The following is a 56783-nucleotide window of genomic DNA, read 5'->3' on the forward strand; positions in this document are numbered from 1 at the left end:
TCGCGCTGCATGTCGATGATGACGAGCGCGGTCCGCGCGGGGTCGAACCTGATCGCACTCGGTTCCGCCGGCAGGGTGAGATCGTCCATGCAACGCCTCCGTGCTGAGTCTGGGCCAGTCCCAGGAACACCGAAGCAAATTCCGCGCCAACCGCGGGCGCGCCGCGCTGGAGTTTGAACAACCCCCTTTGATCACGGGGTTTTCTCTATGCGGAGCGGGCAGGGCGCGGCGGTCAGGCATTGCCGCGAGAAAATCATTGCATACAATCCTGCATGCCATTTAACCAAGTGTTGACCCTTTTTTGATCGACCGCGTAAACGGAGCCCGCCATGGACATCGACCTGCCCGCCACGATCGCCGAGATTCGAACCGAGTTCGATCGCTACGAGGCGGCGCTGATCGCCAATGACATCGACGCGCTGTCGGCGTTCTTCTGGCGTGATCCGCGCGCCGTGCGCCTGTCGCCGGGCGGCGGGCTCTACGGCTTCGAGGAGATCGCGGCCTTCCGCAAGGGGCGGGACGTGTCCGACGTGGCGCGCGATCTGGAACGGATCACCATCCTCGCGCTCGGCGTCGATTGCGGCGTCGCCACGGCCGAATACCGGCGCCGGGGATCGGGCCGGCGCGGCGCGCAGAGCCAGACCTGGGCGCGTCTGCCGGAGGGCTGGCGCATCGTCGCCGCCCATGTAAGCCTCGATCCGCCCGCCAGCTAGCGTACGTACGCCGTCCGCGACCCCGCCAGTTCAGACAGCCCAGCGAGAGATGATGCGCGACCTGCCGTCCCACCCGCGTCCCGCCGCCATCGAGACCCGAGCCGACCGGCTGGTGCGCGCCCTGTCGGACGAGATCGTCTCCGGGCGGCTCGGTCCCGGCATCCGCCTCGATGAGCAATCGCTTGCCGATCGATTCGGCTTGTCCCGCACGCCCGTGCGCGAGGCGCTGGGCCAACTCGCCGCCATCGGCCTCGCCGAGAAGCGGCCCCACCGCGGGGTGCTGGTGGCGAATTTCACCATCGAGCGCATGAGGCATATGTTCGAGCTGATGGCCGAACTCGAAGCCCTGTGCGCCCGTCTCGCCGCGCGGCGGATGATCCCGGACGCGAAGGCGCTGCTGGAGGAGGAACATATCGCCACCGAGGTCCTGGCCAGGAACGGCGATTTCGAAGGTTACGAGGCGGCGAATCGCGCCTTCCATCGCGCCATCTACGATGGGTCCGCCAATCCCGTCCTGGTTGAAGCCACGGAGGATGCGCGCCGCCGGCTGTCGCCGTTCCGCCGGGCCCAGTTCCATCTGGAGGGTCGCATCGCGAAGAGTTTCGCGGAACATGGCGGCGTGATCGCCGCCATCCTCGCCGGCGACGAGGAGGCCGCCTATGCCCGGATGCGCGACCATCTGCTGATCGTTCAGGACGCCTCCACCACCTTCGTCGCCGGGTCCCTGGCCGTCGGGACAAACTGAATGTCGTTCGGTGCCCAGCGGGTCTTGCGGAAATGTAAGTCAACCTGATACTAAGGCGGCCTTAGCAACGGTCTCCCCTGACTCTCATGCCCGGCATTGATCCCGACAGCGTCAATTTCCTGCTCGCCGATCTCGCGCGCCTGTTCCGCGCCGAATTCGAGCGGCGCGTGACCGATGCGCGGCTCGGTGTCACGCCGGCCGAGGCGCGGGTACTGGCGCATGTCGCGCGCGGCGCGCCGATCCGCCAGCACCTGCTGGCCGAGAGGCTTGGTGTCGCGCAGATGAGCCTGACCGGCTTTCTCGACCGCCTCCAGGCGGCCGGGCTTGTCGAACGGGTGTCCGACCCCGAGGATCGGCGGGCAAAGCGCGTGCGGCTGACGCCGGCGGCCGAGGCGGTGCTCGAAGGCGTGGCCGCCGCCGGAGCCGCCGTCCGCGCCCAGGCCCGCGCCGAAGTCCCGGATGCCGATTGGGAGCGGTTCCGCGCCACCGCCGCGCGGATGCGCGACACGCTCGCCGCCGCGCGCGACGGCCGGACGCGGGGCGCGGCATGAGCGGGGACATGTCCGCTCCGGCGCGCCCGCGGATGAGCGCGCACCGGGTCAGCCTGCTCGGCGGGCTGCTGACGGCGATCGGCCCGGTGTCGATGGCGCTCTACACGCCCGCGATGACCGAGATCGCACGCGCGTTCAACACCAGCGATTCCGCGGTCAAGATGACGCTGACGCTCTATTTCGGCGGTTTCGCCTGCGCCCAGCTGATCGCGGGGCCGCTGTCGGACGCGATCGGCCGGCGGCCCGTCACCTTCCTGTTCATGGGTATCTATTGCCTCGGCGGCCTCTTCGCGCTCGGGGCGCCGAGTATCGGGGCACTGATGCTCGCACGCTTCCTGCAGGGGGTAGGCGCCTCTGCCGGCGTGGCGATCGCGCGGGCGATCGTGCGCGATCTGTTCACCGGTGAGAGTTCCTCGCGGATCCTGAACGTGATCGGCATCGTTCTGGCGCTCGGTCCCGCCGTGGCGCCGACGATCGGCGGGCTTCTGCTCACTTTCGCCGGCTGGCGCGCGATCTTCGTCGCCATGGCATTGCTCGGCGTGCTGGTGGTCGTGGCGAGCGCCATCTGGCTTCGCGAGACGGTGGTGCCGGACTTGTCGCGGCTTCGGCCGCGACAAGTCGCAGCCGCCTATGGCGAGGTGCTGTCCAACCGCCGCTTCCTCGCGGCCACGGCGATCATCGCCGGCGCGGTCGGCGCGCTCTACGCGCAGGCGACGTTCCTGCCCTTCATCCTGATGAACGACGTCGGGCTCAGCCCCGCCGAGTTCGGCCTCGGCATGCTCTTCCAGTCGGGCAGCTTTCTCGCCGCCTCCCTGGTCGTGCGGTGGCTCATGGACCGCGTCGGCGCCGCCCGCCTCGTCGGGGTGGGCCTCGGGCTGATCGCGCTTGGCGCGCTCGGCGTGAGCCTCCTGCTCGTCTGGGAGCCGAGCTTTCTTCGGGTGATGGTCCCCGTCGGGATCTATGCCTGTGGCATCGCCTTCGTGATGCCGGGCGCGACCACGGCCGCGCTCGCTCCCTTCCCGCGCAACGCCGGGGCCGCCGCCTCGATGATGGGTTTCGTCCAGATGGGCTCCGGCCTCGTGGTCGGCTCGCTCGGCGCGCTGATGGGTGATCCGGTGCTGGCGATGGGCACGCTCATCCCCGCGATGGGCGCGACCGCCTGCCTCGCGCATTTCCTGCCGCGGCGCGGGAGCGCCACCATCGGCCCCCGCGCGACCTCCTGACAGGCGCCCGATGCCTCGCGGCGGCCGCGGCCTTCGCGCCCGAGCCGGCGAATTGCCGGAAGGCGCGGCTCTCCGATCGGGGCTGAACCGTCACCACCATGTGCGACCGGCTCCGTCGGGTCTAGAGGGGTGACCTGGCTGCGCCGGATAGAGTCCTGAATTTACGCCATATCCTGACCACCGGACGATCCCGTCCGGTTGGATATTGCACTAGCGATCCACCGTCACCATGACGGCCGGGGCGTAGCGCGCGCCTGAAACGCGGTCCGGCGTCAGGGCGGTGTCGAGCGCGCGCGTCTGCTCAGTATCAAGGCTCAGGTCCGCGGCGGCGACGTTTTCTTCGAGATAGGCGCGGCGCTTGGTGCCGGGGATCGGCACGATATCCGGCCCGCGCCCGAGCAGCCAGGCCAGGGCCACCTGACCCGGAGTCGCCCCCAGCGACTGTGCGATGTCGCGGACCACGCCGGCCGCCGCCATGTTGGCATCGTAGTTCGCGCCCTGGTAGCGCGGGTCGCCGCGGCGGAAGTCACCCTCGGGATAATCCTCGGCCCGCTTGACCCCGCCGGTCAGGAAGCCGCGCCCGAGTGGCGCGAAAGGCACGAGCCCGATGCCGAGTTCGCGCAAGGTGGGAATGATCTCGGGCTCCAGATTGCGCTCCCAGAGCGAATATTCGCTCTGCAGCGCCGAGACCGGATGCACGGCGTGCGCCCGCCGGATATTCGCAACCCCCGCCTCGGACAGGCCGAAGAACCGCGCCTTGCCCTCGGTGATCAACTCGGCGACGGCGCCCGCCACATCCTCGATCGGTACCGTCGGATCGACGCGATGCTGATAGAGAAGATCGACGTGATCGGTCCCGAGCCGCCGCAGCGACCCTTCGAGCGCCTCCCGGATATGCGCGGGCCGACTGTCGAGCTCTACCCCGACCTGGCGTCCGTTCTCGATGCGAAAGCCGAACTTGGTCGCGACCACCACCTCGCTCCACCGCCCCTTCAGCGCGCGACCCAGCAACTCCTCGTTGGCGAAGGGCCCATAGACCTCGGCGGTATCGAGAAACACGCAGCCAAGCTCGATCGCCCGATGCAGCGTCGCGATCGACTCGCCCTCGTCCGCCGGCCCATAGGCCTGGCTCATCCCCATGCAGCCGAGGCCGATCTCCGACACTTCGAGCCCCTGCGAGCCCAGTTCGCGCTTGCGCGACATCGCCATCCTCCCACGCTCCGGTCCACGGACCTTAGCTCGCGCCACGCGCGCGTCCAGCCTCGCCGGCGCCTCCGTCTCGCGGCGCTGACCCGCGGCTCAGCCCTCCGGCGCGCCGGAAGCCCCGTGAGATCACGCCGCCCCTGGGCCCTCTTCCAGCTTCATATTGGCAGATTCCTGTCTGGCAGGACGAGGGTCCGCGCCAACGGACGGGGCAGTGCCGCCGCGGCTGGAGCCGGAGCGAGGGGAGTCCTCCGGACTCCGGCCGCGGGTTCGCGGCCAACCGGAGCGCGCGGTGCGCGCGAGTCCTTTCGACTGGCTTTCCGGCTGTTGCCGGAAAACGACTGCTCTCCAGGTTAGCAAACCTGTATGACACCTTGGCGGCGCGAGGCCGGGGCGCGGGTCGTGCCGCTCGTCACGTCCTTGACGCGGACATGCGAACGGGCGCTTCGACGCGGCACGGGCGGGTAAGGGCGAGAACGGCGAGCAAGGCGGCGGCGAGGCAGGGGAGCATGGCGTTTCCTTCCGGCTTCCCACGAAACGCCGGAAGCGCCGCGCGGGTTCCGCGCGGTCAGTGACGCTCGTCGTCGCGGCCGGGCAGGGCGTGGTCCATCAGCGCCTCCAGGGGCACGGAGCGCAGGGTTGCCTTGTGGGTGCTGGCCAGCACGACCTTGGGCGCGACCCCGGCGAGCCAGGCCTCCTTCCAGCGGTCGGCGCAGAGGCACCAGCGGTCGCCGGGGCGGAGGCCGGTGAAGCCGAACTCCGGCCGGGGCGTGGCGAGATCGTTGCCGCGCGCCCGGGAAAAGGCGAGGAACTCCGCGGTCACCCGGACGCAGACGGTATGCCGGCCCCGGTCCGACGGTCCGGTGTCGCAGCGGCCGTTGCGGAAGAACCCGGTGATCGGATCGTAGGCGCAGGGTTTGAGCGGCCCATCGAGGACATTGACGCTCTCGGAGATCTCGTCCTGGGTCATCGGAAGTCCGTCATTGGTATCCCGTCATTTCCAGATAGCCGCGTCCCGGGTGGCTGCCCGTGATCCGGATCGGCCCCTCCCAATAGGGAAAGAGCGTGCCCATCCAGCTTTGCGCGTTCAGGGGCGCGGTGTCCACCACGAGCCGATGATTCGGGATCTCGATATGCCAGGCCGTCGGAACGCTTCGGCCGGCGACCTCGGTCTCGGCGCGCTGCGACAAGCTGATCTCGCCGGGGCGGAGCGGGGTCGCGGCGCCATCCGGGTCGATCCATGTGCCGACGAGGAAGGGCGGCGCCGTCCGGGCGCGCATGCGATAGAGCATCACCTTGGCGCCGTCGTCGAGATGCAGCGCGAACCAGTCCCAGCCGAGTTGATCCTCGGTCAGCGGTTGCGAGGACCATTCGCGGTCGAGCCAGGCCTCGCCGGTCACGGCGGTCGCGCGCCCGTCGAGGGTGAGGGTGCCGTCGACGCGGTAGAACGGCTGGCTGTAGTAGTAGGAGGCCTGGCCCTGCTCGGATTTGACGCTGTGGCCGCCGTCACCCTGAAGCACCGGGGGTCGGGCGGCGGTGGCGTGGAGATCATAGGCGAAATCCTCGCCACGGGCGCGGACGCGGATGTCCGCGAGCGCGTCCGACCCCGGGGTGGGCGACGCGATCATCTCCCAATCGTCGATCCAGGCGTGGAACGGGTCCAGCGTCACCCCGGCCTGCCCGACGCCGCCGCGGGCGAAGGTCTCCGCGAAGCGGTGGGTGGCGTCGCTGGTCGCCGCGGCGTGGCCCATCCAGATCGCCGTGCTGGCCCAGCCGTCGGGCTCGGCGCCCGGCGCCAGGGCGGATCGGAACAAGGTCCATTGCGCGCCGTAGTCCGCGCCGTCCGCGTCGCGCAGGTTGGCGGTGAGATACCACCATTCGACGCGGAAGCCGGGATGCGCGCCATGGTCGCGGGGGAACGCGACATGCGCCGGCGCGGTGACCGGAAGGAAGTCCGTGGCGGGGCCGCCGAGACCGGCGAAGCCCTGCGCGAAAGCCGCCGTTGGCAAGAATATGAGCGTCAGAAAAGCCCTAGCGTTCATTGCCAAAGCTCCGCAACAGGTCCGTGGGCGCGGCGCGGGCGAGGCGCCAGACCGGCCAGGCGGCGGCGAGGCAGGCGGTGGCGAGGGCGAGCGCGAAAAGCGAGAGCCATTTGCCGGGAAAGAGGATGATCGGCAGGCGCCAGCCGAAGGCGAGCGGATTGATCACCGCCGTCAGCACCCAGGCGACGGCGAGGCCGAGCGGCAGGGCGGCGAGCGCGGTCAGGGCGGCGAGGCCGAGCGCCTTGGCCATTTCGAGCCCGGCGAGGCGGCGGCGGGTGAGGCCGAGCGCCCAGAGCGGCGCGAGGCGGGCCAGCCGCTGGTCCGCGAGGGTGAGGAGATTCGCCAGCAGCGCGACGCCGGCGACGCTGAGGGTCAGCGCGTTGAGCGCCACGGTCACGGCGAAGGTCTTGTCGAAGACGCGGCGCGACACCTCCTTGATCGCCCGCTGGTCCACCACCACCGGCGGCGGAGCGAAGGCGGCGCGGAGATCGGCGGTCAGCGCGGCGGCGCGGTCCGGCGCGACGCGCACCGCCACGCGCCGCCGCTCGGCGTCCGGCCAGTCGGCGAGCGCGCTGAGTCCGACCATGATCTGGCCTTCGGGGTTGCCGTAGTCGGGATAGATCGCGGCGATGGTCAGGCGGCGCGGGCCGCCCGGCGCCGGGATTTCGATCACGTCGCCCGGGCGGAGGTCGAGCCGCGTCGCGAGCTGTTCGGACGCGAGCGCGGCGTCGCCGGTCGCCACGCGGTCCCAGGGGTCGGCGAGCGCCGCCTTGAGCGGCCAGTTCTCGCGGTAGGTCGGATCGTCGCGAAAGCCGTGGATTTCGAGCGGCGCGTCGGCGAGGCGGGTGCGCGCGCTCCAGATGGGCAATGTCGCGGTGACGTCGGGCCGCGCTTCGAGCCAGGCGGCGACGGCCCGCGCCTGGTCGGCATCGGTGGCGGTGACATAGATCTCGGCCGCGAGGCGCCGATCGAGCCAGCCGAGGAAGGTCTCGCGGAAGCTGCCGACCATGGTACCGACCCCGACATTCACCCCGAGCGCCAGCAGGAGGGCCATGAGCGCGAGCGAAAGGCCGGTCAGTTCCTGCCGCCCGTCGGCCCAGGCCCATTGCGCCACCGGCCCGCGCGCTGTCCGGGAACCGAGCGAGAGCGCGGCGGAGAGCGCGGCGGGCAGGGCCAGCGCGGCGGACAGGAGCAGCGCGCCCATCACGGCGAAGCCGGCGACGAGGCCGTCGCCGAAGGCGAGGAGCGCCAGCCCGCAGGCGGCGAGCGCGGCGGCGCCTGCGAGTTCCGTTCGCAGGGCGCGGCGACGGGCGGCGACCCAGGCGAGCGGGCGGGCGACGGCGAGCGGCGGCAAGGTCCAGGCGCGCCAGAGGCTGGTCGCCGAGGCGGCCAGCGCGCCGAGCAGGGCGATGCCGAGCCCGGCGAGCCACCAGTCGAGGCCCAGCGACAGGCTGCCCGGCACGGTGGCGCCGTAGAGGCCGTCGAGCGACGCGGCGACGTCGGGCAGAAGCGCCGCCGCGATGCCATAGCCGGCGACGACGCCGATCGCGCCCGCGATCAGCGCGAGCGCGCTCATCTCGGCCAGCAGCGCGAGCGTCAGGACCCGCGCCGGCACGCCGCAGGCGCGCAGCGTGCGCAGCGTCGGACGGCGCTGCTCGAAGGCGAGGCCGATGGCGGAATAGACGATGAACAACCCGACGACGAAGCTGAGAAAGCCGAAGGCGGTCAGGTTGAGGTGAAAGCTGTCGGTCAGTCGCGCGAGGTCGCTCTCGCGCCCCGGCGGCTCGATCCGGAGGCGGCCGATGAGATCGGCGGGCAGGGGGCGGTCGGCGTCCTCGGCCGGCAGGAGCAGGCGCGAGACCTCGCCATGCGTGCCGAGCAGCGCCTCGGCGCGGCCGATGTCGGTGACGATGGTGTCGGGCGGGACGGTCTCGACCGGTTCGGGGGGCGGGAGTCCCGATGCGCCGGCGACGAGGGCGGCTGTCGCGGGCGCGACGAGCGCGCGGCCGGGCGGCAGGAGGAAGTCGCGAACCGCGGTCCCGCCGGCTTCCGGGCCGACGGCGCCGGGCGGCAGGGTCAGGGGATCGATGCCGATGACCCGCAGGCGCGTGTTGCCCTGGCGCCAGTCGCCTTCGAGCACGGGCGAGACCTTCCAGCCGGCGCGGCGGAGCGCGACATAATTGGCGAGGGGGAAGTTCCGGCCGTCGCGCGCCTCGATCCGGGCGACGCCGCCACCGCCGAGCACCGCCTCGGCCGCGGCGTAGCTGGCGCGGGCTTGCGTGTTCAGCGCCTGAACCCCGGTCCACAACGCGGTGGCGACCGCGAGCCCGGTGAGCAGCGTTGCGAGTTCCAGCGGATGGCGCCGCCAGTGGCCGAGGAGCGCGGCGAGGACGGCGCGGATCATGCGAGCCGGCCCGCGCGCAGGGTGACGCGCCGGTCGAGCCGGGCGGCGAGGCGGGCGCTGTGGGTGACCATCAGCAGGCTCGCGCCGGCGACGGCGACGAGGCCGAGCAGCAGGTCGAGCACCGCGTCGCCGGTCGCCTCGTCGAGATTGCCGGTGGGCTCGTCGGCGAGAATGAGGCCGGGGCGCGCGGCGAGCGCGCGGCCGATCGCCACCCGTTGCTGCTGACCGCCCGAGAGTTCCTCGGGGTAGCGGGCGAGGAGCGGGGCGAGGCCGAGGCGCCCCGCCAGCTCCCGCTGCCAGGCGGGATCGAGCCGGCCGGCGAGGCGGGCCTGGAAGGCGAGGTTCGCGGCGACGTCGAGGCTGGGGATCAGGTTGAACTGCTGGAAGACGAGGCCGATCGTCTCGCGGCGGAGGCGCGCGCGGCCGGCGTCGCCGAGCGCGGTGACGATCGCCGGGCCGACGCGGATTTCGCCCGAATCCACCGAATCGAGGCCGGCGATCAGATGGAGAAGCGTGCTCTTGCCGCTGCCCGATTCCCCGGTGAGCGCGAGGCTGGCCCCGACGGCGAGGTCGAGGGAGGCGTCGCGCAGCACGGGTTCGTCGCCGCCGGCGGCGACATAAGCCTTTGAAACGGATCGCACCGACAGCATCCTGGCCCGCCCTAGCTTTGCCCCATCGCATCTAGCACGGCGTCCCGGTATAGACAGCCGGCCTTTCAAACCGGGTATGATCCGACCATGACCGACGCTCCGACGCTGCTCGGCGACCCGCGGGCCGCCATTCGCGACCGGACCTACGCCGACGAGACGGCGTTGGTCCGTGATCTGATCGGTGAGACCCGCCTTGACGCCGCGGCGCGCGAGGCGATCGTGGCGCGGGCGGCGGCGCTGGTCGTCAAGGTGCGCGAGCGGTCCTCGCCGAGCGTCATGGAAGCCTTCCTCGCCGAATACGGCCTGTCGACCGAGGAGGGCGTCGGCCTCATGTGCCTCGCCGAGGCCTTGTTGCGGGTGCCGGACGCCGAGACCATCGACGAACTGATCGCCGACAAGATCGAGCCCTCGAACTGGGGGGCGCATCTCGGGCAGTCGAGTTCGAGCCTCGTCAACGCGGCGACCTGGGGGCTGATGTTGTCGGGACGGGTGCTCGACGACGATCCGGGGCGGCCGGCGGCGGCGCTGCGCAGCATGGTGCGGCGCCTCGGCGAGCCGGTGGTGCGCGCGGCCGTGGGGCGGTCGATCAAGCTCATGGGCCGGCAGTTCGTGCTCGGCGAGACCATCGGCGGGGCGATGGCGCGCGCGCGGGGGCTGGAGACCAAGGGCTACGCCTATTCCTACGACATGCTCGGCGAGGCGGCGCGGACCGAGGCGGACGCGCTGCGCTATGCCCGTGCCTATGCCGATGCGATCAAGGCGATCAGCGCGCGGGCGACCGGCGACGCGCGGACCAGCCCCGGCATCTCGGTCAAGCTCTCGGCGCTGCATCCGCGCTACGAATGGATCCATCGGGGCGAGGTCATGAAGGTGCTGGTGCCGCGCGCGCTGGAACTCGCGCGCGCCGCCGCCCGGGCCGGGATCGGCTTCAATATCGACGCGGAGGAGGCCGAACGCCTCGACCTGTCGCTCGACGTGATCGAGGCGATGCTCTGCGTGCCGGGCCTCGCCGGCTGGGACGGGTTCGGCGTGGTGGTGCAGGCCTATGGCCGGCGCGCCGGGGCGGTGATCGACTGGGTCCACGCGCTCGCCACCCGGCTCGACCGGCGGGTGATGGTGCGACTGGTCAAGGGCGCCTACTGGGACGCCGAGGTGAAGCTGGCGCAGGAGCGCGGCGTGCCGGACTTCCCGGTCTTCACCCGCAAGTCTCACACCGACGTCGGCTACATCGCGAACGCGCGGAAGCTTCTCGGGATGCGCGACCGCGTCTATCCGCAATTCGCGACCCACAACGCCCATACGATGGCGGCCGTGCTGGCGATGGCCGGCGACCGGCACGGCTTCGAGTTCCAGCGGCTGCATGGCATGGGCGAGGCGTTGCACGAGATCGTGCGCGAGGGCGAGGGCACGCGCTGCCGGATATACGCGCCGGTCGGGGCGCATCGCGATCTGCTCGCCTATCTCGTGCGGCGGTTGCTGGAGAACGGCGCCAATTCCTCCTTCGTGAACCAGATCGTCGACAAGAGCCTCGCGCCCGAGCTGATCGCCGCCGATCCGATCGCCGAGGCGGAGGCGGCGATAGGTCCGAATTCCGGCATCCTCGCGCCGTCCGAACTTTTCACGCCGCGACGCAACGCACGCGGCTGGAACGTGAACGAGCCCGCCTCGATCGCGCCGCTGCTCGCCGCGCGCGAAGGATGGAAGACGCGGCGCTGGCGGGCGGGCGGCGACGGGGAAGGGCGCGAGGTCGTGAACCCGGCCGATCCGACGGACCTTGTCGGCCATGTCGTCGAGGCGACGCCGGACGAGGTCGCCGCCGCGCTCGCCGGGGCCGAGGCAGCCTTCGCCGGCTGGTCCGCGACGCCGGCGCCGGAGCGCGCCGCGATCCTGCGCCGCGCGGCCGATCTCTATGAGGAAAACGTCGCGGAACTGGTCGCGCTCTGCGCGCGGGAGGCGGGCAAGACGCTGGCCGATGCCATTTCCGAGCTGCGCGAGGCGGTGGATTTCCTGCGCTATTACGCTGACGCGGCGGAGGGCGCGGAGGGCATGGGTCGCGGCGTGATGGTCTGCGTCAGCCCGTGGAACTTCCCGCTCGCCATCTTCACCGGCCAGGTCGCCGCCTGCCTCGGCGCCGGGAACTGCGTCATCGCCAAGCCCGCCGAACAGACGCCGCTGATCGCCGCCCGAGCCGTCGAGTTGTTGCGCGCCGCGGGGCTGCCCGAAGGCGTGCTCTGGCTGTTGCCGGGCGATGGCCCGACCGTCGGCGGGCCGCTGACCGCGGCGCCGGGCATCGCCGGGGTCTGCTTCACCGGCTCGACCGAGGTGGCACGGTTGATCCATCGCGCGCTGGCCGACAACGCGGCGCCGGACGCGGTCCTGATCGCCGAGACCGGCGGGCTCAATGCGATGATCGTCGATTCCACCGCGCTGACCGAGCAGGTGGTGCGCGATATCCTTGCTTCGGCCTTCCAGTCCGCCGGCCAGCGCTGTTCCGCGCTGCGCGTGCTCTATGTGCAGGAGGAGGCGCGGCAAAGGGTGCTGGAGATGCTGGCCGGCGCGATGCGGACGCTGGTGATCGGCAACCCGTGGGACAGCGCCACCGACGTCGGCCCGGTGATCGACGCCGAGGCCGAGGACGGCATCAAGGCCTATCTCGATGACCAGACGCGCGCCGGGCACCTGCTGGAGACGCGGCCGGTGCCCGACACCGGCCGCTTCGTGCCGCCGAGCGTCGTCGCCGTCCCCGGCATCGCGGCGGTCGAACGCGAGATCTTCGGGCCGGTGCTGCATGTCGCGGGCTTTCGCGCGACGGATCTCGACGCGGTGGTGGACGCGATCAACGCCCGCGGCTTCGGCCTGACCGCCGGGCTGCACAGCCGGATCGACGACAGGGTGGAGCGGCTGACCTCGCGGCTGCGGATCGGCAATATCTACGTGAATCGAAACCAGATCGGCGCCATCGTCGGCTCGCAGCCGTTTGGCGGCGAGGGCCTGTCCGGCACCGGGCCGAAGGCGGGGGGGCCGCTCTACCTGCCGCGGCTGACCCGCGCGGCGGAGGGGCAGGCGTCGGATGCCACGCCCGGTGGGCTCGCGATCCCGGCGGCGGCGATCGAGGCCGCCTTCGCCGGGCTGGCGCTCTGGGACGCGGACGACCGGATCGGCCTGCTGCGCGCGCTGCTTCCGGCGTCGCCCGCGCTCGAGGCCGCGGCGCGCGTGCCCTGGGCGCCGCGCGACCTGCCGGGGCCGACCGGCGAGAGCAACCGCCTGACGCTGCATCCGCGCGGCCGGGTGCTCTGCCTCGGCGCCGGGCCGGACGTGGTGCTGGCGCAGGCGACGCAGGCGCTCGCCGCCGGCAACGCGGTGGTCGCGGTGGCGGTCGAAAGCCGGGCGGCGCTCGCCCCCTTCGCCAAGGCGGGCCTGCCGGTCGCGGCGCTCGAAGGCCAGGTGGCGGCGGCCGATCTCGCGGCGCTGGCCGATCTGGCGCTGGTCGCGGCGCGGGGGCCGACGGACTGGCTGCGGACGCTGCGCCGGGCCCTCGCCGCCCGCGCCGGGGCGATCGTGCCGCTGGAGACCGCGCTGATCGCGCCCGAACGCTATTGCCTCGAGCGTCACCTCTGTATCGACACCACCGCCGCCGGCGGAAACGCGAGCCTGCTGGCGGAGAGCGCCTGACCGGTCCCTGGAGCGACATCCAACCAGACGGAATGGTCTGGTGGCCAATATATGACGTCAAATCAAGACTCTGGAGTGGACGAGCCGGCTCTGCCGGATCGGACTCCGTTCCGGAGGGCGAGGCGGAGGAAGTGGCGGTCGCCTTCGACGGCGAGGAGGTCCGCGGCGGTCTCGACCGGCATCCAGACGGCGCGATGCGCGGGGTCGGCCGGCGCGCCGCGGCGCAGGACCGGACGGCAGAGATAGATGTGACAGACCTTGCGCGCCCAGAGGTCGTATTCCGGCATATGGCAGTAGCGCTGGAAGGCGCCGAGCCGGCGCAGGATCTGAATGCGCCAGCCGGTCTCTTCCAGGCATTCGCGGTGCAGGGCGCGGACCGGCCCCTCGCCGGGATCGACGCCGCCGCCGGGCAACTGGAACTCGTGGCGCGGGCGGGTCTGCTCCGTCACCAGCGCCTCGCGGCCGTGGAGGATGACGCCATAGGCGCCCGGCCGGTCGCGGTAGGTCCGCCCGGGGTCGATGCATTCGCCGAATCTTCGCATGGTCGGGGTTATAGCAGAACCCCCGGGGTTTGCACTCGGCCGATGGAGCGTCTATGTGCGGGCATCAGCCAAACGGGAATCCGTCATGAGCCTCGCCGGCCGCATCGCCTGGGACGACACCATCCTGCCGTTTCAGCTTGACCGCGCGGATATCCGCGGGCGGGTGGCGCGGCTCGATCAGGTGCTCGAGACGATCCTCGGCCAGCATGCCTATCCGGTGCCGGTGGCGGCGCTGGTCGCCGAGGCGACGTTGCTGACCGCGCTGATCGGCCAGACCATCAAGCAGGGCTGGAAGCTGAGCCTGCAATTGCGCGGACAAGGGCCGATCCGGCTGATCGCCACCGACTATTTCGGTCCCGACGCCGCCGGTGAGCCCGCGCGGATGCGCGCCTATGCCGGCTTCGACGCCGACGGGGTCGCGGCGGCGCACGGCACGCCGTTCGAGATGCTGGGCGGCGGGCTCTTTGCCATCCTGATCGACCAGGGGCCGGGCACGACGCCCTATCAGGGTGTCACGCCGATCGCCGGGAATTCGCTGGCCGACTGCGCCGAGACCTATTTCGCCCAGTCCGAGCAACTGCCGACCCGCTTCGCGCTGGCGATGGGCGAGGCGCTGATGCCGGGCGAGGCGGCGCGCTGGCGGGCGGGCGGCGTCATGCTGCAGCACATGCCGAAGGCCTCGCCCTATGCCAAGCAGGCGGCGAGCGGCTTCGATGGGCTTCTCGCCGCCGAGGACATGCTGGAGGGGATCGAGGCGGATAACTGGCGTCGGGCGGTCATGCTGCTCGGCACGGTCGAGGAGACCGAACTGATCGGACCGCGGGTCGGGCCGGACCAGCTGCTGCTGCGGCTGTTCCACGAGGAGGAGCCGCGGGTCTACGATCCGCAGCCGGTGCGGTTCGGCTGCACCTGTGGTCCGGAAAAGGTGGTGCGCACCCTGTCGATCTACACGCCGGACGAGATCGCGACGATGACGACGCCGGAGGGCAGGATCACCGCCGATTGCCAGTTCTGCGGCGCGCACTACGAATTCGATCCGTCGGAGCTCGGAACCGGCGCCGAGCGGCCGGAGGGGTGAGGGCCGTCGCGGCCTGACCTATTCCGGCCTTGAACGGGCGGGGCCGATGTCGCCGTCGCGCGAGAGCAGGATGGCGAGCGGGCGGGTGCTGCCGAACTCGGAGAAGAGGATCACCAGCACGGCCATGATCGGCACCGACAGGATCGCGCCGGCGATGCCCCAGAGCGAGGACCAGGCGACGAGGCTGACCAGGATCACGAACGGGCTGAGATTCAGCGAATTGCCCATCAGCCATGGCTCGACGAAATTGCCGAGCAGCACCTGGATCGCCGTCATCGCCATGACGAAGACCGCGACCGGCCAGAAGGCGCCGAACTGCGCGATCGCGACCAGCGTCGGCACGCCGACGCCGATCCAGCCGCCGAGATAGGGGATGTAGTTGAAAAGACCGATCAGCACCGCCCAGAAACCGGCGAATTCGATGCCGAAATAGAGCATGATGAAATAGCTGCCGACCGCGAGCACAAGGTTGATCAGCGTCTTCATCACGAGATAGGTGCCGATCCGGCTGTTGACGTCGTGGATCACCTGCTGGACCTGCGCCACCTTGGCCGGTTCGTCGGAAATGCGCGCGATCTTGGCGGCGAAGGCGTTCTTTTCGAGCAGGATGAAGCCGGTGTAGATCGCGACGACGAGGAACGAGACGGCGATCGCAACCGCCGAGCCGAGCGTCAGGCCGATCAGCCGCTGCAGGTTCACATAGACGAGGATATCCTGGCGCAGGGTCCGCCACGACTGTTCCCCCTCGATGCCGAGATGGCTGGCGAGCGTCTGGATCAGCGCCAGGATCCGGTCCTGATACTGCGGCGCCAGGGCGACGACGCTGCCGATATTGGTGACGAGGAGCGAGAACATCTCGACCAGCACGAAGCCGATTGCGACGATCGCGACGACGTAGCGGACGCCGACGGGCAGCTGGCGCAGGCCGGGGATCCGGCCGATCAGTTCGGAGAGGCCGAGAACGACATAGGCGACGATCACGCTGGCCACCACCGGCAGGATGACCGACCGGCCGATGATCAGGATCCAGCCGATCATCAGCGCCAGGGCCACCCCGAGCACGAGCCGTGAGAACGGATCCTTCATTCCACGCCCTTTCAAGATGCGCTCGGCCGCTTCCGGTAACTTGCGCCGGTCGGATTCCGCAAGCATCGCAGTACCTTAACCGCCGGGTGATTCCATCCGGCCGCAAACTGCCTAACACGCGGGCGCGCGTCGGCGATAGACTTCGCCGCGGCGCGGCGAAAACCATCGCCGCGGGTTGGATCGCGGCGTTCATGCAACGGTCGGGCGAGAGGATGAACGCCCCGGCGCCTGCGTAAACCATTCGTTTACTTCCCCGCGCGGACATTGGCCCATCCACGATCGTCCCAGGAGTTTCATCCCCGACATGCGAGACCGCCCGATCCTTTCCGAAAGGCTCGCCCAAGCCATTGGATTCCTTCTCGCCTTCTGGAGGGAGCGCCGCTGGACCTATCGTCCCGAACGACGCTATATGCGTGGCAAGCCGAGCGACGGGGCGCGGGGCTGAGACAAGGCGTTTCCAGCCCGCGGGCCACTTCGCGGACCAGCCGATGAGCGTTCGCCCGTTGGGTGGGCGGGGTCTTCTATTGCGCTTGCGCTCTCTGGTCACGCCGCTAAGGTGAGTCGGGTGAGCGAGAGGGGATCGGACGGCCGGGAGGAATATTCCGCGGTCTTCGCGAACCGGGGGCCGCGAAGGGGGCTTGGATGGCAGCGGAAGGGGTTTCGGCGCGTGAAATACCGGTAGCCCTCGAAGTCAGTACCATCTGCAAGAGCTTCGGCCAGCACAAGGTTCTGAAGGGCATTTCCCTGACGGCGCGCGAGCATGACGTGATCGCCATCCTCGGCTCCTCCGGCTCCGGCAAATCCACCTTCCTGCGCTGCATCAATCTGCTCGAAATGCCCGACAGCGGCGAGGTCCGGCTGAAGGGCGAGCTCATCAAGATGGGCAAGCGCGGCGGCGAGCCCTGGCCCGCCGACATGAAGCAGGTCGACCGCATCCGCTCGCGCCTCGCCATGGTGTTCCAGCAGTTCAATCTCTGGCAGCACATGACGGTGCTCGACAATGTGACGGCGGCCCAGATCCACGTTTTGGGGCGCGACCGCAAGACGGCGACCGAGAAGGCCGAGGCGATGCTGGCCAAGGTCGGAGTCGCCGACAAGCGCGGGCACTATCCGAGCCAGCTGTCCGGCGGCCAGCAGCAGCGGGTGGCGATCGCCCGCGCGCTGGCCATGGACCCCGAGGTGATGCTGTTCGACGAGCCGACCTCGGCGCTCGATCCCGAGCTGGTCAACGAGGTGCTGAAGGTGATGCGCGACCTCGCCGCCGAGGGGCGCACCATGCTGGTCGTGACGCACGAGATGGGCTTCGCGCGCGAGGCGGCGAACCACATGCTGTTCCTGCATCAGGGGCTGGTCGAGGACGAGGGACCGCCGCGCGAGGTCATGGCCAATCCGAAGTCCGAGCGCTTCCGGCAGTTCCTGTCCGGCAGCCTCAAATAGCAAGACGCGGCACGCGTCCAAAGCAACAGGGAAGTTTCAGCATGATCAGACCGTTCCGCTCTCTCCTCGGCCTCGGCCTCGCCCTGATGGCCTTCGCGGCGCCGGCGGCGGCGCAGACGCTCCGAATCGGCACCGAGGCGGCCTACAAGCCCTTCGCCTATGTCCTGCCGTCGGGCGAATTGACCGGTTTCGACATCGATATCACCAAGGCGCTCTGCAAGCAGATGGGCGTCGAATGCACCATCACCAACATGGCCTTCGACGGGCTGATCCCCGCGCTCAACGCCAAGAAGGTCGATGCCATCATCGCCTCGATGTCGATCACGGAGGAGCGGGAGAAGACCATCGGCATGGCCGGCCCCTACTATTTCGTGCCGGCGATGTTCATCGGTGCCAAGGACGCCGGGCTCGAGGCGACGCCGGAGGCGCTCTCCGGCAAGTATGTCGGCGTCCAGCGCGGCAGCACGATGTCGAACTATGTCAAGGCGACCTTTCCCGACGCCCGCGTGCAGGCCTATGACACGGTCGAGGCCGCGGTGCTCGATCTCGGCAGCGGCCGGGTCGATCTCGTCTTCGCCGATTCCGTGGTGCTGAGCGATTTCCTCGCCGGCAAGGACGGCGCCGGTTTCGCCCCGGTCGGTGATCCGGTCTACAACAAGGAATATCTCGGCAGCGGCGCGGGTATCGGCGTCCGCCTTGACGACGCCGAGCTGAAGGCCAAGTTCAACGACGCGCTGGCGGCGCTCATCGCCTCGGGCGAATACAAGACGCTGAACGACAAATACGTGCCCATCGACATCCTGCCGAAGTGAGGCCGTCGGTGACGGGACCCATGCGCGCGGCGGGGTGCTGAATGGAGAATCTCGTCGCCTATCTGCCGCTCCTCCTCGCCGGGCTGCGCACGACGGTCCTGCTCGCGGTCAGTACGCTGGTCCTCGGGCTGATCCTCGGGATGGCGCTGGCGATGGCGAAGCTGTCGCGGCATTTTTGGGTTTCGCGGCCGGCCTACGCGGTGACCAACTTCCTGCGTGGCATCCCGGAATATCTCGTGCTCCTGGTGATCTATTTCGGCGGCACGCAGGTGATCGACGCGGTGCTCGGGCCGGGCGTGCTGGAGGTCAGCCCCTGGATCGCCGGCCTGACGGCGCTGACCATCATCTTCAGTTCCTACGCCTCGGAAACCTTCCGGGGCGCCTTCCTGTCGGTCGCCAAGGGTCAGATCGAGGCCGGGCGGGCCTATGGCTTCTCGTCCTGGCAATGCTTCCGGTTGATCCAGCTGCCGCAGATCCTGCGGGTGGCGATCCCGGGCCTCGGCAATCTCTGGCAGAGCGTGGTCAAGGATACGGCTCTGGTCTCGATCATCGGGCTCGAGGACATGATGCGCAAGGCAAACCAGGCGGCGACCGCGACGCGCGAGCCGTTCGTTTTCTATTTCGCAGTGTCGCTCGGCTACCTCCTGATCACGGTCGTCTCGATGCTGGTGATCGCGCAGCTCGAAAAGCGGGCGAACCGCGGCATGCCGAAGGGATAGACCGATGATCGACATCCTGCGGCAATACGGGCCGAATTTCCTCAGCGGCACCTGGCTCACCATCCAGCTGATGGTGATCGCGGCCATCCTCGGCTTCCTGCTCGCCGTGCCGGTGGCGCTGGCGCGACTGTCGCCGCGACCGTTGCTCAGCGGGACGGCGGCGGCCTATTCGCTGTTCTTCCGCGGAACGCCGCTGCTGGTGCAGATCTTCCTGGTCTACTACGGGCTCGGCCAGTTCGATTTCGTGCGGCAGTCGTTTCTGTGGCCGTTCCTGCGCGAGGCCTATGTCTGCGCGCTGATCACCTTCACCCTGAACACCGCCGCCTATTCCGGCGAGATCGTGCGCGGCGGCATCCTCTCGGTACCGCGCGGCGAGATCGAGGCGGCGCGGGCGGCGGGCATGTCGGCGGTAACCGCCTATCGGCTGGTGATCCTGCCGCGTGCCTTCTCGATCATCCTGCCGGCCTATTCGAACGAGGTCATCATCCTGATGAAGGGCACCGCGCTTGCCTCGACCATCACGCTTCTGGAACTGATGGGCGAGTCGCAGCTCGCCGCCTCGGCGACCTATCAGCCGATCCAGGTCTTCGCGATCGCCGGAGCGATCTACTATGCGCTGACCCTGATCATCACCCGAATCTTCCGGCTGCTCGAGGGCCGGTACAACCGCTATATGGTCGCTGGTCGGTAGAGCGCGCGGAGTCCGGTTCCGCCGGATCGGACCCGCTCAATCGTATTCGTCGCGCGGGGATTCCAGATCCAGCACGGCCGAGGCGCCGTCGATGCGCTGGAAGCGCAGGCGCACGCCGCGGTGACCGACGCCGCCGGCGGCGTCGGTGGCGCGACCGTCCGGCACGCCCACCTCCCGTGCGAGGCGCGAGACGAGGGTATCGAGCAGCGGCTTCCCGGCGGCGGGCTGCCCGCCGCGGACGGTGACGCCGGTGGAAAGGTCGATCGCATCGCCGGGTGTCAGCAGGGTAAGCCGGATGCCCTTGGCGACGAAGCTGTCGCTGTGCAGCACGAGGTTGGTCGGGTCGATTTCGACCAGGACAAAGCCATGCTTGCCGCGCGCCTCGATCCGCGCCCCGGACTCCGAGACAATGGCGGCGCTGTCCTCGAACACGCCGACGCCGAACCGCTCGCCTTCCTCGGCGCAGGCGACGACGAGGCGACCGAGGCGGTTGCCGCCTAGGATGTTCTGGTCGATGATGCCGCCGCCGAAGAGGCCGATGCCTTCCTGGATCACCAGGCCCGGGTGGCCGAGGTCGGAGGCGACGCCGTAGCGCAACGCCTCGCGGACCGAACCGCCGGCGATCATCACCCCTGACAGGGCCGAGGCCGCGCCGCTGGCCGCGATCAACGCCGCGCCGCCGGCGTGGGCGCGGGCGATCGCGCGCAGTACGGCGCTTTCCTCGCCCCGGTGCAGCATGGTTTCGACCAGGCGGATCTGGTTGCCGCCGCAGAGCAGGATGCCACGCATTCGGCCGATCGCTTCCAGCCGGTCCGCGTCCTGGCTGACGAATTCCACCGTGTCGATGGTGACGCCGAGGTCCACCCCCTCGATGCCGAGCTTGCGCAGCATGCGGATATGGTCGTTCGTCACGCGGCCAGGTTCGGCCGAGGCGGCGCCGATCACCCCGACCGGTCCCGCGCCGACCAGCCCCTTCACCGCTTCCATCATCACCGGCGCGCTGTCGAGCGGCGAGGAGCCGAGCAGAACCATCCGCGCCGCGGGATTCGGCGGCGCGCCGAAGGTGGCGCCGCGGCGGATCACCCGCTCGGCGATGCGCTTTGGGCTGAGCTTCTCGGCGACGAGCGAGGCGCGGAAATTGAGCGCGGTCATGCGCAGGCCGCTGTCGGGCGTCGCGATCATCACGCGTGAGACGCGATGCTCGCGGGTGAGCTCGACCGTGACGTTGTAGCCGGAACGCGGATCGAACGCCTCGGCGTGATCAGTGGCATAGACCGACTGCTCGCCGAGCACGAGGCGGGCCATCAGGTCGTAGAGCGTATAGGCGCCAAAGACGTTGCGGCGGGAATGGATCGGGGCGCGATAGGCGATCTCGCGCTGGCGCACCCGGCGCTTGGCGACGCCGGGGAACGGCTTGAACTTCTGGAGGTCGATCCAGTCGCCATCGTCGACATAGCTGAGGCGGAAGTCCTGGAACGACCGTCCGTCCGGCGCGACGCGGACCCTGGCGAGGTCGATGGTCATCACGCCATATTCGCCGCAGACGCGGCCGACGTCCCCCTCGACCAGCAGCGCGGTGTTTTCGTCGATGCCGATGCCGCGCCTGACGCCGGCGTGATGCATGGCGCTCACCAGTCGGCCGAGCCGGCCGCGCTTGATGAAATGCTGGTCGAGCATGCCGAAGCGAAAGAAGCCGAGACCGGGTCCGAGCAGAAGGCCCGGCCGATCCGGATTCTCGGTCAGGCCGTGCACCACCGATTCGAGCGAGGTGCCGCCGAGCAGCATGCGCTCGGACATCATCGCCGCGCCCGCGCTCGAGCCTGCGATCAGTCCGCCGCCGGCGTGCAGCGCGCGCAGGGCTTGGAGCACCGGCGTCTCGCGGCCGCCGCGCACCAGCGCGCCGACGATCTTCGCCTGGTCGCCGCCGGTGAAATAGACCCCGCCGGCGCCGGTGATCCGGGCGGCGAGCGCGGGATCGAAGGCGAGCGTGCCGGCGCTCTGGATATCGAGCGGTACGACCTCGGCCTCGAAACCGTGGCCGCGGAAGACCTGGGCGGTTTCCTCGCCGACCGTCCGCGGCTCGCTCGACGCGGTCGGAAAGATCAGCACCCGGCCGCCGGACAGGCGGCGCATCTCCGTGTAGATCGCAACGTTCTCGTCCTCGAGCCGGCCGCCGATGACGGCCAGCCGCTGGCCGCCCGCGGCCGCCCGCGCGGCGAGCGTCGACCAGGGCGCCACGCGCGTCTTCCCGTCAGGCAATTGGCACGATGCGGACGCCGCGCTCGTCGCTGAGGAGCTTGTAGCCCGCCGGCACGTCGAACCCCGCCGCGGCGACCAGCCGCTCGGGCGGGACCGGAGCCGCCTTCTCCACCGGGTGGAAATAGATGATGCGCTTCCAGCAGCGGGTGATGGCGTCGCAGAAGATCAGCACCAGGTCGTTCGGCCGGGCGAGGTTCAGCGCGGTATCGACGGAACGCTCCTCCTCGGGCACCACCATCACCGCTTCGGGATCGACGCCGCGCAGGATAAGTTCGGCCTTGATCATCTCCGGCACTTCGTCGGGTCGCCGGCCGCGCGGATTGTCGTCGCTGTGGCAGATATAGACATCGAACTTGCCGGCGACCTTGGCCGCGATCGCGCGCACGTCCTCGTCGCGGCGGTCGCCCGGGCAGGTGACGCAGATGATGCGCTTGCCCAGCGGCTTCAGCCGTTCGACCAGATCGACCATCGCACCGACCGCCGCCTCGTTGTGGCCATAGTCGAGGATCACCCGGAAGCCGTGCTCGTCATAGACGTTCATCCGGCCCGGACTCTGGTAGAAGGTATTGTCGAAGGTCCGAAGCCCGTTGCGGATCTGGTCGAGAGTCTTGCCGAGCGCGTAGGCCATGGCGGCGGTGAACATCGCATTCTCGACGTTATGGAGCGCCTTGCCCTCCAGTGTCGCGGGGATCAGGTGCGTCCAGATCAGCGGGATCTGGTTGCCGTTGTCGTAGATCACGATCTGGTCGCCGTTCAGCCCCTGTTCCAGCACCACCGCGCGCTTGCCGAGGCGGATATGCTCGCGCACCAGCGGGTGGTCGGAATTGCGGGTGACGTAGCAGATATGCTTCGCCCGCGTGTGGGCGGCCATCCTCAGCGTATAGTCGTCATCGGCGTTGAGGACGGCGCAATCCTTGGCGACCTCGACCACCAGTCGCTTGACATCGGCCAGCCCCTGGACGGTGTCGACGCCGCCGAGCCCGAGATGGTCGGAGGTCACGTTCAGCACCGCGCCGACGTCGCAGAAGCGATAGCCGAGGCCGGAGCGCACGATGCCGCCGCGCGCGGTTTCCAGCACGGCGATATCGACCGTCGGGTCGCGCAGCACCATCGAGGCGGCGACCGGACCGGTCATGTCGCCCTTCACCGTGACATTGCCGTCGATATAGACCGCGTCGGTCGAGGTCTGGCCGACGACGTGACCCGCCATCTTCAGGACGTGGGCGAGCATCCGGGCCGTGGTCGTCTTGCCGTTGGTGCCGGTCAGCGCGGCGATCGGGATGCGGCTCGGATTGCCCGCCGGAAACAGCATCTCCATCACCTTGCCGCCGACGTCGCGGCTCTTGCCCTCGGAGGGCGCGATATGCATCCGCATGCCGGGACCGGCGTTGATCTCGCAGATCGCCCCCCCGGTCTCGCGGTAGCTCCTGGTGATGTCGGTGGTCAGGAAATCGACGCCGCCGATATCAAGGCCGACCGCCTTGATCGCCCGCTCGGCCATCAGCTTGTTGTCCGGATGGATGACGTCGGTCACGTCGATCGCCGTGCCGCCGGTGGAGATATTGGCGGTCTTGCGCAGATAGACCACCTCGCCGGCCGGGGGCACGCTGTCATGGCCGTAGCCCCTGGCCTTGAGCAGCGTGTCGGCGGCCGCGTCGAGCTCCAGCCGCGTCAGCATGTTCTCGTGGCCGACGCCCCGGCGCGGATCCTGGTTCACGATGGCGACCAGTTCGGCGATCTTGTGCTCGCCGTCGCCGACGACGTGGCCGGGCATCCGGCGCGCGGCGGCGACGAGTTCGCCCGCGACGACGAACAGACGGTGATCGTCGCCGAGGATCATGCTCTCGACCACGACGCCCGAGCCTTCCTCGATCGCCGCGTCGAAGGCGGCGGCGACTTCGTCGGCGGTGGTGAGATTGACCGCGACGCCGCGGCCGTGGTTGCCGTCCACCGGCTTCACCACCACCGGGAAGCCGATATCCTCGGCCGCGTCGACCGCCTCGTCGGCGTCGCGCACGAAACTCTGGCGCGGCACGGGCAGGCCGAGGTCCGACAGGAGCCGCGTACACATATCCTTGTCCGAGGCGATCTCGACCGCGATATGCGAGGTCTGGCTCGAGAGCGCGGCCTCGATGCGCCGCTGATACTTGCCTTGGCCGACCTGGATCATGCTGGCCTCGTTCAGTCGCTGCCAGGGGATGTCCCGCGCCTCCGCCGCCTGGACCAGCGCCAGCGCCGAGGGGCCGAGCGAGCGGCGGCTGGCGAATTTCATGAAGGAGGCGATCTCGGCGTCGATATCGAGCGGATCCTCCTCGATCGGCGCGATCAGCTCCATCACGAGATCGCGGGCCACGTCGCCGGCTTCCAGTCCGACCTCGCGGGATTCGTAGCCGTAGAGCACCTCGACCTCGTCCTCGCGCGGGGCGGGGCGGGTGATGGCGACGTCGGCGACCGCGCCGGCCCGCAGTTGCAACACCAAGGCGACATGCGCGAGCACCTCGCCGAGGCGCAGCGTCGGATCGTTGCGCATGCGCTCGATCAGCGGGGTGCCGAGTTCGGTGCGGGCGGTGGCCAGACCGGGCAGCCATTCGAGCAGCGGGTCGATGAGTTGGGTCGCGTATTGCGAGGCGGGCGTGTCGAACCGGCGACGCAGATCGACGGTCAGCCGGATCAGCGGTTGGCGCGAATAGATGTTCGGGCCGACGTAAACCGACGACGAAACGATATCCATGACCCGCTCCCCTTGAACCCGCTCGCCCGTTCGTATCGTGGCCCAACGGCTTCGGAAAGAGCCAAATCGGACCGATTTTCGCACCCGCGGCGAAGCGTTTGCCGCCGGTCGCGGCTATTTCAGCTCGGACAGCAGGATGCTGGTTTCCGAATTCGCGACCGCCTTCAGCGCGCGGATCGCGGTCAGTGTCGCATCGAGCGAGGCGAGGGTCGCGGTGTCGATCTCGGCCACCAGATCCCAGCGTCCATTGGTGGAATGCACCCGGCCGACATCGGGCATCCGGCGCAGCGCCGCGATCACCGCGCGCATGTCGGCGGAGCGCAATTCGACGCTGACGATGGCCCGCACCGCGCCCCGCGCCGCCTCGCTGCGCAGCCGCGCGGTGAAGCCGAGCAGCACGCCGTCGCGCATCAGCCGGTCGATCCGGTTCTGCGCCGTGCCGCGCGACACGCCGAGCCGCCGGGCCAGCGTCGCGGTCGGTAGCCGCGCGTCGTCGCGGAGCAGGCCCATCAGGCGGAGGTCGAGGTCGTCAAGTCCGTTCATCCGACTCGCTCATTGACGATTCGTCAGGTTGTTGGTCCAATTCGTCAGGAATATGGCATCCGGCGGTCGCTTTGCCAGCTTTCTGCCTGGTCGCGCCCGCGGTATGGTCCCGCCAAGGTTGAAGACAGACTTGAACCCAGACTTGAACGGAGCGCACCGCGCCCGCGACGGAGATTTCCCCCGTGTTCGAACGACTGCGATCGACGGCGGCGCTGGCCGAACTCAGCCAGCGCGATATCCCGATGCTCGGGATCGGGCTCGAAATCGGCGCGGCGGCGCGGGGCACGCTGATGGGGCCCGACGCGCTGCGCACCACCGGTCTGCCCCGGATGCTGGCGACGCTGGGTCACCGGGTCGCCGATCGCGGCACCCTGCGCGAGGCGGAGGCGGTGGCGGTCGGGATGGAACCGCGCTGGGCCGAGTTCTGCAAGCACCTGCCCGAGATCGCCGGCTGGACCCGCCGGATTCACGACCACGCCTATGCGATGAGCCGGGACACCGGCGTGCCGATCTTCGTCGGTGGCGATCATTCGATCTCGATGGGCACGGTCAGCGGCGTCGCCCGCGCGGCGGCCGAGCGTGGCCGCGAGGTCGCGGTGCTGTGGCTCGACGCGCACGCCGACTACAATACCCCCGAGACCACGCCCTCGGGCAACCTGCACGGCATGGCCTTGTCGTTCTGCGCGGGCGATCCGATCCTGGCGCCGATCCTCGACGCCGAGCGGCCGTTCCGACCCGTGGCGCCGGAGAACATCCATCTCTTCGGCGCGCGCTCGATCGATCCGGGCGAGCGCGCCCGGATCCGGACGCATGGCATCGACTGCGTTGACATGCGCAGGATCGACGAGCACGGCGTCGCGGTGCTGATCGCCGAGCGCATCGCACACTGGCGGTCGCGGGGCGTGCATCTGCATGTCAGTTTCGACATCGATTTCCTTGATCCGGGGGTGGCGCCGGGCACCGGCACCGTGGTTCCGGGCGGCGCCACCTATCGCGAGGCGCATCTCGTCATGGAGATGCTCTGCGACAGCGGCCTTGTCGGCTCGCTCGACGTGGTCGAGCTCAATCCCTATCTCGACGACCGCGGCCGCAGCGCGGTGGTCACCGCCGAGCTGGTGGCGAGCCTCTTCGGCCTGACCATCCTCGATCGCGTCGGGCACGAGCGGGTGCCCGCGACCTCGATTCCGCGCAGATGACGTCCGGGGGGCCGCGCATGCTTGATGGCGCCGATCTGATCGCGCTCGAATCCCGGTTCGGCGCGGACAATTACAAGCCGCTCGACGTGGTGCTCGCATCCGGCAAGGGTGTCTGGGTCACGGATATCGACGGGAAGCGCTATCTCGACTGCCTCTCCGCCTATTCGGCGGTGAACCAGGGCCATTGCCATCCGCGCATCCTCGCCGCGCTGACCGAGCAGGCGGCGCGGCTGACGCTGACCAGCCGCGCCTTCCGCAACGATCAGCTCGGGCTGTTCTACGAGGAACTGGCGGCGCTGACCAATTCGCACAAGGTCCTGCCGATGAACTCCGGCGCCGAGGCGGTGGAGACCGCGATCAAGGCGGTGCGCAAATGGGGCTACGAGATCAAGGGTGTGCCGGAGGGCGCGGCCGAGATCATCGTCTGCGCCGACAATTTCCACGGGCGGACGCTGGCCATCGTTTCCTTCTCGACCGACCCCGAGGCGCGGGGCGGCTTCGGTCCCTTCGTGCCGGGCTTCAAGGTGATCCCCTTCGGCGACGCCGCCGCGCTGGAGGCCGCGATCACGCCGAACACCGTCGCCTTTCTCGTCGAGCCCATCCAGGGCGAGGCCGGCGTCGTCATCCCGCCCGCCGGCTATCTGGCGCGGGTCCGCGAGATCTGCTCGGCGACCGGGGTCATGCTGATCCTCGACGAGATCCAGACCGGCCTCGGGCGCACCGGCAAGATGCTGGCCGAGGAGCACGACGGGGTCGAGGCGGATGTGACGCTGGTCGGCAAGGCGCTGGGCGGTGGCTTCTATCCGGTCTCCGCGGTGCTCTCCAACACCGATGTGCTCGGCACGCTGAAGCCGGGCCAGCACGGTTCGACCTTTGGCGGCAACCCGCTCGCCTGCGCGGTGGCGCGCGCGGCGCTGCGCGTGCTGGTCGAGGAGCGGCTGGTCGAGCGATCGGCCGAGATGGGCGCCTATTTCAAGGCCGGGCTCGAGTCGATCCGCTCGAACCGGGTGCGCGAGATCCGGGGCAGGGGCCTGATGCTCGCCGTCGAGATCCATGCCGAGGCCGGCGCCGCGCGGCCGGTGGTCGAGGCGCTGCGCGACCAGGGCATCCTCGCCAAGGACACGCACGGCCAGACCATCCGCCTGTCGCCGCCGCTCGTCATCAGCCGGGACGAAATCGACTGGGCGCTGGAGCGGATCGAGACGGTCCTCCGCTGAGCGGCGAAAGCGCAAGGACCGCGCGCAGGGCGTGACGCGCCTGCGGAATCGGCGTATCATCGTCGTGGCGGGGTGCGCGATGTGGCTCAGGGCCGTCCTGGTGTTCGTCTCGATCGGTGCGCCGTCCGCCGTGCGCGGCGAGGGCGCGATGATGTCCGACAAACTCGACCCCAATCTGACGATGCTTTGCGAGACCGCGACGGCCGAGGAACGCGGCGAGGCGATCGGCGTCCTCGTCGCGGTCAGCCGGCCGGCGGATCGGGAAATGCTCGAGGCGCTCGCCGCGCGGGGCTTCGCCGTTCGTTCCGTCATCGGCACAATATTGACAGGAACCGTGAAGATAGGTATTCTTGAAACGCTTGCTGAATATCCAGAAATTGTGAAGCTGGAAGGAAGTACCCCAATGCAGCGGGAATAGGCGCGAAACGCGCCTTCGTTCGTTGGACTATTTGTCGTATTTGGATTTAATGACAGCCGGCGTTTTATTTCGCCGGCGACACGAAGGTCTTTGACTCTAAGCGGCTGATTTATTGGAGCGCGCCGCCATGCGAAAACTCGATCCCCAACTTGAATTCCTCGCCGAGGGTGGCGCCACGGCGCTGGGAGATCTCGGCAGCGAGGCGGTGATGGGCCGCTTCGGGATGGAAACCACCGCGCCGGAGGAGGGCGGCGAGCGCCGCCGGGCCAAGGCGAAGGTCGCCGCGGCCGCGGTCACGGTGCTGGTCGAATATTCGGGCGATCCCGAGGCGCTGGAGGCGGCCGGGCTCACCATCCGCGGCGTGGCGGGCGACGTGGTGACCGGTACCGTCGCGCTCGGCGACCTCGGGAAGCTCGCCGAGCTGGACGAGGTGCGCCGCGTCGAGGCGGCCCGCGCCATGCATCCCGAACTCGATCTTTCGGTGGTCGAGGCGCGCGCAAATCTGGTGCATGTCGGCCCGCCCGGCCGGCGCGGCGCGGGCGTGATCGTCGGCATCGTCGACAGCGGTTGCGACTATACGCACGCCTCGTTCCGGCGCGGAGACGGGACGAGCCGGATCCTGCTGATCTGGGATCAGGCGCTGACGCCCGGCGCGGGCGAGACGAGCCCGGCGGGCTTCGGCTACGGCGTCGAATACGGCAATGTCCAGATCAACGCGGCGCTCGCCAGCGCGAATCCCTTCGCGCTGGTGCGGCACCGGGACAGCTTCGCCCCGCAACATGGCACCCATGTGACCGGCATCGCCGCCGGCGACGGCTCGGTGGCCGGGCAGGGGCTGCCGGGTGGCACATTCGTCGGTGTCGCGCCCGAGGCGGACATCATCCTGGTCGCCAATGCGTCGAACGGCGTGGAGGGGCTCGGCACCTCGGCCAATACGCTCGACGCGGTGAACTACATCTTCCAGCAGGCACAGACCCGTCGCCAGCCCTGCGCGATCAACATGAGCCTCGGCGACAATCTCGGGCCGCACGACGGCACCAGCCTTCTGGAGCGCGGCCTCGACAATCTGCTCGGCGGGCCGGGGCGGGCCTTCGTCAAGTCGGCGGGCAACGCCGGGGCGGACCGGATCCATGCCGAGGGCAACGTTGCTTCCGGCACCACGGTCGATCTGCGCTTCAACCAGCCGGCGGGCGACAATTCGCCGAACCAGATCGACCTCTGGTACGAGGGCGCCGACAGTTTCCGCGTCACGGTGATCGATCCGGCGGGCGCGACGGCGGGCCCGGTCAATGTCGGCGCCGCCAGCACGACGGCGCTCGCCGGCGGCAACACGGTGCGCATCGACCATCGCAACAACGACGCGTTCAACGGTGACAAGCGCATCTTCATGACCTTCGCGCCGGGCGCGGCCGGGACGATGCGGGCCGGCAACTGGATCATTCGCCTCGTCGGCCTGTCGAGCCCTTCGGGCGGCCGTTTCGACGCCTGGATCCAGCGGGGCGCGGCGATCCCGACCTTCCTCGCGCCGCACGAGAGCCAGGGTCGCACCATCTCGACCCCCGGCACGGCGCTCGAAGTCATCACGGCGGCGAACTACATCACTCGCGGCGCCGGCGTCGGCAGTCTCGCCAGCAGTTCGAGCCGCGGTCCGACGCGCGACAATCGCGCGGCGCCCACGGTGGCGGCTCCCGGCAGCACGATCGTCTCGGCCGCCGGCCATTTCCCACCGGGAGGCGATCCCTACAAGGGGATGAGCGGCACCTCGATGGCGGCGCCGCATATCACCGGCGCCATTGCCCTGATGTTCCAGAAGAACCCGGACCGGACCCAGGCCCAGATCAAGGCCTGCCTTGAAAGCTCGGCCCGCGCGGACGTCTTCACCGGTCCCGTGCCGAACACGGCCTGGGGCGCCGGCAAGCTCGACGTCGCCGCGGCGGTCGATTGCGTACCCTCGCCCGGCCTCGGACCGCTGCGCTCGGCGGTCCTGCCTTGCCCGAGCGTGTCGGCGGCTGGTTGCCGCTCGGTGTTGACGGCTTGCATCTCGGTGCCGGTGACCAATTGCCCGAGCGTGGTCCAGATCAACTGTCCGTCGGCCACCCCGCGGACCTGCGGCACGATCTCGGTCCCGCGCGTCACCTGTCCGAGCCTGATTCAGGTGACCTGCCGGTCGGAGGTTCTCGTCACCTGCGGGGTGCGTTCGGTGCCGGTATCGACCTGTCCGGTCGCCTCGGTGGCCACGCCCTGTATCACCACCCTTGCCTGCCCCTCGGCGGTCGATGCCTGCCCGAGTTCCCTCGGCTGCGGCGTGACCGTGGTGATCAATCCCGATCCGGTGGTGAATCCGGGCGTGGCGGTCAATCCGGGCATCGGCCTCACGCCCGTCGGGGCCACGATCGACCCGGGCGCGATCGGTCCGGCCCTCAACCCCGGCGTGTTCGGCGCCCCGCGCTTCGGGCTGGCGCCGGAGGCGGCGCCCCAGACACCGCCCTCGGGCTATTTCGACTATGACGATTCCTGGTTCGACTAGCGGGCCGGCCGCGCCCGGCCATCCGCGCGAGGTCATCGCCGCCGCCCTCGCCGGCGGCGTGATCTCGGCGGAGGATCTGGTCTGGCGCGGGGTCCGGGTCGATCCGATCGGGCGCAGCCATCCGGTCTATCGCCTGTCGGTCGACGACCGGCCGCGGGCGATCCTCAAGGTCTTCGGACCGAGCCGCGGCGGAACCGACGGCGATCCGGCGCGGGAGCGGGCGGTGCTCGAACTGGCGCGGGAACGGCCCGGGGTGGCGGCGCTGGTCGCGCCGGCTCTGGCATGGCGCGGCGATCCCGCCGTGATCGTGACCGAGGCGGTCGACGGCGCCGCCGCCTGGACCCTCGATTCGCATGGCGGCGGCGCGACGCCGCCCGCGGCCGCCTGGTCGGAACTCGTCGCGCTGGTGGCGTCGCCGCTCGCGGCGTTGCACCGGGCGACGCGCGATCTGGCGCGGCCGGGCGCGGCGTCGCCGTCCGCGCTCGACGCGCCGCCGCCCTGGGGCCTGCGGCTCTTCGATGGCGACGCGCCGGCCGATGTCTGGGCCACCGCGCCGCTCGCCCGTCTGCTGGCCGGCGTGGCCGAACCCGGGGTGATCGCCGCGCTGCGCGAGGGCCGGGCGCGCTGGCGCCGGATGTGCCTCGTCCATGGCGATCTGAAGCATGACAATCTGCTGGTCGCGGCGGCGGGCGCGGCGCGGCGGGTGGTGATCGTCGATTGGGAGATGGCACGGCTCGGCGACCCGGCCTGGGATCTCGCCGCGCTTGCCGCGCGCCTGCCGATGGCGGCGCCGGTCGCCGATCCCTGGGGCGAGGAGGCGCTAGCCGGCGCCGCCCGGCTCGTCGCCGCCTACGCGACGGCCAGCGGCCTGCCGGTCGCGGCGCTGGCGCGGCGGATGGTTCTCTTCTGCGGCGCCTGGCTCCTGATGGCGGCGACGCAGCACCGCTCGACATTGCCGGCGGAAAGCATGGAGACGGGCGCCGCCGACCTCGCCGCGCGCGGGCGAGCCACGCTGCTCGACGCCGACCGCCTGACGGCGCTGGTGGAAACGGCGGCGCTGGGAATGGCGGCGCAAGCCTCCTCGGCGCCGTGAGGGCGGACCTCCTGCGCGCGCGGGCCTATCTGCGCCGCCGGCCGGACGCCGGCGAGAGCGAGCTATATGCCGAATGGTATCACGATTCCGAGGCCGGCCCGCGCGACTATCCCGCGCCGGCGGCCTATATGGCCGCGAGCCTCGATCCCGCGCGGTTCGAGGCCGGATGGCGCGTGGCACGCCGCGCGCCCGGCGCCGCCGGCGCGGTCGTCGCGACGCGCGACGGAGACGAGCGGCTGGTGGCGCCGCCCGACTGCGCGCCGGAAACATTCGGCGATCTGGCGCTGCGACCGGGCGCGGCGCTGCGCGTCGATCGGCTCGCCAAGGGCTATCGCGACGGCTTCTGGCATGTCTGGTCCGCCGGCTGGCGTCGCGACGGCGCACCGGCGCGGTTGCGTCGCTTCTATTTCGTCATGGCGCCGGGCGCCGAGACGGTGTTCGCGGCGCGGGTGCTGGCGACCGCGGCCGGCGACGCCGCCTGGTCGATGAAATTCCTGAGCGGCCGGCACGCCGCCGGGCGGCGCGACCGCGCGGTGCTCTATGTCGCGACGCGCGAGCGGCTGGGCGCCGGCTGGCTGCGGGACGCGGTGGCGGCCGGCGCCCCCCTCTGCGCCGGCCGGCCGCCGCCCCTGACCCGGATCGTCGCCGACGGGGTGGGGCAGGCGCCGGATCCCGGCGACGGCGCGAGCTTCGGTCAGGCGGTTTGCCGATGCCTGCTCGACGCGGCGCGCGAGCCGGACGCGCTGCGTGACGAGGCGCGTTGGCTCGCCGCCGCCGTCGCCCGCCTCGGCGCGCTCCTCCCCGCCGGGACGCGACCGTGAGCGCGGCGTCGGAGATCCCCGAGACGGACGCGGAGGCCGCCTTCGCACTGGCGCGCGATCTCGCGGCCGGCGCGGTCTGGGCGGACGGCGTCTGCGCCTTTCACGGCGCCGGCGCGCCGGCGGAGCTTGGCCTGCCGGTGCCGTTTCGCGCCTTTGGCGGCGATCTCTACGAAGGCTCGGCCGGGGTGGCGCGCTTTCTCGCCTGCGTCGCCCGGCTCGGCGGTGACGCGGAACTCGCGCGCGTCGCGCGGGGCGCCATCGGTCACGCCTTCGCCAGGGCCGAGGGCTGGTCGCTGTTTTCCGGCGGGCTCGGCATCGGCCTCGTCGCGCTCGAGCTCGCCGAATGGCTGGAGGCGCCGGATCTGGTGCCGCCCGCCGTGCGTCTGATCGAACGGGCGAGCGCCGCCGCGCTGGCCGAGGCGCGGGCCGGAACGGCGCCGGCCGACCTGCTCGCCGGGCTCGCCGGCGTCGTGCTCGGCCTCGTCGCCGCCGAACCCTACGATCTCGACGGCGACTGGCCGGCGCGGGCGCGCGCGATCGCGTCGGCGCTGGCGGGGCAGGCCGTCCAGCGCGGGGCGGGCCTCGCCTGGCCGCTGGCACCGGGCGGCGAACTCTGCCTCTGCGGCCTCGGCCACGGCGCTTCCGGCGTCGCCCTCGCCTTCGAGGCGCTCGGCGATCCGGCCTTCGCGGCGGCGGCGCGGCGGGCGCGGGCCTTCGAGCGCGGATGGTACGCGCCCGAATTCGGCAGTTGGGCCGATCTTCGGGGCGCGCCAACCAGCTTTCCCGATCTCCCGCCCTGTCCGCGTATGTGGTGCCACGGCTCGGTCGGCATCGCGGCCGAGCGGTTGCGCGCCGATCCCGGCGACCCGCTGGCGCGCGCCGATCTCGCCGGGGCGCTCGCCGGCATTCGTGTCGAGATCGAGGCGCTGGTCGCGGGACCGCGTGGGCCGGCGGCGGGCGACGGGATCAACGGCTCGCAATGCCACGGGCTCGGCGGGATGAGCGACCTCCTGATCGATGTCTGGCTGCGGACGGGAGACGCGGACTGGCTCGCCCTCGCCCGCGCGGCGACCGGCGCGCTGCGCGAGGACGCGCGCCGGCCCGGCGGCTGGCGCTGTGGCGTCCCGGGCGGCGAGGCGACGCCGGGCCTGATGCTCGGCCTCGCCGGCATCGGCTGGGCCCAACTGCGCGCCGCCCATCCCGAGGCGGTGCCGAGCGCCTGGGCGCCGGCGCCCGGTCGCGTGCTCGCAGGAACGCCGACGCGGTGATCAGCGGACTCCGGCGGGCAGACCGCGGCGGGTAGGTTCAGGCGGGCGGGGCCTCGATTTCGACGATTTCGTCGAGGAGCGGCGAGAGATCCTCGATCCGGTCGGCCACCACATGAATCACCATGCCGTCGCGTTGCAGCCGGCCCGTCACCTTCAGGCAGCGGCCGGCGATCACCGCGCGGCGGAAGCGCTCGAAGACGCCGGCCCAGATCACGATATTGGCGACGCCGGTCTCGTCCTCGAGCGTGACGAAGATCACGCCCTTCGCGGTGCCCGGCCGCTGGCGGCAGATCACGAGGCCCGCCACCGCCACCCGCGCGCCGTCCGGCACCCGGCCGAGGTCGCCTGCGACAAGGCAGTGGGGCGGCCGCGGCCAAGGCGCGGCGTCGGGACGAAGGGGGAGTGTCGAGACCATGAACAAAAGTGGAACATTTTCGGGCCGATGGCAAGCGGACCGAAGGCGTCCCATGGCCCAGCTTGTCGCTTGCCACGGCGGTGGCGATGTGCGACACACGAAAAAGTCAGACGCGGGACACTCTTGCAAGCCTCTGTTATCTCAACCCTCTCGCTCGACCCGCGGCCGAGGATCGGCGGTGCGCAGGGTTCTCCGAACGGAGCCGTGGCGTGGAACTGATCACCGAGACCGACGCGCTGGCGCGGTTCTGCGCGACCTGCGCGGATCAGCCCTATGTCACCGTCGACACCGAGTTCCTGCGCGAGCGGACCTACTACGCCCAGCTCTGCCTGGTGCAGCTGGCCCGGCCCGGCAAGGGCGACGAGGGCGCGGTGCTGATCGATACGCTGTCGGACAGGCTGTCGCTGGAGCCGCTCTACGATCTCTTCCGCGCGCCCGGCGTGGTGAAGGTGTTCCACGCGGCGCGGCAGGATCTCGAGATCTTCCAGATCGAGGCCGGCGTCCTGCCGGCGCCGTTCTTCGACACCCAGGTCGCGGCGATGGTCTGCGGCTATGGCGATCAGGTCGGCTACGAGACGCTGGCGCGGCAGATCGCGCGGGCGTCGATCGACAAGTCCTCGCGCTTCACCGACTGGAGCCGGCGCCCGCTCAGCGCGGCGCAGATGGCCTACGCGGCGGCCGACGTGACCCATCTGCGCCGGATCTACGAGGTGCTGGCCAGCCGCCTGGCCGAGACCGGGCGCGGCGCCTGGCTGGAGGAGGAACTCGCGGTCCTGACCGATCCCGAGACCTATCGCACCGATCCCGATCAGGCCTGGACCCGCCTGCGCACCCGGTCGAACGCGCCGCGCTTCATCGCCGCGCTGGTCGAGCTCGCCAAGTTCCGCGAGCGCCTGGCGCAGAGCAAGAACGTGCCGCGCAGCCGGATCCTGAAGGACGACGCGCTGCTCGAACTCGCCGCGAACCGGCCGAAGAACCACGACGATCTCGGCAAGGCGCGGCTGCTGCTGCGCGAGGCGCGGCGGGGCGAGGTCGCCGACGGCATTCTCGCGGCGGTGGCGGCGGCCGAGGCGATGCCGGCCTCGGCGATCCCGTCCTCGCCAGAGCAGCCGGCGCGCAAGCCGGGCGCCGAGGCGTTGGCCGATCTCCTGCGGGTGCTGCTGAAGGCCCGCGCCGACGCCGAGGGCGTGGCCCAGCGGCTGATCGCCTCCAGCGCCGATCTCGACGCGCTGGCGGCGGGCGAACTCGAGGCCGTTCCGGCGATGCACGGCTGGCGCTACGAGGTCTTCGGGCGCGACGCGGAGCGGCTGCGCGACGGCGAGATCGCGCTCTCGGCCCAGGGCGGCGCCGTGCGGGTGGTGCCTCTGGCCTGACAGGCTCCGGGCGCCCGGAGCCTTGCGCCGTCCTCAGAGCGTGGGGATGTCGGTGGCGAGCACGGGCGGCGGCGCCGGCGTAACCGGCGCGGTCACCGTGATCACATTCTGGCCGCCGCGCACGCGAAAGCCGGTGATCGGCTTCATCAAGCGGTTGGGATAGAAGGCCGCGGCGCTCAGGGCGCGGGTGCGCTCGGGGCCGATGGCACCCGGCGTCGCCGGCGGGATCGCGACGAGTTCCAGCGAGACGATGCCGGCGGCGTCGGGCTTGCCGTCGTTCAGGGGCAGCAGCGCCGCCTCGTAGAATCCTTGCGTCGGCGAGACGCCCTCGACCCGGAGGATGACGCCGGAGGCCGCGCGCTCGGCCACCGCGAGCCGAAGCGGCAGCGGCACGGGATCAGGCGTCTCGTCCGCGCTGGTGGCGCCGTAGTTGGCATTCGCATTGCCTTCGCGCCCGAGAAAGCCCGGAATGCCGACCGAGCAGCCCGCCAACAGCAGCCCGGCGAGGAGCAGCGCCGCCCGCGCCATCGCCGCGCCCGCTTCGGGCCGGTCATGCCTCGAACTCGTCATGCCTGTGCTCGTCCTGCCCCGCGGCTCCACCGGCGTCTCGTCCGCGCCGGTTTCGCGCGCCCGTCCGGTTCCCCGGGATAAACGGCGCGGCGGCGGTTGGGAAGCGCAAATCCGGCGCGGACGGAAAGCGCTTCCGGCTCCGGATCGGAAAGCGCTCTGGATCTCGGGCGCGCGACGCCCTAAATCGCGGAAGAAACCCCCGGGAACGGACAACGCCTTGGCCAGCGCGCGCTTCGAGGATATCGCCACGGACTTTTCGCTCCTCGACGACTGGGAGGATCGCTATCGCTATGTCATCGACCTCGGCCGCGCGATGCCGCCGCTCGACGACGCGCTGCGGGTGCCGGCGACCAAGGTCGAGGGCTGCGCGAGCCAGGTCTGGATCGCGCCGCGGATCGATGGCACCGGGCGGAGCGCGGTGTTCGATTTCGCCGGCGACAGCGACGCGATGATCGTCCGGGGACTGATCGCCGTGCTGCACGCGCTCTATTCGGGGCTGATGCCGGAGGAAATCCTCGCGGTGGACGCGCCGGCCGCGCTTGGGCGGCTCGGGCTTGACGCCCATCTTTCCGCGCAGCGCTCGAACGGGCTGCGCGCCATGGTCGCGCGCATCCGCGCCATCGCCGAAACCACGCTCAACAACGCCTGAGAGGGGCCGTCATGACGTCGCTGGAGACTTTGCTCGGAACCTGCGACTGGCTGATGGCCGACGGGGCGACGGGGACCAACCTCTTCAACATGGGGCTGGAGGCGGGCGAGGCGCCCGAACTCTGGAACGAGGTCGAGTCGGGGAAGGTCCGCGCGCTCTACGAAGGCGCGGCCTCCTCGGGCAGCGATATCTTTCTGACCAACAGCTTCGGCGGCAATGCGAGCCGGCTGCGGCTGCATGACGCCGCCGCGCGCGTATTCGATCTCAACCGGATCGCGGCGGAGATCGCTCGCGAGGTGGCGGACGCGGCCGGGCGGCCGGTGGTGGTCGCGGGCTCGATGGGGCCGACCGGCGAGATCATGGCGCCGCTCGGGCCACTGACGAGCGAGACGGCGGCGGACATGTTCGAGGAGCAGGCGCGCGGGCTGCTCGCCGGAGGCGCCGACGTGCTTTGGGTGGAGACGATCTCGGCGCCCGAGGAATTCGAGGCGGCCTCGATCGGCATCGCGCGCACCGGCGCGCCCTGGTGCGGCACGATGAGCTTCGACACGGCCGGGCGGACGATGATGGGCCTGACCTCGGCCGATCTGGCGCGGCTGGTCGAGCGGCTCCCCTGTCCGCCGCTCGCCTTCGGTGCCAATTGCGGCGTCGGCGCCTCGGATCTGCTGCGCACCGTGCTCGGCTTCGCGGAGGCCGAACCGCGGCTGCCGGTGATCGCCAAGGGCAACGCCGGGATCCCGAAATTCGTCGAAGGACGCATCACCTACGACGGCACGCCGGAATTGATGGCGGAATACGCGGTGCTGGCGCGCGATTGCGGCGCGAAGATCATCGGCGGCTGCTGCGGCACCACGCCGGCGCATCTCAAGGCCATGCGCGCGGCGCTCGAGGCGGCGCCGCGCGGGCCGCGTCCCGATCTCGATACCATCGCGGCGGCGCTCGGTGGCTTCTCCAGCGCCTCGGACGGGCTGACCGGCGCGCCGATCAGCCGCGAGCGCCGGCGCCGGCGGGGCTGAGGCGCGCTTTCCGATCCGAGGGGGCTCCCGCGGGCTTCGCCCTTGGGCCCGGCGGCCGCCGTCGCGGCCGCCAAGGGAGCGGCCTGTTGGCCGCGAGTCATCTTTCTCCCCGCCCTTTGGCGGGGCCCCTCGTCCTGCCCGATAGGAATTCTGCCAATATGAAACTGGAAGAAGCCCCAGTGGCGGCGTGGTCGCGCTGGGCTTCCGGCGCGCTGGAGGGCTGAGCCCCGGGTCGGCGAAGAGGAGCGTGGAGATCAGCCGAGGGGCTTGATCATCAGGAGCCAGGCATCGCTGTCGCAGGACCAGCCGTCCTTCACGATCGGGGCGGTCGCAGCCTCGCGGTAGCCGAGGCTCTGATAGAGCCGGCGGGCCTCGGTGTTGCCGTCGGCGACGATCAGGCTCATCGCCGACGGGCCGCCGCCCCTGGCCTCGAACTCGGCATTGGCCGCGCTTTCGGCTTCGACCATCAGGTGGCGCGCGACGCCCCGGCGGCGGAAGGTCGGGTCGGTGGCGATCGCCAGCACGTAGCGGGTGCCGAGCGCCTGGTTCTCCAGCGCCTGCAGCGGGCGGAACATCGGCGGCAGGTCGTCGAGCGGCTCCGGCGCCGCGCCAATCCGGTAAGCGACGAGGCCGCCGGCGACGGAGCCGCCGACCTCGGCCATGGTCGCGTTGCGCCAGGAAAAGACGCCTTCGTCGCGCGCGGCGCGGTCCGCGCCGAAGGGGATCGGATCCTCGCCGGGCGCCGCCATCTGCGCCCAGACATGCGAGGCGAGCCCTTCGCTCGCCAGATCGATGAAGCGGGCGAGATCGGCGGCGTCGGATGGTCGTGCCCGGCGAGACGTCACGGTTAGGGTGGTCTCCGGCGGGGCCATTGGCATCGCTCCTCTGTTCGCTGGCAGCCGCCGCGTTCGGGGCTGGAGGCGCCGGCCGGTTCGCGCTAGCCTTCGGCCGATCGCGGGATCGCGCGGACCTGATTTCGGAAAATTCTACCATGGGCGCAAGCGGGTCGGAAGCCGGCATCGGGAAGGCCCCGCGCTGATGGCGGCCGGCCGGCCGATCCTCTGCGTCGGGGCCGCGCATTGGGATCTGATCGCCCGCGCCGCCGCGCCACTCGAGCCCGGCGCCGACGTGCCCGGCCGGATCGCCCGCCAGCCGGGCGGCGTGGCGCTGAACGTGGCACTGGCGCTCTCCGCGCTCGGCCGCTCCGTGGCGCTGCTCGCCGCCGTCGGCCGCGACGCGGCGGGCGCCGATCTGCTCGCCGAGGCCGAAAGCCGCGGGGTCGTCACCACGCATGTGACCCGGATCGCGGGGCCGAGCGACCTCTATGTCGCGATCGAGGACGCGGCCGGCGAGATCTTCGCCGCGGTCGCCGACTGCCGCCGGCTGGAGGCGGCCGGAACCGAGATCTCGCGCCCGCTCCGCGACGGGACGCTGGCCGGGCCCGGCACGCCATGGACCGGCGATGTCGTGGTCGATGGCAACCTGTCCGAAGCGGCGCTGATCGAGATCGCCGGCGCCGTGGCCGGACGGCTCGCCATCGTGCCGGCGAGCCCGGCCAAGGCCGCGCGGCTGGCGCCGCTGCTCGGCCGGGTCCGGGCGACGCTCTATGTCAATCGGCGCGAGGCCGAGGCGATCCTCGGCACCGCGCTGCCCGACAGCGCCGCCGCCGCCGTCGCCCTCCGCGACCGCGGCGCACACGAGGTCGTGGTCACCGACGGCGCCGCGCCGGCCGCCGAGGCGAGCGCGGCCGGGCTCGTCTCGATCGCGCCGCCGAGGGTCGTGACGCGCGGCCTGACCGGCGCCGGCGACCGGTTCCTCGCCGCCCATCTCGCGGCGCGCGAGGACGGCCTGCCGCCGGACGCCGCGCTGCGCGCCGCCGTCGATGCTTCCGTCGCCCACATATCCGCCGAGGTGCCATGATCGACCGAGCCCGTCTCGCCCCGCCGCTCACCTTCTCGGCCGAGGCCGCGACGGGAATCGCGAGGGCCGCGCCGATGGTCGCGCTCGAATCGACCATCATCACCCATGGCATGCCCTACCCCGCCAATCTCGAGACCGCCCGCGCGGTCGAGGCGGAGGTGCGGGCCACCGGCGCGGTCCCGGCGACGATGGCGGTGATGGGCGGGCGGATCCATGTCGGCCTGGAGCCCGATGAACTCGAAGCGCTGGCGATGGCGCGGGACGTGGCCAAGCTGTCGCGGGCCGATCTGGCGGTGGCGCTCGCCATGGGCTGGACCGGCGCGACCACGGTCGCGGCGACGATGATCTGCGCCGATCTCGCCGGGATCGAGGTCTTCGCCACCGGTGGCATCGGCGGCGTGCATCGCGGCGCGGAGCGGAGCTTCGACATCTCGGCCGATCTGGAGGAGCTGGCGCGGACGGCGGTGACCGTCGTGGCGAGCGGGGCGAAGGCGATCCTCGACCTGCCGAAGACGCTGGAACTGCTTGAAACCAAGGGCGTTCCGGTGATCGCCTATCGCCAGGACGCGTTGCCCGCCTTTTGGTCGCGCGACGCCGGCCTGCGCGCGCCATTGCGGCTCGACACGGCCGCCGAGATCGCGGCGGCGCACCGGACGCGGGCGAGACTTGGGTTGGAAGGCGGGCAACTCGTCGCCAATCCGATCCCGGCGGCGGCCGAAATTCCGACCGCCGAGATGGCGCCCCATATCGAAGCCGCGCTGGCCGAGGCGGAGGCGGCCGGCATCGCGGCCAAGGCCGTGACGCCGTTCCTGCTCGCCCATATCGGCGCGCGCACAGGCGGCGCGGCGCTCGCCGCCAATATCGCGCTGGTGCGAAACAACGCGCGGCTCGGCGGCGAAATCGCGGTGGCGCTCGCCGCCCTGCCATAGCGCGATTTCCAATCGGACGGGATCGTCCAATGGCGGGGAGATCGTGACATTTCAAGGGTCCGGAGCGGGCGGCCCGGTTCCGACGGATCGGGCGCCGCTCCGGAGATCCGACCGAATGGCCGCTATTTCACCGTGACCTTGGTCATGAAGTCGGGCGCGTCGACCATGCCGTTCGCGCCGGCGCCGCGCTGGATCGCATCGACCACCTCCATGCCGGAGATCACCTGTCCGACGACGGTATACTGGCCGTCGAGAAACGGCGCCGGGGCGAACATGATGAAGAATTGCGAATTGGCGCTGTCCGGGCTCTGCGACCGCGCCATTCCCACCGTGCCGCGCTCGAACTTCAGGTCGGAGAACTCGGCCGGCAGATCGGCCATCGGCGAGCCGCCCATGCCGGCGCGGCCGGAGGCGAAGGCCTGCTTCGTGCCGAATTCCACGTCGCCGGTCTGGGCCATGAAGCCCTCGATCACCCGATGGAAGGCGACATTGTCATAGGCGCCCTCCTTGGCGAGCGCCTTGATCCGCTCGACATGTTGGGGGGCGATCTTGGGCAGCAGCTCGATCTCGATCACGCCGTTCGCCGCGCCCGCGACTTCGATCACCAACGTATCGCCGGGCTCCACGGCGCCGACCATTCCGCCGGTCGTTCCAGCGAGACCGAGCGCGGCGATCAGCGCGAGAAAGCTCCGCCGGATCATGCGTCGCCCGCCACTTTGACCGAGACCATCCGGTCCGGTGTGCGCGGCGGCTCGCCGCGGGTGATCGCATCGACATGCTCCATGCCCGCGATGACCCGGCCCCAGACGGTATATTGCCCGTTCAGGAAATGGCCGTCCTTGAACATGATGAAGAACTGCGAATTGCCGCTGTTCGGATTCTGGCTGCGCGCCATGCCGACCACGCCGCGGTCGAAGGGCAGCTTGGAGAACTCGGCCGGCAGGTTCGGCTGCTTCGAGCCGCCGGTGCCGGCGCGGCGCAGGTCGAACCCATCCTCCATGTCGCCATGGGCGACGTCGCCGGTCTGCGCCATGAAACCGTCTATCACCCGGTGAAAGGCGACATTGTCGTATTCCCCGGCCCGTGCCAGCGCCTTGATCTGCGCCACGTGCTTCGGCGCGACGTCCGGCAGCATCTGGATCAGCACCTCGCCCCCGGCCAGTTCCACGACCAGCGTGTTCTCCGGGTCCGCGATCTCCGCCATCATTCCCTCCTGGCTTCTGTCGCGCGAGACCCTAAGGGTTCACGGCGGCCGGGGAAAGGCCAGACGCGGCGTGAATTCGGTCTTCCTGTGCCGCGGAGGGGTCAGATCCGCTTCAGCCGCTTCGGCTTCACCGGCACGATGGCGAAGCGTTCGGCCAGCGCGGCGGCGATCCGCGGCGGGACAAAGCCGCTCACATCGCCGCCAAGGCGCGCGATCTCCTTCACGAGACGCGAGGCGATCGCCTGGTAGTGCGCGTCGGCCATGAGGAAGACCGTCTCGACATCGTCGTTCATCGCGCGGTTCATTCCGACCATCTGGAACTCGTATTCGAAATCCGAGACCGCGCGCAGGCCGCGGATGATCATGTTGGCACCGACATCCTCGGCGCAGTGGATAAGCAGGTTCTCGAAGGGATGGACGACGATCTCGACGCCCAGCGCCGCTCCGATCGGCTTGCACTCGTACTCCACCATCTCCACCCGCTCCTCCAGATTGAAGAGCGGGCCCTTGTCGCGATTGATCGCGATGCCGATCACCAGCCGTTCGACCAGGCTGCAGGCTCGGGTGATGATATCGACATGACCGAGGGTGATCGGGTCGAAAGTCCCCGGATAGAGTCCGACCGACATCGCCCGCCTCCCATGCATGATATTCAGCCACGCAACATTATCGCGGGGCGACGGTCAAGTCGTTCCGACCCAAAGCCTGCCCGAAGCGCCAGCCTACCAGGAATTGGCGATCATGCCGGTCAGCGCGGAATTCTCCTGCTGGATTTCGGTGATCCGCGCCTTGACCACGTCGCCGATCGAGATGACGCCGATCATCCGGTTGTTCTCGATCACCGGCATGTGGCGGAAGCGGCCTTCCGACATCTTCTCCATCACGGAATTCGCCGTGTCGTCCGGGTGACAGCCGATCACGGACGAGGTCATCAGTTCATCGACCTGCGAGGTGAGCACACCCGCGCCGGCGGTGCCGAGGGCCCGGACGATGTCGCGCTCGCTGAGAATTCCGTCGACGATTTCCCCGTCGCCGCTGACGATCACCGCGCCGATCCGGTTCTTGGCCAGGATCTCCGTGGCCGTCTTGATGGTATCGGACGGCTTTACCGTCAGAATCTGGCGGATCTGCTTGGTTCCGATAATATTCCGAACGATCATGGCCTCCCCCCGGACATTTTAAAGACGTGACAAGTAAACTCTCCCCGCCGCGACCGTGTGTGTCAAGGCGGACAATCCGCCAAGGCGTCGCGCATCCGGTCGACCACCACCTCCGCCATGCGATTGATTCGCGCCACGCGGGCGTCGTCGAGGTGCCGCACGAGATAGAAAGCGCGGGTGAGCCGGATTTCCTGCGGCAATACGACGCGAAGCTCGGGATGCGCGCGGGCGACGAAATCGGGCAGGATGCAGATGCCGACGCCGCTGAGGCACCAGCGGAGTTGCATGATCAGGCTGTTCGAGGTCAGCGCCGGCTCGGCCTCGCGCCCGAGCAGCGCGTAATAGTCGAGCTCCTTGTCGAAGATCATGTCCGAGATATAGCCGATTCCTCGCAACCCGTTCAGGTCGCGAAGGTCGCGCACCGGGCCGAGGCCCTGGAGCACGTCCGCGCGGAGATAAAGATGCAGGCGATAGTCGGCGATCTTGCGCACGGTCAGCCGGCCGGCCGAGGGCGGCGAGACGGTGATGGCCAGATCCGCCTCCCGCCTGCTGAGCGAAAACATGCGGGGCAGCGCCACCGCCTGCACCTGCAGGTCGGGATTGTCGCGGCTGAGCGCGTCGCAGGCCTCGATCAGCAGATAGTTCGACACCCCGTCCGGCGCCCCGATCCGCACTGTCCCGGACAGGCGCTCGGAATGGCCGCCCACCTCCTCGGTCGCCGCCGAGACATGGTTTTCGATCGCCTGCGCATAGTCCATCAGTGCCTGCCCCGCCTCGGTCATCGCATAGCCCTGCGGGCTGCGGTCGAAGAGTTTCGCGCCCAAAGCCTCCTCGAGCGCTGTGATCCGGCGACCCACCGTCGCCGGATCGAGCCCCAGCAGCTTGCCCGCCAACATCAGCCTCGCATGCCTGGCGACTGCGAGGAACACCCGCATGTCATCCCATTTCATCGCATTTTTTTGCACGACGTCCCCACCCACGAGGGGGATCATAGTGCGATTTTGCAATTCGTCCTTGAGTTTTTTTTTTGACCTGTGCGACCGATCGAAACCCGCTAGGGTCGGCGCGGAAAAGCCTTTGGGGAAAACCATGCGTGAAATCGGCCATTTCATCAACGGCGCGCGTGTGCCCGGAACCTCCGGCCGCTTCGCCGATGTCTATAATCCAGCCACCGGCGAGGTTCAGGCCCGCGTCGCGCTGGCCAGCGCCGCCGAGATCGACACGGCGGTGAAGGGCGCGGCGATCGCCCAGCCGTTCTGGGGCGCGACCAACCCGCAGCGCCGCGCGCGGGTGCTGATGAAATTCGTCGACCTGCTCAATCGGGACATGGACAAGCTCGCCACCGCGCTGAGCCGCGAGCATGGCAAGACCCTGCCCGACGCCAAGGGCGACGTGATCCGCGGGCTCGAGGTCGCGGAATTCTGCGTCGGCGCCCCGCACCTGATGAAGGGCGAGTTCACCGACGCCGCCGGTCCCGGCATCGACATGTATTCGCTGCGCCAGCCGCTCGGCATCGCCGCCGGGATCACGCCGTTCAACTTTCCCGCGATGATCCCGATGTGGAAATTCTGCCCGGCGATCGCCGCTGGCAACGCCTTCATCCTGAAGCCGAGCGAGCGCGATCCCTCCGTGCCGCTGATGCTCGCCGAATTGATGCTGGAGGCGGGCCTGCCGGACGGCGTGCTGCAGGTGGTCAACGGCGACAAGGAAGCGGTGGACGCCATCCTCGACCATCCCGAGATCGCCGCCGTCGGCTTCGTCGGCTCAACGCCGATCGCGCAATATATCTATGGCCGGGGCTGTTCCGCCGGCAAGCGCGTGCAATGTTTCGGCGGTGCCAAGAACCACATGATCATCATGCCCGACGCCGACCTCGACCAGGCGGTGGACGCGCTGGTCGGCGCGGGCTACGGCGCCGCGGGCGAGCGCTGCATGGCGATCTCGGTCGCGGTGCCCGTGGGCGAGGAGACCGCCGACCGGCTGATCGAGGCGCTGATCCCGCGTGTCGAGTCCCTGAAGATCGGTCCCTATACCGCTGGCAACGATGTTGATTTCGGCCCGGTCGTTACCAAGGCGGCGCAGGAGCGCATCCTCGGCCTCATCGACAGGGGCGTTGAGCAGGGCGCGAAGCTGGTGGTCGACGGGCGCGGTTTCCGGATGCAGGGTTACGAGAACGGGTTCTTCGTCGGCGCCTGTCTCTTCGACCGCGTCACGACCGACATGGACATCTATCGACAGGAAATCTTCGGCCCCGTGCTCTCGACGGTGCGCGCGCGAAGCTACAACGAGGCGCTCGATATCACCATGCGCAACGAGTACGGCAACGGCACCGCGATCTTCACCCGCGACGGCGACACCGCCCGCGACTTCGCCGCCAGGGTCAATGTCGGCATGGTCGGGATCAATGTGCCGATCCCGGTGCCGCTCGCTTATCACACCTTCGGCGGCTGGAAGAAATCGGCCTTCGGCGATCTGAACCAGCACGGACCGGACGCCTTCCGCTTCTATACCCGCACCAAGACCGTGACCGCGCGCTGGCCATCCGGCACCAAGGAGGGTGCCAGCTTCTCGATCCCGACGATGGACTGATACGGCGGAGAACGGCCATGGACTTCGACCTCTCTCAGCGACCGGTGCGATACCTTGGCCGAGGCTCGCGCCGATGAGTGGGGATGCCGCGGGCGCTCTCGAGATCCGCGTCGAGGGCCGGGCCGGGCGGATCACCCTCACCCGGCCGGAGGCGCTGAACGCGCTCAGCCATGCGATGATCGCCCCGATCAGCGCGGCGCTCGACGCCTGGCGCGCTGATCCGGCGGTCGCGCTCGTGCTTTTCGACGCCGCCGGCGACCGCGCCTTCTGCGCCGGCGGCGATATCGCCGAGGTCTATGCCTACGGACGTCGGGGCGCGTTCGACATCGCCCAGCGTTTCTGGGCCGACGAATACCGGATGGACGCGCGGGTCGCGCGCTATCCGAAGCCGATCGTCACGCTGGCGCAGGGTTTCGTGATGGGCGGCGGCGTTGGTATCGCCGGAAACGCCGGCTACCGGATCGTCGGCGAAAGCAGCCGGGTCGCCATGCCGGAATGCGCTATCGGCCTGATCCCGGATGTCGGAGGCAGCCAGCTGCTCGCGAAGGCGCCGGGTCGGCTCGGTGAATATCTCGGGCTGACCGGCCACCGGATGGACGCTGGCGAGGCGATCCATTGCGGCTTCGCCGACAGCTTCGTGCCGCTGTCCGACTGGCCCCGCCTCACCGCCGACCTCCGCGACGGCGACCCCGCCGCGATCCGCGCCTATTCGGTGGCGCCGCCGTCGTCCGCCCTGCCGGAGCTGCGCGATCCGATCGACGACGCCTTCTCCGCGCCTGATCTGGCCACCCTCGCCGCCCGGCTGGAGGCGAGCGACTGGGGCCATGGCGTGTTGAAGATCCTGCGGCGGCAATGCCCGCTGTCAATGGCCTGCACGCTCGCCCTCGTGCGCGCGGCGCGGGCCGAGCCGGGGATCGAGCGCGCGCTCGCCCGCGAATACCGTTTCACCTACCGCGCCTCGAGCGAGGGCGAGTTTCTGGAAGGCGTGCGCGCGGCGATCATCGACAAGGACCGCGCGCCCCGATGGCGTGACGAGATCGACGAAGTCAATTCGGCATCCGTGGCGCGGATGCTCGCACCGCTCGGGCCGGACGAACTCGTCCTGGCATAGGAGGCACATGAAATGGAGATCGGCTTCATCGGGCTCGGCAACATGGGCGCGCCGATGGCCCGCAACCTGGTCGCCGCGGGCCACGCCGTCACCGGCTTCGACCTCGCCGAGATCGCGATCGAGGGCGTGGCCCGCGCGACGTCCGCCGCCGGCGCGACCGCCGGCTGCGACGTGGTGGTCACCATGCTGCCGGACGGCGTCGTGCTGCGCGCGGTCTATGCCGAGATCGTACCCATCGCCCGGCCCGGCGCGCTGTTCATCGACTGCTCGACGGTCGATGTCGAGAGCGCCCGCGCCGTCGCCGCGCTGGCCGCCAGCGACGGACTCGAGGCGCTCGACGCGCCGGTCTCGGGCGGCAGCGGCGGGGCGGCGGCGGGTACGCTCACCTTCATGGTGGGCGGACCGGAACCGGCTTTCGCCCGCGGCCTGCCGCTCTTCGAGGTGATGGGCAGCCGCGCGGTGCATTGCGGCGACTCCGGCGCCGGGCAGACGGCGAAGATCTGCAACAACATGATCGTCGGCGCCACGATGATCGCGGTCTGCGAGGGCTTCTCGCTGGCGGAGAAGCTCGGGCTCGACCCGAACAAGCTCTATGACGTGGTCTCGACCTCCTCCGGCTCCTGCTGGGCGGTGACGACCTATTGCCCCGTGCCGGGGGTCGGGCCGGTCAGCCCGGCCGACAACGACTATCGCCCCGGCTTCGCGGCCGAACTGATGCTCAAGGACATGCGGCTCAGCCAGCGCGCCGCCATCGCCGTCGATGCCAGTACCCCGCTCGCCGCCCACGCCACCGGCTTCTACGAGGCACTGGTCGAAGCCGGCGGCGGCGGCCGCGACTTCTCCGCCGTCTATCCCGGCATCGCATCGCGCGGCCGCGACTGACGCGCCGCGAACCCGGCGGCTCCGCGTGATCCGATCGTTCCCGTCACGAACGCGACCGTCATGCCGGACAAAAACAAGCACCCCGCGACGCGCGAGCAGAGCAAGCGCGGCAGGCGTGATCGCCGACGCTCCGCGGCCGGAAAGCGCTACTCCGCGGCGACGCGGCGGGGCGCGAGCATCGGTTTCAGATAGGCGCCGGTGTGGCTCTCCTTCACCCGCGCGATCGCCTCCGGCGTGCCGGCGCCGACGATCATGCCGCCACCGTCACCGCCCTCCGGGCCGATGTCGATGATCCAGTCCGCCGTCTTGATCACATCGAGATTGTGCTCGATCACTACCACCGAATTGCCCTGCTCCACCAGCTCGTGCAGCACCTCGAGCAGTTTCTTCGTATCCTCGAAATGCAGGCCCGTCGTCGGCTCGTCGAGGATGTAGAGCGTCCGCCCGGTCGAGCGCCGCGCCAGCTCCTTCGACAGCTTCACCCGCTGCGCCTCGCCCCCCGACAGCGTCGTCGCCTGCTGCCCGACCTTGATGTAGCCGAGGCCGACCCGCATCAGCGTCGTCATCTTCTCGCGGATCGAGGGGACGGCGGCGAAGAACTCCTCCGCGTCCTCCACCGTCATGTCGAGGACATCGGCGATGCTCCTGCCCTTGAACAGCACCTCGAGCGTCTCGCGGTTGTACCGCTTGCCGTGGCAGGTCTCGCAGGTCACGTAGACATCCGGCAGGAAGTGCATCTCGATCTTGATGACCCCGTCGCCCTGGCACGCCTCGCAGCGCCCGCCCTTGACGTTGAAACTGAACCGCCCGGGCTTGTAGCCCCGCGCCTTGCTCTCCGGCAGGCCGGCGAACCAGTCGCGGATCGGGCCGAAGGCGCCGGTATAGGTCGCGGGGTTCGAGCGCGGCGTGCGGCCGATCGGCGACTGGTCGATATCGATGACCTTGTCGAGATTTTCGAGGCCGGAAATCTCGTCGGCCGGCGCCGGCGTCTGTCGCGCGCCGTTCAGCCGGGCCGAGGCGGTCTTGAACAAGGTCTCGATGGTCAGCGTCGACTTGCCGCCGCCCGACACACCGGTGACGCAGGTGAAGGTGCCGAGCGGAAAGCTCGCCGTCACCCCGCGCAGATTGTTGCCGGTGGCGTTCTTCACCACGATCTTCCTGCCGTTGCCCTTGCGCCGGACAGATGGCACCGCGATCTCGCGCACGCCGGTGAGATACTGGCCGGTCACCGAATCCGGGTTCGCCGCGACCTCGGCCGGCGTGCCTTCGGCGATGATCCGGCCGCCATGCACACCGGCGCCCGGCCCGATGTCGATCACATGATCGGCCTCGCGGATCGCCTCCTCGTCATGCTCGACGACGATCACCGTGTTGCCCGCGTCGCGCAGGTTCTTCAGCGTGGTCAGGAGCCGGCCATTGTCACGCTGGTGCAGGCCGATCGATGGTTCGTCCAGCACATAGAGCACGCCGGACAGCCCACTGCCGATCTGGCTGGCCAGCCGGATCCGCTGACTCTCGCCGCCCGACAGCGTCCCGGCGTTACGCGCCAGCGTCAGATAGTCGAGCCCGACATTGACCAGGAACCCCAGCCGCTCGCGGATCTCCTTCAGGATCGCCCGGGCGATCTCATTGCGCTGCGCGGTCAACGCCGCCGGCACCGTCTCGACCCAGGCAAAGGCCTCGCGGATCGACATCCGCACCACCTCGCCGACATGCAGAAGCTGCCCGGGCCCGCCGCTGGCGGGACCGATCCTGACCGCCAGCGCCTCGGGTTTCAGGCGGAATCCATGGCAGGCGCCGCAGGGCCGGTTGTTCTGATAGCGCTCCAGATCCTCGCGTGACCAGCTCGAGTCCGTCTCGCGATAGCGCCGCTCCATATTGGGGATCACGCCCTCGAAGGCGCGGCTGATCTCGTAGACCCGCCCGCCCTCGTCATAGCGGAAGCGGACTTCCTCGCCGCCCGAACCGTAGAGCAGCACCTCCTTGGCGCGGTCGGGCAGGTCGCGCCAGCGCACGGCCTTGTCGAAACCGAAATGCTTGGCCAGCGCCTCGATGGTCTGGCGATAGTAGGGTGACTGGCCCTTCGACCAGGGTGCGATCGCCCCCCGCAGCAGCGGCAGGCTCTCGTCCGGCACGATCAGCCGGGGATCGAAGAACAGCTCCACCCCCAGCCCGTCGCAGACCGGACAGGCCCCGAACGGCGCGTTGAACGAAAACAGCCGCGGCTCGATCTCCGGGATGGTGAAACCGGAGACCGGGCAGGCGAAATTCTCGGAAAAGGTGATGCGCTCGGGCTCCGGCGCCTCGGCGCCCTCCGCCGCGACCGGCGCGGTCTCGAGGATGGCGATGCCGTCGGCGAGGTCGAGCGCGGTGCGCAAGCTGTCGGCGAGCCGTGTTTCCAGACCTTCGCGCACGACGATGCGGTCCACCACCACGTCGATATTGTGCCGGTATTTCTTGTCGAGCTCGGGCGGCGTGTCCAGGTCGTGGAATTCGCCATTCACCTTGACGCGCTGGAAGCCCTTCTTCTGAAGCTCCTGAAATTCCTTGCGATACTCGCCCTTGCGGTCCCGCACGATCGGCGCCAGCAGATAGGCCCGCGTCCCCTCCGGCAGGGCCATGGTGATATCGACCATCTGGCTTACCTGCTGCGCCTCGATCGGCAGGCCGGTCGTCGGGCTGTAGGGCGTGCCGACCCGCGCGAACAGGAGACGCAGATAGTCGTAGATCTCGGTCACGGTGCCGACCGTCGAGCGCGGGTTCTTCGAGGTGGTCTTCTGCTCGATCGAGATCGCGGGGCTGAGGCCGGAAATATGGTCCACATCCGGCTTCTGCATCATGTCGAGGAACTGCCGGGCATAGGCCGACAGGCTCTCCACATAGCGGCGCTGGCCCTCGGCATAGATCGTATCGAAGGCGAGGCTGGACTTGCCGGAACCGCTGAGTCCGGTGATCACCACCAGCTGATCGCGGGGGATGTCGATGTTTATCGATTTCAGGTTGTGCTCGCGCGCGCCGCGGATCTCGATGAACTTCTGTTCGGGCATTCTACCGATCTCCAGACGACAGGCGCCATATAACGCCCCGGACCGATTTTACGAGTCCGGAGTCTGAGAACAAAACGGGATCGAATGCAAGCGCGAAGCTACTCCCCCGCGACCGGGGACGTTTTCATCCGCGCCTCGCGCTCCCACGATCGCAGCCAGGCATGGCCATATGCGGCGAGGTAGAGCGACGCCACCGCGGCGATCAGCACCAACGTGCGCCCGAACTCCGAAAGATCGAATTTCGGGACCAGCGTGGCGAGCAGATAGAAGACCAGGATATGCCAGCTGAAGACATGAAGCGAATGCTGACCGAGCACCACGAGGAACCGGCGCGAGAACAGCCAGGCCAGCAGCGTCGAGGCCGTCCTGATCCAGCGGTCGCGGTCGGATACTCCGATCCTGAGCATCCAGACCACGACGAAAAGATCGATGAGAAAGGCGATCGGGTAGATCGAGGTCAAGAGGCCGCGGTCCGATCGCGCGTTGAACGCGGCGCTGAACTCATCGCCCAGCATCTCCCAGTTCACCGTCCGGTACAGCAGGCCGAGCAGGAAGATCGCGACCAGCGACATCTTGAAGACGACCCGATATTGCTCCTGTCCCAGCCAATCGAGATCGAGGCGTCCCTCCGCCATGCGGAAGCCGAAGAAGAGGCCGCCGAAGAAAAACAGCTGCCAGGAAAAGGCTTCGAAGCCAATGCCGAAATTGAGATCGAGCCCCCGCGGACGCAGCCAGCCGGCCAGGCTCTCCATGCCGAATTCGACCATCCCGGTCTGGCCGAACAGCCAGCTGAGCAGGATCGCGAGAACGAAGGGCGCGACATAGCCGCGGCCGAGCGCGTGCAGGGCGAAGGGCACGGCGAGGAGATAGAAGATATACATGGGCAGGATGCCCATGTGCGTGCTGGCGGTGAGCAGCAGGGAGCTCGACAGCGTGAAGGCCACAGGCTCGCGCTGGTAGGCCCCGAGATTGGTCGCGGCGGCCGAGCCAAGCAGGAGCGCGGCGGCCAGCATGATCACGATCAGGGCGATCTGATGCGAGTAGATCGTCCCGACCCGCTTCAGGATCTGGACGTAGATCGCTGAAATGCTTGAGTTTCGGAGGTGTTTCTTGCCGTAGACCAGACCGACGACGAGGCCGGAGATGAAAACGAAGCCCTGCGCGTCCTGCACCCAACCGAACCGGTGGTGATTCAACTTGCCGAGAATTACATCCGTGACGCCGTTGAAATGAACTATTCCCATAAAGAGTAGAAAGAATCCACGAAACCCGTCTATAGTTTGCAGTCTAGGCAAGACAACCCCTCAGAACTACCAAAAACAAGACAACCATATACCACAGGTTATATTGCGCTATTTTGACAAACTGTTCTAGCCCGACTTCGCTATCTGATCATTAAATCTATGGTAGTACCTTTTCGCGGCGTGACAACCCGGTCCATACGCGGACAGCGGGAACCCGCTCAGAAATAGTCGCATTGCTCGGAATGCGTCGAGCGCCGCCCTATTCTGCTATTTCCGCGAGTTTGGTCCGGGCCGCCGGCACGCCATTTTCAGCCGCCTGGCCCAGCAGCGCGCGCGCGAGGGATTCGTCCGCCGCGACACCGCGCCCACCGAGGTAGAGAAGGCCGAGATTGTACTGCCCTGGCCCATTGCCCGCGTCCGCCGCCTTGCGGAACCAGTCCGCCGCCGCCGCGTCGTCCCGGGGCAATCCGGCCCCGCGCGCAAGCAGCATGCCATATGCGACCTGCGAATTCGCATCCCCCGCCTCGGCGCCCGCCGCGAGGAGAGAAACCACCTGCGCCCCCGTGAGCACGCCATCCGCCGGCCCGCCCAGCGCGCGCTGATAGCGCCGCGCCGCCTCGCGCGAGGCGGGACCGAACTTGCCGTCCGCGGCGCCACGATAGTAGCCCAGCGCCGAAAGTGCGTATTGGACGAGGTGCGGCGGCGTCTTCAATGGATCCGCCAGACCACCCTTCGGAGAGTCGGCGGCGGCCGGAGAAAGATTGAGCGTGACTGGCGTGGCGCCTGTCGTCACAGCGACCGGCGGCGGCGCCGCCTCTGGTTCCGCCGAGCGCATCACCGCCTCCGGCGCGGTCGCGACATCCTGACCACGCCAGGCCTCGGCGCTGCGGCGAGCGAGATCGGCATAGGCGCCGTCCGGGAACCGCGCGAGATAGGCCTCCATTCCAGCCGCGTCCCGCGCCGCCTCCGCCTGATCCCAAAGCAGGCGCTGCAGCGTGAAAGAGGCGACGGGAGCATAGACGCCAGACGGATAGCGGCGCAGAAAGATCTCGTAGGGGCCCGCGTCCTTTTCCCCCGCGAGCGCTTCCCAAGCCTTCGCTTCGCCGCCGGGGTCGCGCAGTTGAGACAGCCTGCCTTGCGCCGCGCTGACGACACTGCTGTCGGGATAGGTCGCCAGGAACTCTTCGAAGGACGCCGGATCGTCGGACGCCGAGATCGCCTGCCAGGCCACGATATCTTCCGGCGGCCGTGCCGGCTCGGGCTCGGTCGCCACGGGATTGAACTCGAACTCCCCGAGCATCCCGTCCTCGACATATGGTGTCTGGAAAGCACTGGTTTGCTTCACCACCTCGGCGCGGACCCGACTGAACATCACGCGCGCATCGATCTTCGGCGTCGCGATCTGGTTCAACAACGCGGCCGTGAAGGGGCTGTTCCGCTGGTCACGGCCATCGAGGGCCACGCTGCCCGGCGCCGTCGCATAGGCGATGAGCAACCCGCTCGCCGGAGCGACTTCCATGCGCGCCAAGCCTTCGGACGATTCGAGACTCCGACCCAGTTCCGCCGCGTTTCGCCGCAGGCTTCGCGTCAGGGGATTGTTCCGGCAGGCGTCGAGGATCACCATCTTGAGTGGCGCCTGCGAGAATTCGAGTTGTCTCTGCACTTCGGAGAGGCTCAGAGCCTCATAGGGCAGATCCGGCTCGATCTCGATATTCGCCCCGACGGGGATCAGGTAGTTCTCGCCATTGAGCGCGATGCCGTGCCCCGCGTAGTAGAAGAGCGCGATCTGGGCATTGACCGCCGACCGGCCGAATTTCCGAAGCGCCGCGTGCAGCCGGTCGATGTCGCCGTCGACAACCGAGATGACCTCGAAACGGAGCGCTTCCAGCGCCTTCGCGACGTCCGCGGCATCGTTCGGCGGATTCGGCAGCGCCCCGAGATCGCCGTATTCTCCGTTGCCGATCACCAGCGCCACGCGCCGCGGCGCCTCCATCCCGGATGCCGGCGGATCGACCGCCCCGGCCGCCCCCGCCAGCGCGAACAGCGCCACCGTCACGAGCCAGATCGGCGCGCCCCGGACCGACGCCCTCACGCCGAAAATCCGCAACCCCATCGCCCTCACCCTCGGCGAAAAATATATGACGGAGAGCGCCCCGTCGCCTGAAAAAATCAGCAACGCCCCCGGCGCGCCGCCCGGATAGGAGCATACCTTCCGATTCGTTTCACCCGGATAAGTAGTTCCAGCGGGACAGGGTCGGTCGCGACGTGCTATGGATCGCCGTGGTCGGGGGTGGACGCGGATTATCGGGATGCGGGCTGCGATCGCCGTTGGAATGATCTCGCTATACGCCGCCATGCCGGTGTTCGCCCAGGACGACGGGTTTGTTTCCCCCCTGCCCGAAGCGGGTCGACCCGCCGTGGCCGCGCCCGCCGCCCCCTCGACGAACGGCGCCCGCAAGCGCGCCCAGCGCGCCGCCGCGCCGGTCTCCCCCTGCGAGGACATGACCAAGGACTGGGTGGACCTACGCCCGGTCGCCGACTTTCCCGCGCTTGAGGGTCGGGTCTTGATCGACCTCCTGCAAGCGGCGCTGCCGATCTGCGAGGCCGCGCAGCGCGACCAGCCGGGCAACAAGCGTGTGACCTTCGTCTTCGCGCGAACGCTCGCGATTCACGGTCAGAACACCCGCGCCGCCCAACTTTACCGGCAACTCGCGAGCGCGCGCTATGTCCCTGCGATGACCCAGCTCGCCCGCGCCTACTACACCGGCGCGGGCGTGCCGCGCGACGTGGTCGAAGCATGTACCCGCTATGTCGAAGCCGCGAAGGCCGGCGACGCATGGGCGTTCAATCCAGCGGCGGATTGCGCCATCCTCTATTCTCCGGTCGCCGACCAGCGGCGCGCCTGCCAGTATTTCCGCAAGGCGCAGGCCAGCGACACGGCGCAGACGACCACGCTGACCGAAGCCGACTATTGCCCCTGATGGGCCCCGCCGATCGGCGAGCCGCGGATTGGACGCTCTACCGGCCGAGGATTTTCTTCACATATTGCTGCGTCTCGCTGTAGGGCGGGATGCCGCGGTATTTCTGCACGGCCTCGGGGCCGGCGTTGTAGGCGGCGAGCGCCAGACGCCAGTCGCCGAAGCGGCGATATTGCTGGCTGAGATAGCGGGCGCCGCCCTCGAGATTCTGTTTCGGGTCATGCGGATCGACACCCAGCACCTGCGCGGTGCCGGGCATCAGCTGCGCGAGGCCGATCGCGCCCTTGTTCGACTTGGCGGCGGGACGGAATCGCGATTCCGTATGGACCAGCCGCAGGAACAGATCCTCCGGCACCCGATGCCGACGCGCGGCCTGCCGTGCCATGTCCTGATAGACCCCGGGCGATCCGCCATAGGCCGGAATGCCCGCGTAGACATCGACCTCGATGATCTTCGGCCGCCGCGGCTGTCCGGCCAGCGCGCCCGGAACCGGCTGGCGGATCAGGGTGCGGTATTCCGGGGAAAGGTTCGACTGGTTTCTCAGCAAGGCGCTCAGGGAAGCGTCGGCCATGGCCGACCCGCCCAGCCCGAACGTTACGCCGAGCGCGATCACAAAGCTTCGCATGGTCCCTCGTCTTCCTGTCAGCGGCCTGCTCTCCGCCGTCCGGCCGTTCCCGGAGCGGGGCGGACTATGGCAAAAAAAATCTGGCCTGTCAGCTTTGTTTCTGTTCTTCACCGGCCGTTAACCCTACAACAAGCCAACTTTCGCGCGGGCCGTGCATCGGGGGCGCGAAGCGGCGCTAGGCGACAAGAGGTGATGGCATGGCGGGCAGCGTGAACAAGGTGATCCTGATCGGGAATCTCGGCCAGGACCCCGAAGTTCGCACCTTCGGCAACGGCGGCAAGGTGTGCAACCTGCGCATCGCCACGTCGGAAAACTGGCGCGACAAGAATTCGGGCGAGCGCAAGGAGCGCACGGAATGGCATTCCGTCGCCATCTTCTCCGAGCCGCTGGTGCGGGTGGCCGAGCAATATCTGCGCAAGGGCGCCAAGGTCTATATCGAGGGCCAGCTCGAAACCCGCAAATGGCAGGACCAGTCCGGCCAGGACCGCTACACGACCGAGGTCGTGCTGCGCCCGTTCCGCTCGGAACTGACCATGCTCGATGGTCGCGGCGAGGGCGGCGGTGCCAGCGGCGGCTATGGCGACGATCGCCGGGGCGGTCAGGACAGCCGCGGACAGGTGGAACGCGGCTCGGCCAGCCAGATCGACGACGAAATCCCCTTCTAGCGGGTGACAAGGCGCGGGGCGCGCGCGGGTCGGCGGGGTCATGAGCCGGTCCGACGCGCTGCCGGGCGCCTTCGCCGACTGGTTCGCGCGGCGCGGCTGGACGCCCCATCCGCATCAGATCGAGCTGCTGGCGCGGGCGGGTGACCCCGCGACGCTGCTGATCGCACCGACCGGCGGCGGCAAGACGCTCGCCGGCTTCCTGCCGAGCCTGGCCGAACTCGGCGATCATCCCGCACCCGGGCTCCACACGCTCTATGTCTCGCCGCTGAAGGCGCTGGCGGCGGATGTAAGGCGCAACCTTCTCACCCCGGTCACCGAGCTCGGCCTGCCGATCCGGGTCGAGGATCGCAGCGGCGACACCGGCGCGGCGCAGCGCGCCCGCCAGCGCGCCGATCCGCCGCATATCCTGCTGACCACGCCGGAATCCCTGGCGCTGATGCTGTCCTACGAGGAAGCGCCGCGCATCTTCGGCGGTCTGCGCCGGGTGATCCTCGACGAGATCCACGCGCTCGCCGAGTCAAAGCGCGGCGACCAGCTCATGCTCGGGCTCGCGCGGCTGGCGCGGCTGGCGCCCGGGCTGCGCCGGGTCGGGCTGTCGGCGACGGTCGAGGATCCACCGGCGCTCGCCGCCTATCTCGGCGCCGACGCGCGCCCGCTGTTCGCGGATCCGGGGCCTGATCCGGCGATCTCGATCCTTCGGACACCGGAACCGCCGCCCTGGGCGGGACAGGGCGGCCGCTACGCCGCCGCCGCGGTGATGGATCT

Annotated in this window: 50 protein-coding genes (1 of these 50 running past the window's edge); 28 read left to right on the forward strand and 22 right to left on the reverse strand. The window is 69.6% G+C overall.

Translation table 11 applies throughout. The features are described from left to right. The first annotated feature begins 329 nt into the window (after positions 1-329). From hpxZ to Q0480_RS08430, 4 genes are all read left to right on the forward strand, one after another. A complete protein-coding gene (gene hpxZ / locus Q0480_RS08415; protein WP_299131994.1) occupies positions 330-713 on the forward strand; it encodes an oxalurate catabolism protein HpxZ in 384 nt (127 codons plus the stop codon). Positions 714-765: 52 nt separating this feature from the next. Further along, on the forward strand, positions 766-1458 hold the full coding sequence (locus tag Q0480_RS08420; RefSeq protein WP_299131997.1) for a GntR family transcriptional regulator: 693 nt from the start codon (positions 766-768) through the stop codon (positions 1456-1458). 86 nt (positions 1459-1544) lie between these two features. Continuing rightward, complete coding sequence (locus tag Q0480_RS08425; protein ID WP_299131998.1) at positions 1545-2009, forward strand: MarR family transcriptional regulator; 465 nt, start codon at positions 1545-1547, stop codon at positions 2007-2009. After that, complete coding sequence (locus Q0480_RS08430; protein ID WP_299131999.1) at positions 2006-3232, forward strand: multidrug effflux MFS transporter; 1227 nt, start codon at positions 2006-2008, stop codon at positions 3230-3232. Before Q0480_RS08425 ends, Q0480_RS08430 begins: the two co-directional genes overlap by 4 nt. A gap of 210 nt (positions 3233-3442) precedes the next feature. Here the strand turns inward: Q0480_RS08430 and Q0480_RS08435 are convergent, their stop codons facing one another. The 5 genes from Q0480_RS08435 to Q0480_RS08455 form a co-directional block, all read right to left on the reverse strand. Further along, positions 3443-4435 carry an aldo/keto reductase gene (locus Q0480_RS08435; protein ID WP_299132001.1) on the reverse strand — a complete coding sequence of 331 codons (993 nt, stop codon included), beginning with the start codon at positions 4433-4435 and terminating at the stop codon, positions 3443-3445. Positions 4436-5003: 568 nt separating this feature from the next. Continuing rightward, positions 5004-5405, reverse strand: coding sequence for a DUF2237 domain-containing protein (locus Q0480_RS08440; protein ID WP_299132003.1), 402 nt, complete (start codon positions 5403-5405; stop codon positions 5004-5006). A 10-nt stretch (positions 5406-5415) separates the two neighbouring features. Beyond that, a complete protein-coding gene (locus tag Q0480_RS08445) occupies positions 5416-6477 on the reverse strand; it encodes a lipocalin-like domain-containing protein (RefSeq protein WP_299132004.1) in 1062 nt (353 codons plus the stop codon). Then, positions 6467-8881, reverse strand: coding sequence for an FtsX-like permease family protein (locus Q0480_RS08450; protein WP_299132005.1), 2415 nt, complete (start codon positions 8879-8881; stop codon positions 6467-6469). Before Q0480_RS08450 ends, Q0480_RS08445 begins: the two co-directional genes overlap by 11 nt. Beyond that, complete coding sequence (locus tag Q0480_RS08455; RefSeq protein WP_299132007.1) at positions 8878-9531, reverse strand: ABC transporter ATP-binding protein; 654 nt, start codon at positions 9529-9531, stop codon at positions 8878-8880. Before Q0480_RS08455 ends, Q0480_RS08450 begins: the two co-directional genes overlap by 4 nt. An 87-nt stretch (positions 9532-9618) precedes the next feature. Between Q0480_RS08455 and putA the strand changes: the two genes are divergently transcribed. Next, on the forward strand, positions 9619-13203 hold the full coding sequence (gene putA / locus Q0480_RS08460) for a bifunctional proline dehydrogenase/L-glutamate gamma-semialdehyde dehydrogenase PutA (RefSeq protein ID WP_299132009.1): 3585 nt from the start codon (positions 9619-9621) through the stop codon (positions 13201-13203). Between the two features lie 62 nt (positions 13204-13265). On the opposite strand, the gene Q0480_RS08465 is transcribed toward putA, so the two are convergent. Then, positions 13266-13745, reverse strand: coding sequence for an NUDIX hydrolase (locus Q0480_RS08465; protein ID WP_299132012.1), 480 nt, complete (start codon positions 13743-13745; stop codon positions 13266-13268). Positions 13746-13830: 85 nt separating this feature from the next. Here Q0480_RS08465 and Q0480_RS08470 point away from each other — a divergent pair, with 85 nt between their 5' ends. Then, on the forward strand, positions 13831-14823 hold the full coding sequence (locus Q0480_RS08470; RefSeq protein ID WP_299132014.1) for an Hsp33 family molecular chaperone HslO: 993 nt from the start codon (positions 13831-13833) through the stop codon (positions 14821-14823). Between the two features lie 18 nt (positions 14824-14841). On the opposite strand, the gene Q0480_RS08475 is transcribed toward Q0480_RS08470, so the two are convergent. Then, positions 14842-15909: an AI-2E family transporter gene (locus tag Q0480_RS08475; protein WP_299132016.1), complete on the reverse strand. Its 1068-nt coding sequence runs from the start codon at positions 15907-15909 to the stop codon at positions 14842-14844. A 642-nt stretch (positions 15910-16551) separates the two neighbouring features. On the opposite strand from Q0480_RS08475, the gene Q0480_RS08480 reads away from it, so the two are divergent. The 4 genes from Q0480_RS08480 to Q0480_RS08495 are packed head-to-tail and all read left to right on the forward strand — an operon-like array spanning position 16552 to position 19568. Further along, positions 16552-17346, forward strand: a complete 795-nt coding sequence (locus Q0480_RS08480) for an ATP-binding cassette domain-containing protein (protein ID WP_299132018.1) — start codon at positions 16552-16554, stop codon at positions 17344-17346. 41 nt (positions 17347-17387) lie between these two features. Continuing rightward, a complete protein-coding gene (locus Q0480_RS08485) occupies positions 17388-18158 on the forward strand; it encodes a transporter substrate-binding domain-containing protein (RefSeq protein WP_299132022.1) in 771 nt (256 codons plus the stop codon). 41 nt (positions 18159-18199) lie between these two features. Next, entirely contained in the window at positions 18200-18877 is a 678-nt protein-coding gene (locus Q0480_RS08490; RefSeq protein WP_299132025.1) for an ABC transporter permease subunit, read from the forward strand. 4 nt (positions 18878-18881) lie between these two features. Further along, on the forward strand, positions 18882-19568 hold the full coding sequence (locus tag Q0480_RS08495; protein ID WP_299132026.1) for an ABC transporter permease: 687 nt from the start codon (positions 18882-18884) through the stop codon (positions 19566-19568). A gap of 36 nt (positions 19569-19604) precedes the next feature. On the opposite strand, the gene Q0480_RS08500 is transcribed toward Q0480_RS08495, so the two are convergent. From Q0480_RS08500 to Q0480_RS08510, 3 genes are all read right to left on the reverse strand, one after another. Next, on the reverse strand, positions 19605-21806 hold the full coding sequence (locus Q0480_RS08500; RefSeq protein WP_299132027.1) for a cyanophycinase: 2202 nt from the start codon (positions 21804-21806) through the stop codon (positions 19605-19607). Between the two features lie 13 nt (positions 21807-21819). Beyond that, positions 21820-24558: a cyanophycin synthetase gene (cphA, locus tag Q0480_RS08505; RefSeq protein ID WP_299132029.1), complete on the reverse strand. Its 2739-nt coding sequence runs from the start codon at positions 24556-24558 to the stop codon at positions 21820-21822. 114 nt (positions 24559-24672) lie between these two features. Further along, the gene (locus tag Q0480_RS08510) at positions 24673-25101 is read right to left on the reverse strand and encodes an Lrp/AsnC family transcriptional regulator (RefSeq protein ID WP_299132031.1); all 429 of its coding nucleotides are present in this window, start codon (positions 25099-25101) and stop codon (positions 24673-24675) included. Between the two features lie 182 nt (positions 25102-25283). On the opposite strand from Q0480_RS08510, the gene rocF reads away from it, so the two are divergent. From rocF to Q0480_RS08545, 7 genes are all read left to right on the forward strand, one after another. Further along, on the forward strand, positions 25284-26297 hold the full coding sequence (rocF, locus tag Q0480_RS08515; protein WP_299132032.1) for an arginase: 1014 nt from the start codon (positions 25284-25286) through the stop codon (positions 26295-26297). A 17-nt stretch (positions 26298-26314) separates the two neighbouring features. Continuing rightward, on the forward strand, positions 26315-27514 hold the full coding sequence (rocD, locus tag Q0480_RS08520) for an ornithine--oxo-acid transaminase (protein WP_299132034.1): 1200 nt from the start codon (positions 26315-26317) through the stop codon (positions 27512-27514). Between the two features lie 31 nt (positions 27515-27545). After that, positions 27546-27932, forward strand: coding sequence for a hypothetical protein (locus Q0480_RS08525; RefSeq protein ID WP_299132036.1), 387 nt, complete (start codon positions 27546-27548; stop codon positions 27930-27932). A 127-nt stretch (positions 27933-28059) separates the two neighbouring features. Beyond that, a complete protein-coding gene (locus Q0480_RS08530) occupies positions 28060-30459 on the forward strand; it encodes a S8 family peptidase (protein ID WP_299132038.1) in 2400 nt (799 codons plus the stop codon). Then, the gene (locus tag Q0480_RS08535; protein WP_299132040.1) at positions 30437-31552 is read left to right on the forward strand and encodes an aminoglycoside phosphotransferase family protein; all 1116 of its coding nucleotides are present in this window, start codon (positions 30437-30439) and stop codon (positions 31550-31552) included. Before Q0480_RS08530 ends, Q0480_RS08535 begins: the two co-directional genes overlap by 23 nt. Beyond that, positions 31549-32373 carry a T3SS effector HopA1 family protein gene (locus Q0480_RS08540; protein WP_299132042.1) on the forward strand — a complete coding sequence of 275 codons (825 nt, stop codon included), beginning with the start codon at positions 31549-31551 and terminating at the stop codon, positions 32371-32373. The genes Q0480_RS08535 and Q0480_RS08540 overlap by 4 nt, the downstream gene beginning before the upstream one ends. After that, positions 32370-33641 carry a lanthionine synthetase LanC family protein gene (locus Q0480_RS08545; RefSeq protein ID WP_299132043.1) on the forward strand — a complete coding sequence of 424 codons (1272 nt, stop codon included), beginning with the start codon at positions 32370-32372 and terminating at the stop codon, positions 33639-33641. The genes Q0480_RS08540 and Q0480_RS08545 overlap by 4 nt, the downstream gene beginning before the upstream one ends. Positions 33642-33678: 37 nt before the next feature. On the opposite strand, the gene Q0480_RS08550 is transcribed toward Q0480_RS08545, so the two are convergent. After that, a complete protein-coding gene (locus Q0480_RS08550; protein WP_299132044.1) occupies positions 33679-34056 on the reverse strand; it encodes an OB-fold nucleic acid binding domain-containing protein in 378 nt (125 codons plus the stop codon). A gap of 209 nt (positions 34057-34265) precedes the next feature. Between Q0480_RS08550 and rnd the strand changes: the two genes are divergently transcribed. After that, positions 34266-35429 (forward strand): ribonuclease D, encoded by a 1164-nt coding sequence (gene rnd, locus Q0480_RS08555; protein ID WP_299132045.1) that lies wholly within the window; start codon positions 34266-34268, stop codon positions 35427-35429. A 33-nt stretch (positions 35430-35462) separates the two neighbouring features. On the opposite strand, the gene Q0480_RS08560 is transcribed toward rnd, so the two are convergent. Further along, positions 35463-35999: a hypothetical protein gene (locus Q0480_RS08560; RefSeq protein ID WP_299132046.1), complete on the reverse strand. Its 537-nt coding sequence runs from the start codon at positions 35997-35999 to the stop codon at positions 35463-35465. A 217-nt stretch (positions 36000-36216) separates the two neighbouring features. On the opposite strand from Q0480_RS08560, the gene Q0480_RS08565 reads away from it, so the two are divergent. Both Q0480_RS08565 and bmt read left to right on the forward strand, forming a co-directional pair. Next, a complete protein-coding gene (locus Q0480_RS08565) occupies positions 36217-36648 on the forward strand; it encodes a SufE family protein (RefSeq protein WP_299132050.1) in 432 nt (143 codons plus the stop codon). Positions 36649-36659: 11 nt separating this feature from the next. Next, entirely contained in the window at positions 36660-37664 is a 1005-nt protein-coding gene (gene bmt, locus Q0480_RS08570) for a betaine--homocysteine S-methyltransferase (protein ID WP_299132051.1), read from the forward strand. A gap of 254 nt (positions 37665-37918) precedes the next feature. Here bmt and Q0480_RS08575 read toward each other — a convergent pair whose 3' ends face one another. Then, on the reverse strand, positions 37919-38536 hold the full coding sequence (locus Q0480_RS08575) for an N-acetyltransferase (protein ID WP_299132052.1): 618 nt from the start codon (positions 38534-38536) through the stop codon (positions 37919-37921). Between the two features lie 166 nt (positions 38537-38702). Here Q0480_RS08575 and Q0480_RS08580 point away from each other — a divergent pair, with 166 nt between their 5' ends. Together Q0480_RS08580 and Q0480_RS08585 are read left to right on the forward strand one after the other, a co-directional pair. Beyond that, a complete protein-coding gene (locus Q0480_RS08580; protein WP_299132053.1) occupies positions 38703-39584 on the forward strand; it encodes a PfkB family carbohydrate kinase in 882 nt (293 codons plus the stop codon). Then, entirely contained in the window at positions 39581-40513 is a 933-nt protein-coding gene (locus tag Q0480_RS08585) for a pseudouridine-5'-phosphate glycosidase (RefSeq protein WP_299132056.1), read from the forward strand. Before Q0480_RS08580 ends, Q0480_RS08585 begins: the two co-directional genes overlap by 4 nt. A 122-nt stretch (positions 40514-40635) precedes the next feature. Here Q0480_RS08585 and Q0480_RS08590 read toward each other — a convergent pair whose 3' ends face one another. From Q0480_RS08590 to Q0480_RS08610, 5 genes are all read right to left on the reverse strand, one after another. Further along, the gene (locus Q0480_RS08590; protein ID WP_299132087.1) at positions 40636-41151 is read right to left on the reverse strand and encodes a peptidylprolyl isomerase; all 516 of its coding nucleotides are present in this window, start codon (positions 41149-41151) and stop codon (positions 40636-40638) included. A gap of 59 nt (positions 41152-41210) precedes the next feature. Next, positions 41211-41717 (reverse strand): peptidylprolyl isomerase, encoded by a 507-nt coding sequence (locus Q0480_RS08595; protein WP_299132059.1) that lies wholly within the window; start codon positions 41715-41717, stop codon positions 41211-41213. A gap of 101 nt (positions 41718-41818) precedes the next feature. Further along, positions 41819-42346: a pantetheine-phosphate adenylyltransferase gene (coaD, locus tag Q0480_RS08600; RefSeq protein WP_299132061.1), complete on the reverse strand. Its 528-nt coding sequence runs from the start codon at positions 42344-42346 to the stop codon at positions 41819-41821. Between the two features lie 93 nt (positions 42347-42439). Beyond that, positions 42440-42877: a CBS domain-containing protein gene (locus tag Q0480_RS08605; protein WP_299132064.1), complete on the reverse strand. Its 438-nt coding sequence runs from the start codon at positions 42875-42877 to the stop codon at positions 42440-42442. A gap of 62 nt (positions 42878-42939) precedes the next feature. Continuing rightward, complete coding sequence (locus Q0480_RS08610; RefSeq protein WP_299132066.1) at positions 42940-43827, reverse strand: LysR family transcriptional regulator; 888 nt, start codon at positions 43825-43827, stop codon at positions 42940-42942. Positions 43828-43966: 139 nt separating this feature from the next. Here Q0480_RS08610 and Q0480_RS08615 point away from each other — a divergent pair, with 139 nt between their 5' ends. From Q0480_RS08615 to mmsB, 3 genes are all read left to right on the forward strand, one after another. Continuing rightward, positions 43967-45466 carry a CoA-acylating methylmalonate-semialdehyde dehydrogenase gene (locus tag Q0480_RS08615; protein WP_299132067.1) on the forward strand — a complete coding sequence of 500 codons (1500 nt, stop codon included), beginning with the start codon at positions 43967-43969 and terminating at the stop codon, positions 45464-45466. A gap of 73 nt (positions 45467-45539) precedes the next feature. After that, on the forward strand, positions 45540-46577 hold the full coding sequence (locus Q0480_RS08620) for an enoyl-CoA hydratase/isomerase family protein (RefSeq protein WP_299132068.1): 1038 nt from the start codon (positions 45540-45542) through the stop codon (positions 46575-46577). A 12-nt stretch (positions 46578-46589) separates the two neighbouring features. Then, positions 46590-47459 carry a 3-hydroxyisobutyrate dehydrogenase gene (gene mmsB, locus Q0480_RS08625; protein ID WP_299132069.1) on the forward strand — a complete coding sequence of 290 codons (870 nt, stop codon included), beginning with the start codon at positions 46590-46592 and terminating at the stop codon, positions 47457-47459. A gap of 146 nt (positions 47460-47605) precedes the next feature. Here the strand turns inward: mmsB and uvrA are convergent, their stop codons facing one another. The 3 genes from uvrA to Q0480_RS08640 form a co-directional block, all read right to left on the reverse strand. Further along, positions 47606-50506, reverse strand: coding sequence for an excinuclease ABC subunit UvrA (gene uvrA / locus Q0480_RS08630; RefSeq protein ID WP_299132070.1), 2901 nt, complete (start codon positions 50504-50506; stop codon positions 47606-47608). Between the two features lie 98 nt (positions 50507-50604). Continuing rightward, complete coding sequence (gene opgC, locus Q0480_RS08635) at positions 50605-51801, reverse strand: OpgC domain-containing protein (protein ID WP_299132071.1); 1197 nt, start codon at positions 51799-51801, stop codon at positions 50605-50607. Between the two features lie 208 nt (positions 51802-52009). Then, entirely contained in the window at positions 52010-53842 is a 1833-nt protein-coding gene (locus Q0480_RS08640) for a caspase family protein (protein WP_299132072.1), read from the reverse strand. A 241-nt stretch (positions 53843-54083) separates the two neighbouring features. Between Q0480_RS08640 and Q0480_RS08645 the strand changes: the two genes are divergently transcribed. Next, on the forward strand, positions 54084-54731 hold the full coding sequence (locus tag Q0480_RS08645) for a hypothetical protein (RefSeq protein WP_299132073.1): 648 nt from the start codon (positions 54084-54086) through the stop codon (positions 54729-54731). A 37-nt stretch (positions 54732-54768) separates the two neighbouring features. Here the strand turns inward: Q0480_RS08645 and Q0480_RS08650 are convergent, their stop codons facing one another. After that, positions 54769-55353 carry a lytic transglycosylase domain-containing protein gene (locus tag Q0480_RS08650; RefSeq protein WP_299132074.1) on the reverse strand — a complete coding sequence of 195 codons (585 nt, stop codon included), beginning with the start codon at positions 55351-55353 and terminating at the stop codon, positions 54769-54771. Positions 55354-55550: 197 nt separating this feature from the next. Between Q0480_RS08650 and ssb the strand changes: the two genes are divergently transcribed. Both ssb and Q0480_RS08660 read left to right on the forward strand, forming a co-directional pair. Further along, on the forward strand, positions 55551-56018 hold the full coding sequence (gene ssb, locus Q0480_RS08655; protein ID WP_299132075.1) for a single-stranded DNA-binding protein: 468 nt from the start codon (positions 55551-55553) through the stop codon (positions 56016-56018). A gap of 40 nt (positions 56019-56058) precedes the next feature. Next, positions 56059-56783 carry the 5' portion of a ligase-associated DNA damage response DEXH box helicase gene (locus tag Q0480_RS08660; RefSeq protein WP_299132076.1) on the forward strand. The gene runs 1678 nt beyond the window's last position, so 725 of the gene's 2403 nt are visible here — the first part of the coding sequence; it begins with the start codon at positions 56059-56061; its stop codon lies off the right edge, out of view.

Source organism: uncultured Amaricoccus sp., assembly GCF_937891315.1.
Taxonomy (GTDB): Bacteria; Pseudomonadota; Alphaproteobacteria; order Rhodobacterales; family Rhodobacteraceae; genus Amaricoccus.

What these genes read in the sequence shown, in the direction of transcription:
- hpxZ (WP_299131994.1), top strand. Translation starts at nt 330, where the DNA reads ATGGACATCGACCTGCCCGCCACGATCGCCGAGATTCGAACCGAGTTC.
- Q0480_RS08420 (WP_299131997.1), top strand. Translation starts at nt 766, where the DNA reads ATGCGCGACCTGCCGTCCCACCCGCGTCCCGCCGCCATCGAGACCCGA.
- Q0480_RS08425 (WP_299131998.1), top strand. Translation starts at nt 1,545, where the DNA reads ATGCCCGGCATTGATCCCGACAGCGTCAATTTCCTGCTCGCCGATCTC.
- Q0480_RS08430 (WP_299131999.1), top strand. Translation starts at nt 2,006, where the DNA reads ATGAGCGGGGACATGTCCGCTCCGGCGCGCCCGCGGATGAGCGCGCAC.
- Q0480_RS08435 (WP_299132001.1), bottom strand. Translation starts at nt 4,435, where the DNA reads ATGTCGCGCAAGCGCGAACTGGGCTCGCAGGGGCTCGAAGTGTCGGAG.
- Q0480_RS08440 (WP_299132003.1), bottom strand. Translation starts at nt 5,405, where the DNA reads ATGACCCAGGACGAGATCTCCGAGAGCGTCAATGTCCTCGATGGGCCG.
- Q0480_RS08445 (WP_299132004.1), bottom strand. Translation starts at nt 6,477, where the DNA reads ATGAACGCTAGGGCTTTTCTGACGCTCATATTCTTGCCAACGGCGGCT.
- Q0480_RS08450 (WP_299132005.1), bottom strand. Translation starts at nt 8,881, where the DNA reads ATGATCCGCGCCGTCCTCGCCGCGCTCCTCGGCCACTGGCGGCGCCAT.
- Q0480_RS08455 (WP_299132007.1), bottom strand. Translation starts at nt 9,531, where the DNA reads ATGCTGTCGGTGCGATCCGTTTCAAAGGCTTATGTCGCCGCCGGCGGC.
- putA (WP_299132009.1), top strand. Translation starts at nt 9,619, where the DNA reads ATGACCGACGCTCCGACGCTGCTCGGCGACCCGCGGGCCGCCATTCGC.
- Q0480_RS08465 (WP_299132012.1), bottom strand. Translation starts at nt 13,745, where the DNA reads ATGCGAAGATTCGGCGAATGCATCGACCCCGGGCGGACCTACCGCGAC.
- Q0480_RS08470 (WP_299132014.1), top strand. Translation starts at nt 13,831, where the DNA reads ATGAGCCTCGCCGGCCGCATCGCCTGGGACGACACCATCCTGCCGTTT.
- Q0480_RS08475 (WP_299132016.1), bottom strand. Translation starts at nt 15,909, where the DNA reads ATGAAGGATCCGTTCTCACGGCTCGTGCTCGGGGTGGCCCTGGCGCTG.
- Q0480_RS08480 (WP_299132018.1), top strand. Translation starts at nt 16,552, where the DNA reads ATGGCAGCGGAAGGGGTTTCGGCGCGTGAAATACCGGTAGCCCTCGAA.
- Q0480_RS08485 (WP_299132022.1), top strand. Translation starts at nt 17,388, where the DNA reads ATGATCAGACCGTTCCGCTCTCTCCTCGGCCTCGGCCTCGCCCTGATG.
- Q0480_RS08490 (WP_299132025.1), top strand. Translation starts at nt 18,200, where the DNA reads ATGGAGAATCTCGTCGCCTATCTGCCGCTCCTCCTCGCCGGGCTGCGC.
- Q0480_RS08495 (WP_299132026.1), top strand. Translation starts at nt 18,882, where the DNA reads ATGATCGACATCCTGCGGCAATACGGGCCGAATTTCCTCAGCGGCACC.
- cphA (WP_299132029.1), bottom strand. Translation starts at nt 24,558, where the DNA reads ATGGATATCGTTTCGTCGTCGGTTTACGTCGGCCCGAACATCTATTCG.
- Q0480_RS08510 (WP_299132031.1), bottom strand. Translation starts at nt 25,101, where the DNA reads ATGAACGGACTTGACGACCTCGACCTCCGCCTGATGGGCCTGCTCCGC.
- rocD (WP_299132034.1), top strand. Translation starts at nt 26,315, where the DNA reads ATGCTTGATGGCGCCGATCTGATCGCGCTCGAATCCCGGTTCGGCGCG.
- Q0480_RS08530 (WP_299132038.1), top strand. Translation starts at nt 28,060, where the DNA reads ATGCGAAAACTCGATCCCCAACTTGAATTCCTCGCCGAGGGTGGCGCC.
- Q0480_RS08535 (WP_299132040.1), top strand. Translation starts at nt 30,437, where the DNA reads ATGACGATTCCTGGTTCGACTAGCGGGCCGGCCGCGCCCGGCCATCCG.
- Q0480_RS08550 (WP_299132044.1), bottom strand. Translation starts at nt 34,056, where the DNA reads ATGGTCTCGACACTCCCCCTTCGTCCCGACGCCGCGCCTTGGCCGCGG.
- Q0480_RS08560 (WP_299132046.1), bottom strand. Translation starts at nt 35,999, where the DNA reads ATGACGAGTTCGAGGCATGACCGGCCCGAAGCGGGCGCGGCGATGGCG.
- bmt (WP_299132051.1), top strand. Translation starts at nt 36,660, where the DNA reads ATGACGTCGCTGGAGACTTTGCTCGGAACCTGCGACTGGCTGATGGCC.
- Q0480_RS08575 (WP_299132052.1), bottom strand. Translation starts at nt 38,536, where the DNA reads ATGGCCCCGCCGGAGACCACCCTAACCGTGACGTCTCGCCGGGCACGA.
- Q0480_RS08580 (WP_299132053.1), top strand. Translation starts at nt 38,703, where the DNA reads ATGGCGGCCGGCCGGCCGATCCTCTGCGTCGGGGCCGCGCATTGGGAT.
- Q0480_RS08585 (WP_299132056.1), top strand. Translation starts at nt 39,581, where the DNA reads ATGATCGACCGAGCCCGTCTCGCCCCGCCGCTCACCTTCTCGGCCGAG.
- Q0480_RS08590 (WP_299132087.1), bottom strand. Translation starts at nt 41,151, where the DNA reads ATGGTCGGCGCCGTGGAGCCCGGCGATACGTTGGTGATCGAAGTCGCG.
- Q0480_RS08595 (WP_299132059.1), bottom strand. Translation starts at nt 41,717, where the DNA reads ATGGCGGAGATCGCGGACCCGGAGAACACGCTGGTCGTGGAACTGGCC.
- coaD (WP_299132061.1), bottom strand. Translation starts at nt 42,346, where the DNA reads ATGTCGGTCGGACTCTATCCGGGGACTTTCGACCCGATCACCCTCGGT.
- Q0480_RS08605 (WP_299132064.1), bottom strand. Translation starts at nt 42,877, where the DNA reads ATGATCGTTCGGAATATTATCGGAACCAAGCAGATCCGCCAGATTCTG.
- Q0480_RS08610 (WP_299132066.1), bottom strand. Translation starts at nt 43,827, where the DNA reads ATGAAATGGGATGACATGCGGGTGTTCCTCGCAGTCGCCAGGCATGCG.
- Q0480_RS08615 (WP_299132067.1), top strand. Translation starts at nt 43,967, where the DNA reads ATGCGTGAAATCGGCCATTTCATCAACGGCGCGCGTGTGCCCGGAACC.
- Q0480_RS08620 (WP_299132068.1), top strand. Translation starts at nt 45,540, where the DNA reads ATGAGTGGGGATGCCGCGGGCGCTCTCGAGATCCGCGTCGAGGGCCGG.
- mmsB (WP_299132069.1), top strand. Translation starts at nt 46,590, where the DNA reads ATGGAGATCGGCTTCATCGGGCTCGGCAACATGGGCGCGCCGATGGCC.
- uvrA (WP_299132070.1), bottom strand. Translation starts at nt 50,506, where the DNA reads ATGCCCGAACAGAAGTTCATCGAGATCCGCGGCGCGCGCGAGCACAAC.
- Q0480_RS08645 (WP_299132073.1), top strand. Translation starts at nt 54,084, where the DNA reads ATGATCTCGCTATACGCCGCCATGCCGGTGTTCGCCCAGGACGACGGG.
- Q0480_RS08650 (WP_299132074.1), bottom strand. Translation starts at nt 55,353, where the DNA reads ATGCGAAGCTTTGTGATCGCGCTCGGCGTAACGTTCGGGCTGGGCGGG.
- ssb (WP_299132075.1), top strand. Translation starts at nt 55,551, where the DNA reads ATGGCGGGCAGCGTGAACAAGGTGATCCTGATCGGGAATCTCGGCCAG.